Genomic DNA, 54,254 nt, shown 5'->3' with positions numbered 1-54,254 from the left:
TCGTGCTGCTGCGCGCGGACGGCGCATTGCTGCTGCGCACCCGCCCGCCCAAGGGCCTGCTCGGCGGCATGGCCGAGGTGCCGACCAGCGAGTGGCGCGCCGATTACGAGCTGGACGGGGCGTGGCAGGACGCGCCGGTGGTGACGCGCTGGGAGCAGCTTTCGCCGCCGGTGCGCCATGTCTTCACGCATTTCCCGCTGGAGCTGACGGTGTTCAAGGCGAGCGCGCCGGCCGGGACGCAGGCTCCGGCAGGCATGCGCTTCACGCCGCTGGCGGCGCTGGGCGAGGAGCCGCTGTCGGGCGTGATGGTGAAGGTGCTGGAGGCGGCGGGGCTCTACGCCAGCTCGAAGACGCGGTAGGTCATCGTCGGCAACTCAACGGCCCATTTCGCATAGCCCTTCGAGTAGATCTTGCCACGATTGGGCGGCCAGGGATCGTGGATGCGGAGTGTCGTGCCGCTGCCATCGGCCTCGCCGTTGCCGCGCATGCCGACGACGACGATCATGTGACCCGGACTGCCGCGACCGGCGGTGTATTCCCCGACATTCCAGAGCATGTCGAACATCAGCGGGCCATGCGACAGCGACTGCTTCAGCTTGTCGACTGTCCAGGATTGAGGCGCGTTGCAGCGCAGCCCATGCACCCTGCCATAGCGGGTACCGGTTACGATCGCCTGGTCGGTCTCGGATGAGTTCAACAGGCCACCATCGGAGGCGATCATGTCGGCCGGCGTGCGCGCGATAATGATCGGCACGGTCGACTTCTTCATCATCGCGGTCGACGTCGCCCAGCAGGTCGTGTTCGTCGGCTGTGCGATGAAAGGGACCCTGTGCAGAATGGGCGGGAAGGCCTCGGTCTCGAAGAGGCATGACTGGGTCGCCGGCCCGGCCTCACCGTCCTCGACGAGCCAGTTCGTCTTCTGGAAGGCCTTGACCGCCGTCTTCGTCAGCGGCCCGAAACGCCCGTCGGGCACCAGAGGCGGCTTGGGTTTCTGCCGAAGGTTGAGGGCCTCCTGCAGCCTCCTCACCTCAGGTCCCGCCGCACCGAGCTTCAGGATCGCCGCCATCGCCGCCTCCGCGCCATGTCGGCTCCGCAGAGGAGCCCATGACCTGAAGGCTAGCGTAGCTGAGCAGGGCTCTCCGTCATCCGAACGGAGGACAGCCTCACGCCGCCGCCATCTGCGCGCGGATCTCGCCGCGCAGGGTGTCGAGCAGCATCAGGGCGCCGTCGCGCTCGACATGCCAGAAGGTCCAGCCATTGCAGCTCGGCAGGCCCTGCGCCAGCGCGCCGATCTTGTGGATCGAGCCCACCGCCGGGTCGAGCAGCAGCGTGCCGTCGGCGCGGATGATCGCCTTGTGGCGGCGCTTCTCGTCGGTGACGGTCTCGCCGGCCTTGACCAGCCCGGCCTCGACGAGCGCGAGGAAGGGCACGCGCGGCTCGCTGCGCTTGGAGGGCGCGGTGGCGAAGGCCTCGGGCGGCAGCGGCGTGATCGCGGCGATGCGCTTGCGGGCGGCCTCGGCATAGGCGCTCTCGCGCTCGATGCCGATGAAGCGGCGGCCGAGCGCCTTGGCGACGGCGCCGGTGGTGCCGGTGCCGAAGAAAGGATCGAGGATCACGTCGCCCGGATTGCTGGCCGAGAGCATGACGCGGGCGAGCAGGGCCTCGGGCTTCTGCGTCGGATGGACCTTGGCGCCGCCTTCGTCCTTCAGCCGTTCCTCGCCGGTGCAGAGCGGCAGATACCAGTCCGAGCGCATCTGCAGGTCGTCATTGCCGCCCTTCAGCGCCTCGTAGTGGAAGGTGTATTTGGAGGCCTCGCCGCGCGCCGCCCAGATCAGCGTCTCATGCGCGTTGGTGAAGCGCCGCCCGCGGAAATTCGGCATCGGGTTGGCCTTGCGCCAGACGATGTCGTTCAGCACCCAGAAGCCGAGATCCTGCAGGATCGTGCCGACGCGGAAGATGTTGTGATAGCTGCCGATGACCCAAAGTGCGCCATCCGGCTTCAGCACGCGGCGGCACTCAGCCAGCCAGGCGCGGGTGAAGGCGTCGTATTCGGCGAAAGAGGAGAACTTGTCCCAGTCGTCGTCGACGGCATCGACGAGGCTGTCGTCGGGCCGGCGCAGATCGCCGCCGAGCTGGAGATTGTAGGGCGGGTCGGCGAAGACGAGATCGACGCTGGCGGGCGGCAGCGCCTCGAGGGCCGCCACGCAATCGCCGAGCAGAATCTGGTCGAGCGGCAGCTCCGTGGGCAGGCCGGCCGGCTTGAGCCGGGGTGCCTTGATGGGAGACTGCAGCGCGGGCCGCCCGGTACGCGAAACCTGAATCCGGACGGCGGCGCTGGTGGTCCCGGTACGCAAAATACCCATGACGCCCCAAGACCGTTACGCAACTTGAACAGTCGCGATATTGGCCAGTCAGGGTAAAAGCCGGGTTTAGGCTTCGAAAAAAATGCGTCTCATTCTGGGGCTGCAGTTTTTGCCCAGATGCCTGGCGGATATGGGGAATTGCTAAGGGGAGGTAAAGGCGCGGCACCATGCGGCCAGCGTGAATCCCCTGCCATCATGGTCGCCCTTGTGGCGACCGTCCACGTCTTGCAAGGCGGGTCGTAGACAAGGCCGATGTCGGTAGTCGCTGCCTAGTCAGGGGCAGGGCGTGGATGGTCGCCACAAGCCCGACCATGACGGTCGAAACCTCCGGCGACGCTCTCGTCAACGCCGCCAGACACCCTTCACCGGCGCGAAGGAGTAGCGGTGCTCGGGGCAGGGGCCGTGCGCCTGAATGGCGGCGCGGTGCCGAGGCGTGCCGTAACCGGCGTGGAGCGAGAAGCCGTAGGCCGGATAGCGCGTACAAAGCCGCGCCATCATCGCGTCGCGGGTGACCTTGGCGACGATCGAGGCGGCTGCGATCGAGGCGATCTGCGCGTCGCCGCCGATGACGGACTCAGCGGCACAAGCCAGCGTCGGCGGATCGTTGCCGTCGACGAGAACGAAGGCGGGGGGGAGCGCCAGCGCCGCCACCGCGCGCCGCATCGCCAGCAGCGTCGCCTGGCGGATGTTGATGGCGTCGATCTCGGCGGCGGTGGCGCTGGCGACGCCGATGGCGAGCGCCGATTCCGCGATCAGCGCAAACAGCTCATCGCGCCGCGCCGGGGTCAGGTTCTTCGAATCGTCGAGCCCCTCTGGCACCGTCTGCGGATCGAGAACCACCGCCGCCGCCACCACCGGCCCGGCCAGCGGCCCGCGCCCGACCTCGTCGACGCCCGCGAGCGGCCAGAGGCCCTCGGCGATGGCTTTTGTCTCGCGGTGGAAATGCGCGGTCATGGGCGGGGCTTATGCCGATTCGCGGCAAAACCAATAGCGGCGATCCCTTCTCAGCCCTCATCCTAATGAGCGGGCACAAATCCGCGTCACGAAGGATGTTCCAGCTGGTTCCGGAGCCTCCTGGAGCATCCTGCGAGACGCAGCCTGGCGGCTGCTCCTCAGGATGAGGGCTCGGGCAAGAGCCGATGTCCCCTCAGAACAGGCTCAGCTGCGCCTTCTCCTTCTCCGGCTTGACAAAGAGGTCGTTGCGCAGGCGCGTGCGGGTGCCGTTGAAGCCCAGCCGCTCAGCCGCCATCTCGAAGCGCCGGCCGATCATCCAGGCATAGGGGCCGGAGCCGACCTGGCGCTGGCCCCAGGCGGCGTCGTAGTCCTTGCCGCCGCGCGTCGAGCGGATCAGCGAGACGACATGGCGCAGCTTGTCGGGGTGATGGGTCAGGAGCCAGTCCTGCACGAGGTCCTTCACCTCCAGCGGCAGGCGCAGCAGCACATAGCCGGCCTCGCGGGCACCGGCGGCCTTCGCCGCGTCGAGGATGCGCTCGATCTCGTGCTCGTTGATCGCCGGAATGATTGGGGCCACCAGCACCGTCACCGGGATGCCCGCGTCGGACAGCGCCTTCACCGTTTCCAGCCGCTTGGCGGGCGAGGCGGCGCGCGGCTCCATGCCGCGCGCGACCTTGGGGTCCAGCGTGGTGATCGAGATCGCGACCTTGGCCAGCCCCTTCGCCGCCATCGGCGCGAGGATGTCGATGTCGCGCTGGACCAGCGCCGACTTGGTGACGATGCCGACCGGGTGGTTGAACCTCGCCAGCACCTCAAGGATCTGGCGCATGATGCGCAGCTTCTTCTCGATCGGCTGATAGGCGTCGGTGTTGGTGCCGATCGCGATGGTGCGCGGCTGGTAGGACGGGGCCGAGAGTTCCTTCTCCAGCAGCAGCGCGGCGTCGGGCTTGGCGGTCAGCCTGCTCTCGAAGTCGAGCCCCGGCGACAGGCCGAGATAGGCGTGGCTCGGCCGCGCGAAGCAGTAGACGCAGCCATGCTCGCAGCCGCGATAGGGGTTGATCGAGCGGTCGAACGAAATATCCGGGGAATCGTTCTTGGTGATGATGGTGCGCGGCTTCTCGACCGCGACCTCGGTCCTGAACGCCGGGAGCTCGCCGAGCGAGCCCCAGCCGTCATCCTCGCTGATGCGCTGCTCGGCCTCGAAGCGGCCGCCGGGATTGATCGTCGCGCCGCGTCCGCGCCGGCGCTCGGGATCGATGCGGTGGCCGGCATAGGCGAGCGGATCGACCGGCGCGACGCGCGCCGAGACCGACATCCGGCCCGCACCGGCCTGTTTCAGTGGCTGGGCGGAAATCGGCCGCGAAGAGGGCCTGCTCTGGAGCATGGCGCTGAACATCCTTCGAAAATCACCGGGAATCGGCGATTTCTGCGTCGTTTAATGTGAACATAAAGGGAACGAATTGCAAGCGACAGGATTGCGACATGCTGCGCTGCGACATAAGGAGGCGCATGCTCACCGCGGTCATACGCAGCGCTGGCTCGACCGAGGCCCTCGCGGCCACTTTTTCCGTCCTGATCCCGGCGGTGGCCGACGGATTCCTCGGCCATGCCGTCGTTCTCGATGCCGTGGGCGACGCCACGGTGGAGCGCCTCGCGGATGCGACCGGAGCGAGCTATCTGCGCGCCGGCGGGTCGGAAAGCTGGCCGGCGGGCGCGGCCCAGGCGCGGGGCGACTGGCTCCTGCTGTTGGAAGAAGGCGACCTGCCGCAGGCGCACTGGCCGCAAGCCGTGGAGCGCCATCTGCTGATGGCGCCGGACAGGCCGGCGCTGATCCCGCTCAAGGGCTTCGCCCAGTCGCTGCGCGAGCGCGCCGGCCTCTCCTTCGGACCGCACCGGTTGCGCGCCGGGCTCGTCCTGCCCAAGGGCCATGCGCTCGCCGGGCGCCTCGGCGGGGCGCCGCAGCGCCTGGCCGTCGGGCGGGAGCGGGCCGCGGGATGATGCGCGGCCGGCTTGCGCCGGCGAGCGCAGCGCCGCACAGTCGCGCATGGCCGTCAAACCCCTCGCAGACCTGATCGACGACCTGCTCGCGCCCGCGCTCGCCGCGCAGGGATTCGCCGGGCGGGCGATCGTCGCGCTCTGGCCGGAGATCGTCGGCGAGCGGCTGGCCGCCCGCACGCGCCCGCTCAAGATCGACTGGCCGCGGCGGCGCCCAGCCCCCGGCGAGATGTCCGATCCCGCGACGATGGTGGTGCGGGTCGAGAGCGCCTTCGCGCTCGAGATGCAGCAGCTCGGGCCGATCGTGATCGAGCGGGTCAACACCCATCTCGGCTGGCGGGCCGTCGGCAAGCTCGTGCTGAAGCAGGGGCCGGTGGACGCGCCGGTGGTGGCCACGACCGCGCCGGCAGCCGATCCCGCCCTCCTGGCGCGGATGGAGCGCGAGGTCGCCGGCGTCGAAAGCGAGGCGCTGCGGGCCAGCCTGGCGCGGCTCGGCGCCCATGTCGCGCAACGGGCAGCGCGACAGCGCTCCGACACAGCTTCGTGAGGGATGCGCGGCGGCGCGGTGACGATCTTGCCACAATCCTCCGCGCCTCTATAGGACCGGCAACCGGGCCTTGGCCCATGACATTCGCATTCCAGGAACCACGACGATGACGAACAGGCGACAGCTTCTGACCGCGACGGCCGGTCTCGCGGCGGCCGCGATGCTCGGCGCTCCCGCAGCGCGGGCCCAGGCCGACCTCCTGACGCCCGGCCCGCTCGGCGATGTCTGGCTCGGCTCGCCGGACGCCAAGGTCACCATCATCGAATACGCCTCGCTGACCTGCGGCCATTGCGCCACCTTCCACAAGGACACCTGGCCGGCCCTGAAGGCGAAGTACATCGACACCGGCAAGGTGCGCTTCACGCTCCGCGAATTTCCGCTGGACCCGCTGGCGACAGCCGGCTTCATGCTCGCGCGCTGCAACGGCAACGACAAATATGTCGCGATGACCGACCTGCTCTTCGCGCAGCAGAAGGTCTGGGCCTTCACCGACAAGCCGGTCGATGCGCTGTCGACCATGGTCAAGCAGGCCGGTTTCACACAGGATTCCTTCGAAGCCTGCTTGAAAAGGCAGGATATCTATGACGCCGTCACGGTCGTGAAGGATCGTGGGGCCAAGGCCGGGGTGGATTCGACGCCGACCTTCTTCATCAACGGGCAGAAGCGTTCAGGTGCGCTCTCGATCGCCGAATTCGACAAGATCCTCACCCCGCTCCTGGGGGGCTGAGGGCGGCTGGTCTCCAACCACCCGCGCGGTCATCCCGGACCAGCGGCGCAGACGCGCCGATCCGGGATCCATGCCTGAACCATTCCGGAATGGATCCAGGGTCGATCTCCGATCGCCCGGGACGACGCCGGAGGGTGACAAAAACCGGGCGCGCCGATGCAGCTGACGCGCCTCAGGCTCACCGGCTTCAAGACCTTCGTCGAGCCGACGGAGTTTCTGATCGAGCCCGGGCTGACCGGCATCGTCGGCCCCAATGGCTGCGGCAAATCCAATCTCGTCGAAGCCCTGCGCTGGGTGATGGGCGAAAGCTCGTTCAAGAACATGCGCGGCTCGGGGATGGACGACGTCATCTTCGCGGGCTCGAACGAGCGCCCCGGCCGCAACATGGCGGAGGTCGCGCTGACGCTGGACAACAGCGACCGCAAGGCTCCTTCCGCCTTCAACGAGACCGACGTTCTGGAGGTCACGCGCCGGATCGAGCGCGAGGAGGGCTCGACCTATCGCGTCAACGGCAAGGAGGTGCGCGCGCGCGACGTGCAGCTGCTCTTTGCCGATGCCGCGACGGGCGCGCGCTCGCCGGCCCTCGTCCGGCAGGGCCAGATTTCCGAAATCATCTCCGCCAAGCCGCAGTCGCGCCGGCGCATCCTGGAAGACGCCGCCGGCATCGCCGGTCTGCATGGCCGCCGCCACGAGGCCGAGCTGCGGCTGCGCGGCGCCGAAGAGAACCTGACGCGGCTGGAGGATGTGCTCGGCGAGATCGACGGGCAGATCGAGGCGTTGCAGCGGCAGGCCCGCCAGGCCTCGCGCTATCGCAGCCTCGCCGCCGATATCCGCCGGGCCGAGGCGACGCTGGCGCTGCTTGCGCATCATCTCGCGCGGGCGCAGGAGGCCGAGGCCGGCCGCGCGCTGGAGGAAGCGGTGCGCATCGTGACGGAGCGCACCGGGATTCAGGCCGAGGCGGCGCGGAAACAGGCGATCGCCGCCCATGAGCTGCCGGCCCTGCGCGAGGGCGAGGCCGCCGCGGCGGCCGGGCTGGTGCGGCTGAAGCGCGGTCTCGACGAACTGGAGGCGGAAAACCGCCGGGCCCGGCAGCGGGCGGAGGAGCTGGAGCGGCGGCTGGCGGAATTGCAGGGCGATCTCGGCCGGCAGGAGAACGTGGCGCGCGATGCCGCCGAGAGCCTCGCGCGCCTGTCGCGGGAAGACGCGGCCCTCGCCGGCGATGGCGATGGGGCAGCCCAGAGCGCGGAAGCTGCCGCGGCCGTCCTGGCGGAGGCGGAAGCCGCACTCGCCCAGGCGGAGGCCGCGCATGCGGCAGCCCAGGGCGCGCTCTCGGAGCTTTCGGCCCGGCGCGGCGCGCTGGAGCGGGCACTGCACGAGACGAAGGAGCGCGAGGCGCGCGCGGTGCAGGAGCGCGACCGGCTGCTGCGCGACCAAGCGGCGCTCGACGCCGGCAGCGCCGCCCTGCCGCTGGAGCCCTTGCAGGCTGCCGTCGCCGCCGCGGACCTTGCCCTTCGCGGGGCGGATGCTGCAGCCTCGGAAGCCCGGACGGCGCTGGCTGCGGCACGCGAGCGCGAAACCCAGTCGCGGGCGCCGCTCGCCGAGGCCGACCGCCAGGCGCAGCGGCTCGACACGGAGATCCGCACGCTGCGCAAGCTGCTGGCTCCGGCGAGCGCGGAGCGCTGGCCCGCCATCCTCGATTCGCTGACCGTGGCGAAAGGCTACGAGATCGCGCTCGGTGCTGCGCTGGGCGACGATCTCGATGCCGCGACCGATCCGGCCGCGCCGAACCACTGGCACGATACCGGCCCGGGCGAGACCGACCCGGCCCTGCCGGGCGGGGCCGAGCCGCTGGCGGCGCATGTCACCGGACCGGCGGCGCTGCGCCGGCGGCTGGCGCAGATCGGCGTCGTGGCGCGGGGTGACGGGCCGCGCCTGCGCGCCGCCTTGAAGCCGGGGCAGCGGCTGGTCTCGCGCGAGGGCGACCTCTGGCGCTGGGACGGGCTGACAGGAGCGGCCGAGGCGCCCTCCCCCGCCGCCCGCCGCCTCGCCGAGAAGAACCGCCTCGGCGATCTCGAACAGGCGGCGCAAGCCGCGCAGGAGGTTGCCGCGCGAGCCCGCCGGGCGCTGGACGAGGCCATCGGCGAGGCGCGGACCGCAGCCCAGGCCGAAGCGGCGACGCTCGAAGCCGCAAGGCTGGCGCGCCGCGCGCTCGACCAGGCGCGCGAGACGCTGGCCGCCGCCGAGCGCAAGGCCGGCGAGGTCGCGGCCCGCCGCTCGGCGCTGAGCGAGGCGATCGACCGGCTCGGCCGCGGCATCGCGGAAATGGCCGCCGAGGCGGCTCGGCAGCAGGAGGCCGTCGCCGCCCTCGCCGCGACGGCGGCGCTCGAGGCGGCCTTGCTCGAAGCCCGTGTCCTGCTGGGCGAGCGGCGGATCGCCGCCTCCGATGCGCGGGCCCGCGTCCAGACGCTGCGGCGCGAGGCGGAACTGCGTGCCCAGCGCCGTCAGGCGATCGCCGCCGACATGCAGGCCTGGCGCGAGCGCGCCGCGCGCAGCAGCCAGACGGCCGAGGAGACGCGGCGGCGCATCGAAACGGTCTCGACCGAGCGGGCGGCGCTGCTGGAGGCGCCCGACACCTTCCTCACCGAGCGGCGGCGTCTGCTGGCCGAGATCGAGAGCGCGGAGGCGCTGCGCCGGTCCGCAGCCGACGCCCTGGCGCTCGGCGAAGCGGCGCTGGCGGAGGCGGACCGGCAGGCGCGGGCGGCGCTGGAGGGACTGTCGATGGCGCGCGAGACGCGGGCGGCGGCCGAGGCGCGGCGCGAGGCGGCGCGCCAGCGCGTCGCCGATGTCGCGCGCCAGATCGAGGAGGGGCTGGAGACGAGCCTCGACCGGCTCGGCAGCCTCGCCGGGCTGAAGCCGGGCGACACGCCGCCAGAGCAAGCCGAGGTCGAACGTCGGCTCGCCGGGCTGAAAGCCGAGCGCGAGCGGCTCGGTGCCGTCAATCTGCGGGCCGAGGACGAACTGGCCGAGGTCAAGGGCAAGCGCGAGGGGCTCACCGCCGAGCGCGACGATCTCAGCGAGGCGGTGCGCCGCCTGCGCCAGGCGATCGGCGCCCTCAACCGGGAGGGGCGCGAGCGCCTGCTCGCCGCCTTCGAGATCGTGAACGGCCAGTTCCAGCGGCTGTTTTCGGTGTTGTTCGGCGGCGGCACGGCCGAGCTCAAGCTGGTCGATGCGGAGGACCCGCTCGATGCGGGGCTGGAGATCTTCGCCCGCCCGCCGGGCAAGAAGACGCAGGTCATGACCCTGCTTTCGGGCGGCGAGCAGGCGCTGACGGCGACCGCGCTGATCTTCGCGGTATTCCTGACCAACCCGTCGCCGATCTGCGTGCTCGACGAGGTCGACGCGCCGCTCGACGACGCCAATGTCGAGCGCTACTGCGACCTGCTCGACGAGATGGCGCGCGACACATCGACCCGCTTCATCCTGATCACCCACAACCCGATCACCATGGCGCGGATGGACCGGCTCTTCGGCGTCACCATGGCCGAGCGCGGCGTCAGCCAGATGGTCTCGGTCGACCTCGCGACCGCGGAACGCATCCGCGAGGCGGTCTGAGCGCTGAAAAAAGGCCACAATCGCCTTCGCAATGCGGCAAGAATGTCGGTATTCTCCGAATTTATAAGCTTTCCAATGCCTTAGCCGGCATTCGCCCGCCTTGACAGCATCCGGGGCGGGCAATAAAGGAGGCCGTGCTGACGACGGCTCGATGCGCGGGGCGCGGACAGGGATCGTGTGGCTTTTTGCAGGATCGTGGCCATTTCACGATCATGGAGGAGCTGCTGCCATGGCCGAACCCGACAAAAACGCCTCAGACTCGGAGTTGCGCGCAAGACTGGGGTCTCTGAAGGCCGCCCTCGGGCGGGCCGAAGAGGCCGAAAAGCCGGGCGCGAGCCCGGCCGGAGAGGACGGTGCCATGGCTGGCGCGATGTCCTCCGGTCTGCGCGCCGCGACGGATCTCGCAGGCGGCATCATCGCAGGCGCCCTGATCGGGATGCTGGCAGACCGGTGGCTGGGAACCTCTCCGTTCCTGCTGATCATCTTCCTGGTGATCGGAGCCATCGCGGGGCTGCGCTCCGTCTATCGGCTCGGTTCGCGTCCGACCTCCGGGTCCAAGGGCGGCGGGACGAAAGACTGACCGAGGCTGGCGGCCGGAAGGCCGCACGACAAGGGGCTGAAACGACATGGCGGCTGGCGGCGGAATCGATCCGATCCACCAATTCGAGATCAAGCCGATCATCGGCTTGCGGCCGTTCGGCCTCGACCTGTCCTTCACCAATGCCTCGCTGCTGATGGTCGCCATCGTCGCCGTGATCTCGGCGATCATGATCTATGGCTCGAGCCAGCGTTCGGTCGTCCCCGGCCGGCTGCAGTCGCTCGCCGAGATGATCTACGAATTCGTCGCCTCCACCGTCACCGGCGTGATGGGCAAGGAGGGCATGACGTTCTTCCCGCTCGTCTTCTCGCTGTTCATGTTCGTCCTCAGCGCGAACATGCTCGGCATGATCCCGGGCTCCTTCACCGTGACCAGCCACATCATCGTCACGGCCGCCTTCGCCTTCCTGGTGATCGGTACCGTGCTGGTCTACGGCATCGTCAAGCACGGCAGCCACTTCTTCGGCCTGTTCGTGCCGTCGGGCGTGCCGGGCTGGCTGCTGCCCTTCATGGTCCTGATCGAGGCCGTCTCCTTCGTCTCGCGCCCGATCTCGCTCTCGCTGCGTCTGTTCGGCAACATGCTGGCCGGCCACATCGCGCTGAAGGTCTTCGGCGGCTTCGTCGTCGCCCTGCTCGCCGCCGGCGGCGCCGCGACGATCATCGCCCCGCTGCCGCTGCTGCTGGCCGTCGCGCTGACCGCCCTCGAGTTCCTCGTCGCCTTCCTGCAGGCCTATGTCTTCGCGATCCTGACCTGCGTCTATCTCAACGACGCTCTGCACCCCGGCCACTGAGCCGGGCAGAGTTCGCGAGACCCTCCCACCCGCCATCACCTTTTCACACTGGAGAAAGACCATGGATCCCGTTGCAGCCAAGTACATCGGCGCTGGCCTCGCCTCGCTCGGCATGGGCCTCGCCGCCATCGGCGTCGGCACCATCTTCGGCAACTTCCTCTCGGGCGCGCTGCGCAACCCCTCGGCGGCCGACGGCCAGTTCCCGCGCGCCTTCATCGGCGCGGCGCTCGCCGAAGGTCTGGGCATCTTCGCCTTCGTCGTGGCGCTCGTCCTGCTCTTCGTGGTCTGACGCGCTCTTCGACCACCCGCCTTCCCGTCGCGCCCGATCGCCGCTTGGCTGGATCGGGCGCGATTTTTCGAATTCCTTCGCTGAAAGGCAGCCCATGCCGGTTCGATCTTCACGGTCCGTCAGGCAAGGTTGGGCCGGCTTCGTCGGCTCCGTGCTGACCGCCACGCTGGTGGCCGGGGCAGCCCAGGCCGCGACACCGTCCCTGAGCGGCGAGAAGGCCGCCTTCCCTCCCTTCGACGTCGCGACCTTCGCGGGTCAGCTGTTCTGGCTCGCCATCACCTTCGGCGCGCTCTACTGGCTGATGTCGACCATCGCCCTGCCCCGCGTCGGCGCGATCCTCGATGAGCGTGCGAGCACCATCGCCCGCGATCTCGACAATGCCGCCAAGATGCAGGCCAAGGCCGAGGAAACGGCCCTTGCCTATGAGGCAGCGCTGACCGAAGCGCGCAAGAACGCCCAGGGCATCGCCCAGGCCTCGCGCGATGCCGGCGCCAAGGCCTCCGAAGAGCGCCGCCATGCCGTCGAGGCCGATCTCGCGGCCAAGCTGGCCAAGGCGGAAGAGACCATCGCGGCCAGCAAGGCCTCGGCCATGAGCGCCGTGCGCGGCCTCGGCAGCGAGGTTGCCGTGGCGATCGTCACCAAGCTGACCGGCAAGGCCCCGAGCGCCACCGAGGCGTCCGAGGCGGTCGATCAGGTTCTGGCGCGCGGCTGAGGAGAAGACAGATGGATACTCTCTGGGTCGGCGTCGCCTTCGTCATCTTCATCGCCATTCTGGCCTATTTCGGCGTGCCGAAGGCGATCGTCTCGGCGCTCGATTCGCGCGGCGAGAAGGTCGCCCAGGAGCTCGCCGAGGCGCGCCGCCTGCGCGTCGAGGCCGAGAAGCTGCTGGCCGAGTACGAGGCCAAGCGCAAGGCCGCCGAGACCGAGGCCGCCAGCATCGTCGCCGCCGCCAATGACGAGGCCAAGCGTCTCGCCGCCGAAGCCGAGGCCAAGCTGAACGACTTCGTCGCCCGCCGCACCAAGTCAGCGGAGGAGAAGATCGCGCTCGCCGAGAGCCAGGCCGAGGCCGAGGTTCGCGCCGCGGCCGCCGAGGCTGCGACGAAGGCTGCCGAGCTGATCATCCGCTCTCAGGTGGGCGGCAGCACCGGCGACGCGCTCTTTGCCGCCGGGCTGGGCGAGGTCAAGGCCAAGCTGAACTGAGACCTGCCGCACCGCAAGCGACACCGACGCCGCGATCTCCCCGGATCGCGGCGTCTTCGTTTTCGGGACGGCTCAAACGGAGGAAACACCGCATGTGGCTCCTGCGCCGTTTCGCCGCCCTCCTCCTCTGCCTCGCGACACCCGCGCAGGCGCTGGAACAGATCGCTTTCGCGTCACGCGACGGAACCATGCTCTCGGGTTGGCTCGCCCGTCCCGAGGGCAGAGGCCCGTTCCCGGCCGTCGTCGTTCTGCATGGTTGCGCCGGGCTGTGGAGCGCCTCCGGCAAGCTCGCCAGCCGCGACGCCGACTGGACCGCGCGGCTCACCGCGGCGGGCTATGCCGTGCTTCTGCCCGACAGCTTCGGCGCTCGCGGCTTGACGAGCCTCTGCAATGATCGCGACCGCAACCTGACGCCGGCCGGTCGAGCCCAGGACGCGCTCGGCGCCCGTGACTGGCTGGAGCAGCAAGGCTTGGCCGCCGCGGGCCGAGTCGCTCTCATGGGCTGGTCGAACGGCGGCTCGACCGCGCTGGAGGTCGCAGGTCAGCCCGCTGCGGCAGGTCCCGGCGGCTTTCGGGCCGTCATCGCCTTTTATCCGGGCTGCCGCGTCCTGCTGAAACGCGGCTGGGTGGCGCGGGCGCCGACCACGATCCTGCACGGCCTGGCCGACGACTGGACCCCGGCTGAGCCCTGCGAGAAGCTGGCCGCCCAAGGTGGCGCGCGCTTCGTCGGTTATGCCGACGCCTATCACGACTTCGACCATCCCAGCCTGCCGCTGCGCAATCGCAAGGCGGCTTACTCGGAGCGCGCGGACGGGATGGTGACGATCGGGACGAATGCCGAGGCGCGGGCGCTGGCGATCGCCGCGACGATGGCGATCCTCAAAGGTCTGTGAACCGTTTCAGTTCGAGACCGTCAGCGTCCTGCCGGCGCCGGCCCCGACCTTGACAGGACGCGCCGGCGGCGACGCGACAGGCTTGGCCTCGCCGGCCGGCTGCACCGGCTTCGGCCTGGCTTTCCGCGCCAGGATCGTCGAGGTGACGATGCCCTGCGGCGTGTCGAGGCCGTAGATGTCCTCCCGGAACTGGACCGTGCCGTCCGCGCCCTGCCAGCCGGTGAGATAGACCCAGGCGACGGGCACCGCCTTCTTCAGCGGGATGTTCTTGCGCTCGCCCTTGGCGATCTCGGCCTCGATCGCGGCGGGCGTCCATTCCGTGCCTTCGAGCAGCCAGGCGCCAAGATCCCGCACGCCCTCGACACGGGCACAGCCCGAGGAGTTGAAGCGGACGTCGTTGCGGAAGAGCGACTTCTTCGGCGTGTCGTGGAGATAGACGGCCTCGGTGTTGGGCATGTCGATCTTCATCTGGCCGAGCGAATTGTCCGGGCCGGGATCCTGCCGCACGGTGAAATAGGGCGCGGTCAAGCTGGCCCAATTGACGGTGGCCGGGTCGATCTCGCGGGTCTCGGCGCCGAGCAGGCGCATATGCGACTTCGCCAGGAAGCCGGGGTCCTTGCGCATATGTGGGATGATGTCGGCCTTCACGATCGAGGTCGGCACCGTCCAGGTCGGGTTGAGGTTGACCGAGGTGATGTTGGCCTGGAGCACCGGCGAGGGCCGGTCCGGGCGCCCGACGATGGCGAGATGCCGGCGCTGGACGAGGCCGTTCTCGACCGCCTCGACGCTGGCGCCCGGGATGTTGACCACGACATAGCGTTCCGAAAAGGAAAAGCCGTTGCCCTTCAGCCGCTCGAGCGTGGCGGTGAGCTGGTTGAGGCGGACCTCGACCGGCGTGTTCAGCGCCTTCAGCGTGAGGCGGCCGACGGTGCCGAGATCCGACAGGCCGTGGCGGAGCTGGAAGCGCTTCACCGCGGCGACGACATTCGCGTCATAGACGTCGCCCGGCAGGGCGTCGGCCGGCAGGTCTCCGCTGAGCACGAGGCGCCGCTTCAGCACCGCGACCTCGGGCGCCTGAGCGTCCGGCTTCAGCGCCGTGATGCCGGCCGGCACCTTGGGCCAGCCGCCGCGAACGGCAATGTCCTCATGCGCGATCAGCGCCTCGAGGGTGCGATCATAGGTGTTGGGGCCGTAGCTGGGCTCGTTGGCCCGCGCCCCCAGCCCTCCCAGCAGAAGCGCCAGGGCGGCGACGGAAGCTTTGACGAAACGCACCGACATGGACGTGATCCCACACAGCGCCAGAGACGCATGACGGAATCATCCCTCGCGCATGGTCAAGGAAGGCTTAAGGCGTGCTCAGGATTTCGGTAACGGACTGTTACTGGCGGCTCGGGCCGCCAGTAACGATCGTCAACGACTACTCCGCCGCTTCCGCCAAGGGCGCCGGCGGCACCCATTTCAGGACCGGCTGGCGCGCGGCGCGGGTCTCGTCGAGGCGGCGCAGCGGGGCGTGGTGGGGAGCCGCGGTGAAGCGTTCCTTGTCGTTGCCCTTCGCCGCCATGGCGAGATCGCGCAGCGTCGCGATGAAGAGGTCGAGTGAGGCCTTGGACTCCGACTCGGTCGGCTCGATCAGCATGGCGCCGTGGACGACCAGCGGGAAATACACCGTCATCGGGTGATAGCCCTCGTCGATCATCGCCTTGGCGAAGTCGAGCGTGGTGACGCCGGTGCCCTTCAGCCATTCGTCGTCGAACAGCGCCTCGTGCATCGAGGGGTGATCGGGATAAGGCAGCGACATCAGGTCGGAGAGGCAGGCGCGGATGTAGTTCGCGTTGAGAACCGCATCCTCGGAAGCCTGCTTCATGCCATCCGCGCCATGGCTGAGCATGTAGGTGAGCGCGCGGACATACATGCCCATCTGGCCGTGGAAGGCGGTCATACGGCCGAAGGGAGCCGTGCCCTCCGGCGCGTCGGCGGTGGTCTCGATCAGGCGCGGGGTGCCGCCTTCCAGATGGATGAACGGCACCGGGGCGAAGGGCGCCAGCCGCTCCGACAGCACCACCGGCCCGGCGCCCGGCCCGCCGCCGCCATGGGGCGTCGAGAAGGTCTTGTGCAGGTTGATGTGCATGGCGTCGACGCCGAGGTCACCCGGCTTGGCCTTGCCGACGATGGCGTTGAAGTTGGCGCCGTCGCAGTAGAAATAGGCGCCGGCCTCGTGCATCGCGGCGGCGATCTCGACGATCTGCGGCTCGAAGATGCCGCAGGTGTTGGGGTTGGTCAGCATGATCGCGGCGATGTCGGGCCCGAGCAGGGCCTTGACGTCCTCGACGGCGACCGTGCCGTCCGGCCGCGCGGGAACCGAGCGCACCGAGAATCCGATCAGGGCTGCGGTCGCCGGGTTGGTGCCATGCGCCGATTCGGGGACGAGCACGACATTGCGGGTCGCGCCCTCGCCCTTGGCGGCGATGGCGGCCTTGATCGCCATCATGCCGCAGGCCTCGCCATGGGCGCCGGCCTTCGGCGACAGCGCGACCGCCGGCATGCCGGTCAGCGTCATCAGGTAGCGCGAGAGCTCGAGCATGACCTCGAGCGCGCCCGGCACGGTCGAGACGGGCTGGAGCGGGTGCACGTCGGAGAAGCCGGGCATCCGCGCCGTCTTCTCGTTGAGGCGGGCATTGTGCTTCATCGTGCAGGAGCCGAGCGGGAAAAGCCCGGTGTCGATGCCGTAGTTCTTCTGGCTCAGGCGCACATAATGGCGCATCGCCTCGGGCTCGGAGAGGCCGGGCAGCCCGATCTCGCCCTTGCGGGCATGCTGGCCCAGCCGGCTCTTGAATGGCGCGGGCGGATCGATGTCGACGCCGGTCGTCTCGGTGTGGCCGATCTCGAAGATCAGCGGCTCGATCTGCTGCAGCGCGCGGTTGCCGGTGAAGGTCGCGTGCGGCTCATGGGCGGACACGGTACCCTGGGTGGGACGTCCCTGACGGTTCAGCATGAGGTGACTCCGGACTTCAGAGATGGATCATTGATGGCGCGGAAGATCGTTTCGACGACGCCATCGAGGTTTTCGATCAATTCGTGATTCCAGAAGCGCAGGACGCGGAAGCCCTGTGCTTCGAGATAGGCCGTACGGCGCGCATCGCGCTCAACCGCAGTCGGCAGACCATGCTGGCCGCCATCGAGTTCAATCACCAGCCTCGCGCCGATATGGACGAAGTCGGCGAAATAGGGTCCCAGAGGTGCTTGGCGACGAAAATGACCGCCCGGCAACTCCATTGCATTCAGGTGCAGCCAAAGGCGCTTTTCCGCGGGCGTGGCCTCCCGGCGCAGGCGCCGCGCTTTCGACGTGCGAGGGTCCTTGCGGTTTCCGGCCATGACAGCCCCTCTCCGGTGAATCGACCCAGCCATTGACGGGCCCAACCTACCCCCTCCCCCCGCTTGCGGTGGGGAGGGCTGGGGTGGGGGGCAGTGCCGCTCGGCGAGCCGATCAAGGACCGGCCTCTGGCTTTGCGCCCCCCCATCCCTAACCCTTCCCCACCGCAAGCGGGGGGAAGGGGACAGGTCGTGCCCGGCCGCAACCGTCACGCCAGCTCCTCCGCGAGCGCCGCCACGAAGGCCGCCCGATCCTCGTTCGTGTTGATTTCGGTCGATGCGACGAGCAGCAGGTCGTCGAGCCCGGCGCCGGGCAGCAGGCGCGACACCGGCACGCCGGCGAGGATACCCTTCGCCGCCAGCGCCTCGACGATCTCCGCCGCCGGCCTCGGCAGCTTGACGGTGAATTCGTTGAAGAAGCTCTGGTTGAGCACCGAGACGCCCTTCACCCCGGCCAGCGCATCGGCCAGAGCCACGGCGTTGGCGTGGTTGACCTCGGCGAGGCGGGTGAAGCCGGCCTGTCCGAGCAGCGTCATGTGGATGGTGAAGGCCAGCACGCAGAGGCCGGAATTGGTGCAGATGTTCGAGGTCGCCTTGTCGCGACGGATATGCTGCTCGCGGGTGGAGAGCGTCAGCACGAAGCCGCGCTGGCCCGAGGCGTCGACGGTCTCGCCGCAGAGCCGGCCCGGCATCTGGCGGATGTATTTCGACTTGGCGGCGAAGAGCCCGACATAGGGACCTCCGAAGTTCAGCGCGTTGCCGATCGACTGGCCCTCGCCGACGACGATGTCGGCATCCTGTTCGCCGGGCGGCGTCACGGCGCCGAGCGCGACGACCTCGGTGAAGACCGCGATCAGCAGGGCGCCATGGGCATGGGCCTTGGCGGCGATGGGCTTCAGGTCGCGCAGATTGCCGAAGAAGTCCGGCGACTGCACCACGACGCAGGAGGTCTGGTCGTCGATCTGGGCGAGGATGTCCTCGGTGGCCGCGACGTCGGGCGCCAGGGTGACGACCTCGTCATTGGCCATCTCGGAGAGGGTCCGGACGACGTCGGCATAATGCGGGTGGAGGCCACCGGACAGCACCGCCTTGTTCCGCTTGGTGACGCGATGCGCCATCAGCACGGCTTCGCCCGTGCCGGTCGAGCCGTCATACATCGAGGCGTTGGCGACCTCCATGCCGGTCAGGGCCGATACTTGCGTCTGGAACTCGAAGAGATATTGCAGCGTGCCCTGGGCGATCTCGGGCTGGTAGGGCGTATAGCTCGTCAGGAACTCGGAGCGCTGGATCAGGTGGTCCACGGTGGCCGGGACATGGTGCTTGTAGGCGCCGGCGCCGACGAAGAAGGGCACCGAGGAGGCCGCGACGTTGCGGGCCGACATCCGCGCCAGGATGCGCTCGACCTCGAGCTCGCCCTTGGCACGCGGGAGATCGACCGGCGCCTTCAGCAGCTTGTCGGCCGGCACATCGGAGAACAGGGCATCGACGTCGGCGACGCCGATGCGGGCCAGCATGTCCTGCCGGTCGGCATCGCTCAGGGGGAGATAGCGCATGGTGGTTCCTCGAATGGCGTCATGCTCGGGCCTGACCCGAGCATCTCTTCAACCAGGGCCTTTTCGTCACGAGATTCTCGGATCTCCGCTTCGCTGCGTCCGAGAATGACGATGGTCCTCAAAGCGTCTTGAGGTAGTTCTGGTACTCGGCCTCGCTCATCAGGCCTTCCAGCTCGGCGGCGTCCTTGAGCTTGAGCTTCAGGAACCAGCCCTTCCCGGAGGGGTCCTCGTTGACGGTGCCCGGCGCGCCCTCGAGCTCGCTGTTGACGGCCACGACCTCGCCGGAGACGGGCGCATAGACCTCGGAAGCGGCCTTCACGCTCTCGACCACAGCCGCCTCGCCGCCCTTCGCGACGGTCTTGCCGATGCTCGGCAGCTCGACGAAGACGACGTCCCCGAGCTGGCCCTGGGCGAAATCGGTGATGCCGACGACGCCGGTCTCGCCCTCGATGCGGATGTATTCGTGATCCTTGGTGTAGCGGGTCTCGGCCATGTCTGGTCTCCGGAGCGAAAAGGGGTTGGAGCGGGTTCAGCGCTTGTAGCGGTTGGGAACAAAGGGCATCGCGGCCACGACGGCCGGCAGAGGCTTGCCCCGCACGATCAGGTGGAGCGGAGTGCCCGGCGCGCTGTGGGCCTTGGCGACGTAGCCCATGGCGCAGGGGGCGTTCAGCGTCGGGCCGAAGCCGCCGGAGGTGACCTTGCCGACGATCTCGCCCTCGGGGGTCGCGATCTCGGCGCCCTCGCGGGCCGGGGCGCGGCCTTCCGGCAGCAGGCCGACGCGGACGCGGCCGACCCCCTCGACGAATTCACGCTGGATGCGCGCGGCACCGGGGAAGCCGCCTTCCTCGCGACGCCGCTTCTGGATCGACCAGGTCAGTGCCGCCTCGACCGGGGAGGTCGTGGTGTCGATGTCGTGGCCATAGAGACAGAGCCCCGCCTCCAGCCGCAGCGAATCACGCGCGCCGAGGCCGATCGGCTTGACGGTCGCATCGAGCAGCAGCGTGTCCCAGATCTCCCCGATCTTCGCGGCGGCGGCCGAAATCTCGTATCCGTCCTCGCCGGTATAGCCGGAGCGGCTGACATTGGCCTTGATGCCGGCGACCTTCATGGTGCGCGAGGTCATGAAGCCCATCTCGGCGGCTTCCGGCGCGATCGCGGCCAGCGCGGCCTCGGCGCCTGGCCCCTGCAGCGCGATGAGGCCGCGATGCTCGGCGCGGATCAGCTTCACATTGGCGGGGAGACGCGCCTCGATATGGGCGTAGTCCTGCGCCTTGCAGGCGGCGTTGACGACCAGATAGAGCGCGCCGTCCTCGTCGGGATCGATCGAGCGCGTCACCATCAGATCGTCGAGGATGCCGCCCTCCTCGTTCAGGAGCTGCGAGTAGCGCTGCTTGCCCGGCGCGAGATTGACGATATCGGCGGGGATCAGCGCCTCTAGCGCGCGCGCCGCGGTCTCGTGATCGGGACCGACCAGGAAGCACTGGCCCATATGCGAGACGTCGAAGAGGCCGGCCTTTTCGCGCGTCCAGTTGTGCTCGGTCAGGATGCCTGAGGGGTACTGGACCGGCATGTCGTAGCCGGCGAAGGGCACCATGCGGGCACCGAGCGCGACATGGCGGGCATGAAGCGGGGTCTTCAGTACGACGGCCTCGGGCGAAGCCCCGGCATCGGCAACAGCGGCATCCATCGACGGCCCCTTCCAGAGTCGAGCGCAGGCCCCGGACGGATGTGTCCGGAGCGCGCCCCCTCTGTCTTGGAACCTGAGAGATTTCCCCGAGCCGGCCGCATGAGCCGGACAGGTTACACCCGTCGGTGGACGGGGTTGCCCCCGCCGCTTTCCAGAGTGCCAGTTCCCACGCGGTCCGTTTGCCTGAGCGTTTCCGGGGCGGTTGCGCCTTCGGCGCCGGAGCCGAACAAGTCCGGACCCGGTCTCTTCCGCGGGGATGTTGCGGCTGTCGGCACAGATACAAGACGGCGCGCCTTAGTCAATCGAGCGGCTGCCTTCTTAACAGGCAAGCCGCGCGACTCTTTGCAGCGGCCGGGACGCCGCGCTCGCCGATCAGCGCCGGCGCGAGCGCGCCGGGGTGGCGGAACCGCCGCCGAGGCCGACGATGATCTCGACATCGCCGCGGCCGGCCGGGACGACGATGCCGTCCTCGACATGCGAGAAGTCGGTGCCGCCCTGGCCGGAGGCGATGGTGCCGCCGACGCGGGCGGCGCGGCGGGCGATCTGCGTGGTGCCGCGGGTGACGCTCGTGGTCAGCGTCGCGCCATAGGTGCCGGGGCCGCCGGCCGGGCCGAGCAGGACCCGCCCCTCGACGCCGACCTTCAGGCGATAGCCTCCATTGCCGGTCGGCGTGCATTCGCGGGCGACGTTGAGGATCGAGATCTGGTGACGCAGGCTGCCGCTGTCCTGACCGGACTGGGCGCGCAGGGCGGCGCCGCCATCGGCGATGATCACATCCGGGCAGACCAGCTGCTCTTCGTCATCCTTCGGCAGCTGATCGGGCGGGGGCGGCGTCGTCGACTGGAACATGACGACGTTGCCGAGCGTCTGCAGCGTGCTCGGCTGGCCGGACGAGGAGCCCGAAGAACCGCAGCCGGCAAGGCCGAGGCAGAGGAACGGCAGAGCCAGCAGGCTCGGGCGGCGAAGCAGCATCTCGTTCACGGCAGGGTCTCCACGCCGGGGCCGAAGCCGTTGAGGGAGACAGGCACGCCCACCCCCTCTTCCGGCGTCTGGAATACGATGAAGGTGGCGTTCTTACCGCCCTTGAGCTGGCCGAGCAGAGTGTCATCCATGACGACCTCGGCGACGCAACCGGTGGTCAGGCAGCGCACGAAGCCGGCGCGGCCGATGTCCTTGTCATCGATCTTCAGGCCGAGGCCGGAGGGCAGCAGCACGCCGAGCGGCGCGACGACGCGCAGCAGCCGACTCTTCTGATCGGCAGTCTTCAGCACGATGACGAGGAGCGTCAGATTGGGCCGATCCTCGGCCGCCACATTCTGAACCAGCGCGCACTGCTCGGTCTTTGCGCCGGGGGGCACCTCACAGCGCATCTGCCAGTCGCCATGCGTCGACTTGACTGCGCCCTGGGCCAGAGCATTCCCGCCCGACAGCCCGGCGCCGGCGAGCGCGAGGGCCGCCGCGCAGACAGGTCCGATGATCCTACCCATCCCTGCGATTCCTCCAAGGCGGCGAGCCCGCCGCATCCGCAATCCCCGCCCGTCGAATACGAGGATTCGGGCGAAATGCCGACCCGAGCGCGATTGAGCCGCCGCTCGCGACCGGACGCCTGCGTTGGGACCATGCAGGCCCCGCCCTGTCAAGGCGGCAGCCGCCCGCCGCGCCAGGGCGCCCGCGGCGGGCTCGCGCGATTATGCCGCACGAGACGCACCGGCCCCTCGCATCGCCCCACTGGCGCAAGCGTGATCTTTGATTTATCGCAATCCCGAAGAGCAAGGCGGCCTCGCGGCCGCACTCGCCGCGCATGGCTGGGCCGTCACTACGTTTCCCTCGGGATCCGTGCCGTCGGGTGACATGCGGGGCATGATGAGGAGCGACGTCGGATCGATGCGATTTCTGAGCAGGACCCCAGCCACACTGGCCGCATCGGCCCTCGCCGTCGCCGCGGCACTGCTTCCGGAGGCCGCTCTCGCCGGCACGGGCATGCCGAGCCCCTGGCAGCTCAACCTGCAGGGCGCGGTCACCGAAGTCGCCGCCTATATCCACTGGTTCCACGACTGGCTGAACGTGATCATCTTCGCGATCACGCTCTTCGTGCTGGCCCTGCTGATCTATGTCTGCTGGCGCTTCAGCGAGAAGGCCAATCCGACCCCCTCCAAGACGACGCACAACGCGCTGCTCGAGGTGGCCTGGACGGTCATCCCCGTCCTGATCCTGGTCGTGATCGCGATCCCGTCCTTCCGCTTGCTGAAGCTGCAGCTGGAAGTGCCGCCGGCCGACATCACCGTGAAGGTGACCGGCAAGCAGTGGTACTGGTCCTATGAGTATCCGCAGGATGGCGGCGCCTTCACCTTCGATTCGCTAATGCTCGATGAGAAGCAGCGGGCCGAGGCGATCGCTGGCAACAAGATCGCCGCCGCCGAGGCGCCGCGCCTCCTGGCTGTGGACAACGAGGCGGTCGTGCCGGTCGGCAAGATCGTGCGCGTGCAGGTCACCGCCGCGGACGTGATCCACAAGTTCACCGTGCCGTCCTTCGGCGTGAAAATCGACGCGATCCCCGGCCGCCTGAACGAAACCTGGTTCAAGGCCGATCGCGAGGGCATCTATTACGGCCAGTGCTCCTTCGTCTGCGGACAGAACCACGCCTATATGCCGATCGCCTTCCGCGTCGTCAGCCAGGAGCGCTACGCCGCCTGGCTCGCCGAATCGAAGCAGAAATTCGCGAATGCCGGCGACGCCGCCGGCAAGATCGCCGCCGCCGGCGAGTGACGCATCCAGAACCCTCGCGGGCCGACAGGCCCGTGCACCACCCGATCTGACCGACTGTCGCGAAGCGATTTCGCACGAGGAGACCAAGGCGATGGCAACAGCGGCTCCGCACGCTCCCGCCCACGGACATCACGACGACGCCCATGCCCACCCGACCGGGTGGCGCCGCTGGCTCTTGTCGACCAACCACAAGGACATCGGCACGCTCTACCTGATCTTCTCGATCATGGCGGGCCTCGTCGGCGGCTTCCTCTCGATCATGATGCGCATCGAGCTGCAGCAGCCCGGCCTGCAGATCTTCGCCAACGGCCAGAGCTACAACGTTTTCGTCACCGGCCACGGCCTGATCATGATCTTCTTCATGGTCATGCCCGCGGTCATCGGCGGCTTCGGCAACTGGTTCGTGCCGCTGATGATCGGCGCGCCGGACATGGCCTTCCCGCGCATGAACAACATCTCGTTCTGGCTGACGGTCGCGGCCTTCGTGCTGCTCGTCATGTCGATGTTCATGGAGGGCGCGCCCGGCGCCCATGGCGTCGGCACGGGCTGGACGATCTACCCGCCCTTCTCCTCTTCCGGCCACCCGGGCCCGGCGGTCGATTTCGGCATCTTCTCGCTTCACCTCGCCGGCGCGGCCTCGATCCTCGGCGCGATCAACTTCATCACCACCATCCTGAACATGCGCGCGCCGGGCATGACGCTGCACAAGATGCCGCTCTTCGCCTGGGGCGTGCTGGTGACGGCGTTCCTGCTGCTGCTGGCCCTGCCGGTGCTCGCCGGCGCCATCACCATGCTGCTGACCGACCGCAATTTCGGCACGACCTTCTACGACCCGGCCGGCGGCGGCGACCCGATCCTGTACCAGCACCTGTTCTGGTTCTTCGGTCACCCCGAAGTGTACATCATGATCCTGCCGGCCTTCGGCATCATCAGCCACATCATCTCGACCTTCTCGAAGAAGCCGATCTTCGGCTATCTCGGCATGGCCTACGCCATGGTCGCGATCGGCGTCGTCGGCTTCATCGTGTGGGCGCACCACATGTACACCGCTGGCCTCTCGCTCAACACGCAGCGCTACTTCGTGTTCGCGACGATGGTCATCGCGGTGCCGACCGGCATCAAGATCTTCTCCTGGATCGCGACGATGTGGGGCGGCTCGATCCGCTTCACCGCGCCGATGATCTGGGCGATCGGCTTCATCTTCCTGTTCACCGTCGGCGGCGTGACCGGCGTGGTGCTGGCCAATGCCGGCGTCGACCGCTCGCTGCACGCGACCTACTACGTCGTGGCGCATTTCCATTACGTGCTGTCGCTGGGCGCCGTGTTCGGCATCTTCGCGGGCTTCTACTACTGGTTCCCGAAGATGAGCGGCTATGTGATCCCGGACTGGATCGGCAAGCTGCACTTCTGGGTCGCCTTCTTCGGCGCCAACCTGCTGTTCTTCCCGCAGCACTTCCTCGGCCTGGCCGGCATGCCGCGTCACTATGTGGACTATCCGGACGCCTTCGCCGGGTGGCATTTCTGGTCGTCGATCGGCTCCTACATCTTCGCCGCCGGTCTGCTGATCTTCTTCTACGGCGTGTATGTCGCCTTCTCCCGCAAGGAGCTCGCCGGCGACAATCCGTGGGGCGAAGGCGCGACGACGCTGGAGTGGACCCTGTCCTCGCCGCCGCCGTTCCACCAGTTCGAGACGCTGCCCCGCATCAGCGGCTCGGACCACTAGAGACCACAGGCGGCGGGCCCTCAGGCCCGCCGCCGCCCTTCCCCCGAGCGCCCCCTCACGGCGTTCCGGAGACGGGCGGCCCCGCCGCGAAGCTTCCCCCGGCGCTCGACAGCGTCGCCAAGGACAAAGACGACCGAACCGATGTCTGCTGCCTTCGAGACCCGTACCGACGGCGTTGCCCTGACCTCGACCGGCGAGGCGCGCGACTTCTTCGCGCTGCTGAAGCCGCGGGTGATGTCGCTCGTCGTGATCACCGCCATGGCCGGCATGGCGACGGCGCCGGGCTCGGTGCACCCCGTGATCGCGTTTGCCTCGCTGCTGGCGATCGCGGTGGGCGCCGGCGCCTCGGGCTGCCTGAATATGTGGTACGATGCCGACATCGACCAGTTGATGTCGCGCACCGCCAAGCGCCCGATCCCGTCCGGCCGCGTGCTGCCCTCGGAGGCGCTGGCCTTCGGCCTGACGCTGTCGATCGGCTCGGTGCTGGTGCTCGGCCTCGTCGCCAATTTGCTGGCGGCGGCGATGCTCGCCTTCACGATCTTCTTCTACGCCGTCGTCTATTCGATGTGGCTGAAGCGCTGGACGCCGCAGAACATCGTCATCGGTGGCGCCGCCGGCGCCTTCCCGCCGATGATCGGCGAGGCGGTCGTCACGGGCGATCTCGGCCTCCATTCGATCGTGCTGTTCGCGATCATCTTCCTGTGGACGCCGCCGCATTTCTGGGCGCTGGCCCTCGTCAAGGCGGCCGATTACGGCCGCGCCGGCATCCCGATGATGCCGAACGTCGCCGGCCCGGCCGCGACGCGCCGCCAGATCGTGCTGTACACGCTGCTCATGGCCCCCGTCGCCGTTCTGCCGGCCCTGATGGGCTTTGCGGGGCTGGCCTATCTCGTCGTTTCGGTGACGACGGGCCTGGCGATGATCGTGCTGTCGCTGCGCGTCTGGCGCCGGACCGAGGGCGAGGCCGCCACCAAGGCCTGCTGGTCGCTGTTCGGCTTCTCGATCCTCTATCTTTTCGGGCTGTTCGCCGTGCTGCTGGTCGAGAACGGCCTCGGGCTGATGTGGGCGCTGCCGAAGGTGATCGGATGAGCGCGCCGCAGAAGCAGACGCCGCCGGCCGCCTTCTCGCCGGAGGACATGGCCCGGCGCCGTCGCCGCTCGATCGCGCTCGCCCTCGTCTTGGGCGGGCTCGTGGTGTTCTTCTTCGTCGTGACGCTGGTGAAGACCGGCCCCGCCATTCTCAACAGGCCGCTGTGATGGACAAGCCCGCCTCAGCCCCGCAACGCCCCCAGAACCTCGGCCGCACCGCGCTGATCTGTACCGGCGTGGTGATGGGCATGACGGGCCTCTCCTTCGCGGCCGTGCCGCTCTACGACATGTTCTGCCGTGCGACCGGCTTCGGCGGCACGCCGAAGATCGGCACCGCCGCGGCGGGCAAGATTCTCGACCGGACGATGTCGGTGCGCTTCGACGCGAACGTCGCGCCGGGGCTGGGATGGAAGTTCGAGGCCGAGAGCTCCGAGATCAAGCTTCGGGTCGGCGAGACCAAGACGGTGTTCTACAAGATCACCAACCGGACCGACCGGCCGACAACGGGCATCGCGAGCTACAACATCGCCCCCGACAAGGGCGCGGCCTTCTTCGTCAAGATCCAGTGCTTCTGCTTCACCGAGCACACCCTGCAGCCGGGCGAAAGCCTCGAGGCGCCGGTGGTGTTCTACATCGACCCCGAGATCGCCGATAAGCGCGAACTCGACGGGCTGAAGGCGATCACCCTCTCCTACACCTATTTCGCCTCGAAATCGGGGCAGCCGCTGGCCCAGGGCGGGGGCAACCCCGTCAAGGATGACGCGGGCAAGACGAACCTGTAGAGACTTGCGCTGTAACGAGCGCTGCAAAAAGCCGGACGCGGAGACTGTAGATGGCCGGGGCCCATACCAAGAACCACGATTACCACCTCGTCGATCCGAGCCCGTGGCCTCTCGTCGGCTCGATCAGCGCGACCGTCATGGCGACGGGCGCGGTGATGTGGATGAAGGCGATGACGCTGGGCGGCATGAAGCTCGGCCCGCTCGTCTTCGGCATCGGCCTGCTCGGCGTGCTCTACACCATGCTCTCCTGGTGGATGGACGTCGTCCGCGAGGCGGAGAAGGAGGGCCACCACACCCGCGTGGTGCAGATGCACCACCGCTACGGCATGCTGATGTTCATCGCCTCCGAGGTGATGTTCTTCGTCGCCTGGTTCTGGGCCTTCTTCGACGCCAGCCTCTTTGCCGGCGAGGCGATCAACTACACCCGCAAGGAGTTCACCGGCGGCGTCTGGCCCCCGACGGGCATCCAGACCTTCGACCCCTGGCACCTGCCGCTGCTCAACACGCTGATCCTGCTGACCTCGGGCACGACCGTGACCTGGGCCCATCACGCGCTGATCCACGGCGACCGCAAGGGCCTGAAGCAGGGCCTGTGGCTGACCGTGATCCTCGGCGTGCTGTTCACGATCTGCCAGGTCTACGAGTACTCGCACGCCTCCTTCGCCTTCAGCGGCCACATCTACGGCGCCACCTTCTTCATGGCGACGGGCTTCCACGGCGCGCATGTGGTGATCGGCACGATCTTCCTCGCGGTCTGCCTGTACCGGGTCTATCTCGGCCACTTCAAGCCGCAGCAGCATCTCGGCTTCGAGTTCGCCGCCTGGTACTGGCACTTCGTCGACGTGGTCTGGCTGTTCCTCTTCGCCGCGATCTATGTCTGGGCGGCGGGCACCCCTGCAGCGCACTGAGGCAAGCCGCCATCAGAACCCTGGAAAGGCGGCCTCGGCCGCCTTTCGCTTTTCAGGAGGCCGCCATGGCCGAGGACCACGCCCATCTCCCCTCGCCCTATTCGACCGGCCTCGCCGGCCGCTGCCCGCGCTGCGGCGAGGGCAAGCTGTTCGAGGGCTTCCTGAAGCTGCGGCCGCGCTGCGTGGCCTGCGGGCTCGACTACGGCTTCGCCGATTCGGCCGACGGGCCGGCGGTGTTCATCATGCTGATCGCGGGCTTTGCCGTGCTGGGCGCGGCGCTGGCGGTCGAGATCGCCTATGAGCCGCCGATCTGGCTGCATCTGGTGATCTGGCTGCCGCTGGCGGTGATCGTCTGCCTCGCCCTGCTGCGGCCGATGAAGGGCCTCGCGGTGGCGCTGCAATATGTCCACAAGGCGCAGGAAGGCAGGCGCGAACAGTGAGCGAGACCGCCCCCTCCGCTGCCACCTCCCCGCGCCGTCCGCGCCTGCTCTGGCCGGCGCTGCTCTCGATTCTCGGCGTCGCGATCCTGTGCTCACTCGGCAGCTGGCAGATCGTGCGGATGAGCGAGAAGCGCGCCTTCATCGAGCGCCTGACCGCGCAGGCGGCCGGCGCGCCCGCCGCCATGCCGGCCAGCGCGAGCTGGGCTTCGCTCGACCCCGCCGCCCTCGACCTGACGCGGGTGAGCGCTCGGGGGACCTTCATCGACGGCTTCGCCGGGGTCCGCACCACCATCGCCGCCGGGGAGCGCGGCACGCGCCAGCTCGCCGGCTTCGGTCGCTGGATCTTCCAGGGCTTCCGGCTCGACGATGGCGGCGTCATCCTGGTCAATCGCGGCTTCGTGCCGGAGGGGCGCCTCGGCGAGATCAAGCCGGCCTCGGGACCGGCGACGGTCACCGGCTTCCTGCGCGCAGCCGAGGCCCGCGGTTCCTTCACGCCGGCCGACCTGCCGGCGCAGCGCGAATTCTACACCCGCGACCCCGCCGCCATCGCCGCCTCGCTCGGCATCGGGGCAGCCGCGCCGTTCTATCTCGAGGCCGAGCGCCAGGGCGACGGGCTGACGCCCCCGGCCGGCGTCGATGCGAAGGAGCTGATCGCGCGCATTCCCGACAACCACCTCTCCTATGCACTGACCTGGTTCGGGCTGGCGCTGACGCTGATCGGGGTGTTCGCGGCGTTCGCCTGGCAGGGGCGCAGGAAGGGCTAGGACATCGATTGAGAAGTCGCGCCCGTCACAACAGGCCGTCATCCTGGACGAGCCGCGCAGCGACGAAGTCCGGGATCCATCCTAGGGGATCGACGCTGCTCTATGATGGATCCCGGTCGACCTCCGGTCGCCCAGGATGACGTGCCAGAGCTGGCGACAGCTGAGTGCTTCGAACGGTTCGACCGCTATCGCGTTCAAGGCTTTGCCCTCGCCGGCCGGCGGGCCTATAGCTGTCTTCACGCCGACATCACGCCAGACCACCGAGACCAGACGCCGTGCTGCATGTGTCCACCCGCGGGGAGGCTCCCGCCCTCTCCTTCTCCGATGCGCTGCTGGCCGGGCTCGCCCGCGATGGCGGGCTTTATGTCCCCAAGGCCTGGCCAACGCTGACGGCTGGCGAGATCGCCGGCTTTTCCGGCCGCAGCTATGCCGACGTCGCCGAGCGGATCGTCGGGGCGCTGGCCGATGGCGATGTCGAAGGGTCGGCGCTGTCGGCGATGATCGCCGAGGCCTATGCCACCTTCCGGCACCCGGCCGTCTGCCCGCTCAACCAGATCGGCGACAATCTCTTCGTGCTGGAGCTGTTCCACGGCCCGACGCTCGCCTTCAAGGACGTGGCGATGCAGTTGCTCGGGCGGCTGATGGACCATGTGCTGAAGCTGCGCGGCGAGCGCGCCACCATCGTCGGCGCGACCTCGGGTGATACCGGCGGCGCGGCGATCGACGCCTTCAAAGGCCTCGAGCGGGTCGATGTCTTCATCCTCTATCCGCAGGGCCGCGTCTCGGACGTGCAGCGCCGGCAGATGACGACGGTCGAGGCCGACAACGTCCATGCGGTCGCGGTCGAGGGCACCTTCGACGACTGCCAGAACCTGGTGAAGGCGCTCTTCAACCACCACGCCTTCCGCGACGAGATCGGCCTGTCCGGCGTGAACTCGATCAACTGGGCCCGCATCGCGGCGCAGGTGGTCTATTACTTCACCTCCGCCGTCTCGCTCGGTGCACCCGGCCGCAAGGTCTCCTTCGCCGTACCGACCGGGAATTTCGGCGACGTGCTGGCCGGATACGTCGCCAAGCGCATGGGCCTGCCGGTCGAGCGGCTGCTGATCGGCACCAACAGCAACGACATTCTGGCGCGCACGCTCGCCACCGGCGCCTACGAGATGAAGGGCGTGCATGCCACGACCTCGCCCTCGATGGACATCCAGATCTCCTCGAATTTCGAGCGGCTGCTGTTCGAAGTCCACGGCCGGGACGGTGCGGCCGTGCGGCGGCTGATGCAGTCGCTCCAGCAATCGGGGCGCTTCGAGATCGCGGCCGAGCCGCTGTCCGCCATCCGCGCCGAGTTCGACGCCACCGGCATCGACGAGGCGGCGACCTCGGCCGAGATCGGCCGGACCTGGCGCGAGGCGGGCTATCTGCTCGATCCGCATACCGCGGTCGGCGTCGCGGCGGCGCGCGGCGGGCTCGCGCGCGATCCGGCGACGCCGATGATCGTGCTCGGCACGGCCCATCCGGCCAAGTTCCCCGCCGCGGTGAAGGCGGCGAGCGGCGTCACGCCGTCTCTGCCGGCGCATCTCGGCGATCTGGTGGAGCGCGAGGAGCGCTTCACCCTGCTGCCCAATGACCAGGGCGCGGTCGAGGCCTTCGTGCGGGCCAAGGCGCGGGCGGTGCGGAGCGCGGCGGCATGAGCGCGGAGATGAGCGCAGCCGGCCCGGCCGAGACGGCCGAGGTCGCAGCCAGCGGGGTTCGCGGCGCGCATGACCCCTCCGTCGGGCTGACGACGCTGCCGTCTGGCCTGCGGATCGTCTCGCAGCGCATGGACCATGCCGCCACCGTCTCGCTCGGCATCTGGATCGGCGCGGGCTCGCGCGACGAGCTGCCCCATGAGCACGGGCTCGCCCATCTGCTTGAGCACATGGCCTTCAAGGGCACGGCGCGGCGCAGCGCACTGCAGATCGCCGAGGAGATCGAGAGCGTCGGCGGCGATCTCAATGCCGCGACCTCGGTCGAATACACCTGCTACACCGCCCGCGTTCTCGGCTCCGACCTGCCGCTGGCGGTCGACATCCTCTCCGACATCCTCACCGCCTCCTCGCTGACCGAGGAGGAGCTGAAGCGCGAGAAGGGTGTGATTCTGCAGGAGATCGGCGCCGTGCAGGATACGCCGGACGATCTCGTCTATGACCGCTTCCTGCAGGCGGCCTTCCCGGACCAGCCGCTCGGCCGGCCGATCCTCGGCACCGCCGAGACGGTGAAGAGCTTCACCCCCGACGCGATCCGCGCCTATCTCGCGCGGCATTACCATGCCGGCAACATGGTGCTGGCGGCGTCCGGCGCGGTGGATCATGGGCAGTTGGTGGCGCTGGCGGAGCAGCATCTCGCCGCCCTCCCCGCCAGTCCCGCTACGCCGCCCGCCCGCGAGGAGGGCCATTATCGCGGCGGCGAGGCGCGCGTCGGCAGCGACGAGGAGCAGGTCCATCTCGTGCTCGGCTTCCCGGGCCAAGCCTTCAAGGACGGCGCGCATTATCCCCTGCAGATCTTCTCCTCGGTGCTCGGCGGCGGCCTCTCCTCGCGGCTGTTCCAGGAGGTGCGCGAGAAGCGCGGGCTCGCCTATGCGATCGACGCCTTCCACTGGCCCTTCTCCGATTGCGGCGTCTTCGGCATCGGTGCCGGCACGGCGCCGGAGGATGTGGGCGAGCTGATCGAGGTCGCGCTCGCCTGCCTGCGGCAGGCGGCGGAGGACACGACGGAGGCCGAGGTCGCCCGCGCGCGGGCGCAGATGAAGGTCGGGCTGCTGGCCTCGCTCGAAAGCCCCGGCGGCAAGCTCGATCAGATGGCGCGCCAGGTGCTGCTGTTCGGCCGGGCGATTCCGCGCGAGGAGCTGGCGGCGCGGCTCGATGCGGTGACGCTGGAGGATGTCCGCGCTGCGGGGCGCTCTCTGCTCGGCCACCAGCCGACGGTGGCGGCAGTCGGCCCGCTCAAGGGCCTGCCTCCGGCCAAGGCGCTCAAACATGCGGCGCGGGCGGGCGCGTGACGCCATGGCGCTGTTCCGCTTCTCGACCGAGCCGCCGACACGCCCGCTGATCCGGACCGAGAACCTGATCCTGCGGGCGCCGCAGGCCTCGGACTACGCGGCCTGGTCGCTGCTGCGCATCGAGAGCCGCGCCTTCCTGACGCCCTGGGAGCCGGTCTGGAACGAGGACGACCTGACGCGCAACTCCTTCCGCCTGCGGGTGAAGCGGGCGGCGCGGGAGATCGCTGCCGACGAGGCCTATTCGCTGTTCCTGCTCGACGCCCGCAGCGAGATGCTGCTCGGCGGACTGACGCTCGGGTTGGTGCGACGCGGCGTCGCCCAGGCCTGCACGCTCGGCTACTGGATGGGCGCGCGCCATGCCGGCAAGGGCCATATGAGCGAGGCGGTGCGCGGCGCGCTGCGCTTCGCCTTCCAGGATCTGGCGCTGCACCGCGTCGAAGCGGCCTGCCTGCCGAACAACGAGCCCTCGCGGCGCCTTCTCGAGCGCGTCGGATTCCGGCATGAGGGGCTGGCGCGCTCCTATCTGCGCATCAACGGCGCCTGGGCCGATCATCTGCTCTATGCCGCGCTCGCCAGCGACCGGCTGCCGGGCGAGGGGCGATGAGCCGCGGCAGCGAAGGCTGGGGAGGCTGGGGCGACCATGCCTTGTCCTCGCCACGAGCCGCCGATAGGACTGGCTTCCGACGCCGCATGACCGTTCCCCGATCCAGATACGAGCGCAGCTTGACCCTCACCGACCGATGCCTCCGCTTCGGCCTCGCCGTCGCCGGGCTCGCGCTCTGGTTCGTTCTCGCCGCGGCCGGCCCGGCCGCCGCGGTGGAAGCGGTCCGCGTGCCCGTCGACGCGCCGGTGCTCGACCTGACCAATGTCGTCGAGCGCAACAAGTCCGATGGCGACGTCATCCAGATCTCGACCGCGCCGGGCCCCGACGGGATCGTGCGCCGCATCGCGGTGCGGGCGCGCGAATCGGGCGCGCGGCCGGACTGGATCGTCTTCGCGCTGACCAATGATTCCGATGAGCAGATCGACCGGCTGCTGGTTGCGCCCTTCCATCGGCTGATCGGCTCGGGCGTGATCTGGCCGGATCTCGGCGACAGCCGCATCGAGGCCGTGACCGCGAGCCAGGGGCTGTCCCCGGAGCGCGAGGCCAGCCCCGATGCCGACGTCTTCCTGATCACGCTCGACCCCGGCACGACGGTGACCTTCGTCGCCGAGCTGAAATCCTCCAACCTGCCGCAGCTCTATCTCTACGAGCAGGAGGCCTATCGCCAGAAGACCAACGGGCTGACGCTCTACAAGGGCATCATCATCGGCATCGCCGGCCTGCTGGCGCTGTTCCTGACGATCATCTTCGTGGTCAAGGGCGCGGTAATCTTCCCGGCCGCCGCGGCGCTGGCCTGGGCGGTGCTGGCCTATGCCGGGCTGGATTTCGGCTTCTTCCAGCGCATCTTCCCGCTGACGCCCGCGATCGAGCGGATCTACCGCGCCGGCGCCGAGGTCGTGCTCGCGGCGACGCTGCTCGTCTTCCTCTTCGCCTATCTCAACCTGGCGCGCTGGCATGTGCGCTACAGCCACGTCACCATCGTCTGGATGCTGGGGCTGGCGGCGCTGGTCGGGCTGGCCGTCGTCGATGCGCCGATGGCGTCGGGCATCGCGCGCATCTCGATCGCAGCCGTTGCGGCGGTCGGCTTCGTGCTGATCCTGCATCTCGCCACCCATGGCTATGAGCGGGCGGTGATGCTGATCCCGACCTGGTTCCTGCTCGCGGTCTGGGTGACCGCGGCGGGCTTTACGGTGACCGGCCAGTTCCAGCGCGATCTGGTCGCGCCGGCGCTGCTCGGCGGCCTCGTTCTGATCGTGCTGCTGATCGGCTTCACCGTGATCCAGCACGCCTTTGCCGGCAGCGGGCTGTCGCAGGGGCTGGTTTCGGATACGGAGCGCCGTGCGCTGGCGCTGTCCGGCTCGGGAGACCTCGTCTTCGACTGGGACGTCAGCGCCGACAAGATTTTCGTCTCGCCGCAGATCGAGACGCTGCTCGGCCTGCCGCGCGGCGCGCTCGAAGGTTCGGCCTCGCGCTGGTTCGAGCACATGCATGTCGCCGACCGCGACCGCTATCGCGTCTCGCTCGACGCCGTGCTGGAGCAGCGCCGCGGCAAGCTCAATCTCGACCTGCGCCTGCGGGCGGCCGGCGGCAACTACCACTGGTTCAACCTCAAGGCGCGGCCGGTGATCGGCTCCGATGGCGAGGTCGTGCGCGTCATCGGCACGCTGGCCGACGTCACCGAGCAACGCACCGCGCAGGAGCGGATGCTGCACGACGCGGTGCATGACAACCTGACCGGCCTGCCCAACCGCAAGCTGTTCCAGGACCGGCTCTCGGCCGTCTTCGGCTTCTGCCGCGCCGACGAGACGATCCGGCCGACGGTGCTCGTCATTGACATCGACCGCTTCAAGCAGGTCAACGAATCGGTCGGCTTCTCGGCGGGGGATTCCATCCTGCTGACGCTGGCGCGCCGGCTCGGCCGGTTGCTGCGGGCGCAGGATACGCTGGCCCGCATCGGTGGCGACACCTTCGCGATGATCCTCGTCTCCGAGCGCGACCCGGAGCGCATCCTGGCGCTGGCGGAACTCGTGCGCCGTGCCGTCTCGACGCCGATCACCTTCGCCGAGCGCGAGATCCTGCTGACGCCCTCAGTCGGGCTCGCCTTGTTCGATCCGGCCCCGGCGGCGCGCAAGGACGACGCGCTGAAGAACGCCGAACTCGCCATGGCCCATGCCAAGCGCCAGGGCGGCAACAAGATCGAGGTCTTCGTGCCGGCGATGCGGACCGACCGCAACGACCGGCTGGCGCTGGAGAGCGATCTGCGCCGGGCGATCGAGCGCGGCGAGATCCAGGTGATGTATCAGCCGATCGTCCGGCTGGAAGACCGCACCATCGCCGGCTTCGAGGCGCTGGTGCGCTGGGACCACCCGCGCGAGGGCCGGCTGATGCCGGCTGATTTCCTCTCCATCGCCGAGGAGACCGGGCTGATCGTCGATCTCGGCGTCTATGTGATGGACCGCGCGGCCCGCGAACTCGAAGCCTGGCAGGCGGCGCTCGAGGTCGATCCTCCGATCTTCGCCAGCGTCAACGTCTCGAGCCGGCAGCTGCTGCGCCACGACCTGCTGCACGACGTGAAGACCGTGTTGGCTCGCCGGCGCATCCTGCCCGGCACGCTCAAGCTCGAGATCACCGAGAGCCTGGTGATGGAGAACCCGGAATATGCCGCGCAGATGCTCTCGCGCATCCGCGATCTCGGCGCCGGCCTCTCGCTCGACGATTTCGGCACCGGCTATTCCTCGCTGTCCTATCTGCAGCGCTTCCCCTTCGACACGATCAAGGTCGACCAGAGCTTCGTCAGGCAGATGGGCAGCGGCAAGCCACCGGTGATCCTGCGCTCGATCGTCCAGCTCGCCGCCGACCTGCGCATGGATGTGGTGGCGGAAGGGGCCGAGACCGAGTCGGATGCGATCGAGCTCTACCAGCTCGGCTGCCAATATGCGCAGGGCTACATCTTCGGCCAGCCGATGAGCGCGGCGGAAGCGCGACGGCTGATGGGCGCGGCGGCTGCGAACTCCAGCGAGGCGGCATAAGGAGCGGGCGTCATGTCCCGGTCCGAGCCCGGCAGGACTTGAAACCGGATCCCGGCTCTGCGCTGCCCTTCGCCTGAAAGCGGCGGATGGCCTCAGGCGTGCCCAGCCTCGCTCGACAAGAAGGCCGGATCGATCCCGATCTTGCCAAGCGCGCGGGCGTATTTCGTCTCGACGCCGTCGTCGAACAGCAGGGCGGGGTCGGCGGCGCAATGCAGCCAGCCATTGGCCTGGATCTCGGATTCGAGCTGGCCGGCGCCCCAGCCGGCATATCCCAGCGCCAGCACCGCGCTCTCCGGCCCGCTGCCGATAGCGATGGCGCGCAGGATGTCGAGCGTCGCAGTCAGGCAGATGCCGTCATCGATCGGCAGCGTCGCCGATTCGAGGAAGAAATCAGCCGTGTGCAGCACGAAGCCGCGCTTGGTCTCGACCGGGCCGCCGCGCAGCACCTGCAGCTTTTCGGCCTGGCTCGGCAGCCGAATCAGCTCCTCGGAGGGGATGACGTCGAGCTGGACGAGAAGATCGGGAAAACGCGTATCGGCGGCGGGCTTGTTGACGATGATGCCCATCGCCCCATCCTCGGAATGGGCGCAGACATAGACGACGCTGCGGCTGAAGCGCGTATCGGCCATGCCGGGCATGGCGATGAGGCACTGCCCGTCGAGATAGCTGCGGCCGCTGAGGCGCTGGTTCGAGCCGATCTTCATGACGCCATGCTAAATCAAATCCGGCGGCGCTGGAAACAGGCTTCGCGTTGCGGCAGCGTCTCTTTGCGACCGCTCGCGTCAGGATCACGCGATTGTTCGTGCCGGCATGGCGGATTTTGTCGCAATTCGCGGCTAGGTCTCATAAATGTCTGCTGTGCAACGTCTTCTCACCCTCCTCGCGGTGCTCGCCGCCGCGCTGGCGACGCCCGCCCTCGCTCAGGAAGCGGCGATGTCGCCCTGGTCGAAGGGTGACCACGCGTCGCTGCGTCTCATCGCCGGCGCGACCGCCGCCTCCGGCAAGCAGCGCGTCGGCGTCGAGATCCTGATGGCGCCGGGCTACAAGACCTATTGGCGCAGCCCCGGCGATTTCGGCGTGCCGCCCGTGTTCGACTGGAGCGGATCGACCAATATCGGCGGGCTCGACGTGCGCTGGCCGGCGCCCGAGCGCTTCGAGGACGGGAACGGCCATTCCCTCGGCTATGTCGGCGAGGTCGTGATCCCCGTCTCGGTGCAGCCGGCCGATCCGGCCAAGCCGGTGATGCTGGTGCTGAAGCTCGACTATGCCGTCTGCGAGAAGATCTGCATCCCCGTGAAGGGCGAGGCGCGGCTCTGGCTCGAGCCCGGCGTCACCGCGGTGACCTCGCCGCGGCTGGAGCGCTTCGAGGCACGCGTGCCGGCGCCGGTGAAGCTCGGGCCCCAGAAGACGAGGATCTCCGTCCTCGAGGCGAAGCTCGACGAGGGCGCGATCGAGCCCGGCCTGCGCCTCGTGCTGCAGGCCCCTCCCGAGGGTAAGGTCGAGGATGTCTTCATTGAGGGCGCCGGGATGTGGTCCTTCGGCAAGCCGACACTGAGCCTCCAGCCGGACGGCACGACGCTGGCGCTGCTTCGCATCGTCGACCGGCCGAAGGGCGCGGCGGGGCCGATCCCCTTTATCATCACCGTGCGCGGCAAGCCCGCCGCGATCGAGACGCGACTCGACCTCGACATCCCCGCCGCCAAGCCCTAATCGGTTGGCCGGGCGGCAGCTGCCGCAGGGCCTTCACGGAGAACAGGCGCGATGACCATCAAGGTGGGTGACAAGCTTCCGCAGGCGACGTTCCGGCTCATGGGGTCCGAGGGACCGGTGGCCAAGACCACCGACGAGCTCTTCGCCGGCAAGACCGTCGTGCTCTTCGCCGTGCCCGGCGCCTTCACGCCGACCTGCCACAAGAATCACCTGCCGGGCTTCATCGCCAAGGCGGCCGAGATCAAGGCCAAGAATGTCGACGCGATCATGGTGACCAGCACCAACGACGTCTTCGTCATGGACGCCTGGGCCAAGGCGACCGGCGGCGCCGGGCTGATCGAATTCCTCTCCGACGGCAATGCCGATTTCGCCAAGGCGATCGGCCTCTCGATGGACGGCTCGGGCTTTGGCCTGGGCACCCGCTCGCAGCGCTACTCGATGATCGTCAAGGACGGCGTCGTCGACAAGCTGAACGTCGAGGACGGACCCGGCAAGGCCGACATCTCCGGCGCCGAAGCCCTGCTCGCCCAGCTCTGAGCCGAGGCGCTTCCCTCATCGAGCCCGCGTCGTCCGCAAGGATGGCGCGGGCTTTTTGCTGGGTGGGAGGGGGGATCCGCCTGAGGCGCCGCAGCGTCTATCGGCTAACGTCGTCGCAGGAAGCTGCTGCCGTTCCGGTGGCCTGGCGGGAGTGATCGATTGTGAGAAGCGAAAAGCAGAAGATGCTGGCGGGCGAAGCCTACCGGCCCGGTGATCCGGAACTCCAGGCGGATGCCCAGCGTGCCCGCGCGTGGATGGTCCGCTACAACACCACCCTGGCGGCATCACCCGACGAGCGGCGGGTGATGCTACGCGAATTGTTTGCTCATGTCGGCGAAGGCGCCGTCGTGCGTCCGCCTTTCCATTGCGATTACGGCCAGCACATCTCTCTCGGCGATGGCGTCTTCTTGAATTTCAACTGCGTCGTCCTCGACGTCGCTCCCGTGGTGATCGGCGCCCTGACGCAGGTCGGACCCGGCGTGCAGTTCCTCACCGCCGACCATCCGCGCGATCCCGAGCTTCGGCGCGCCGGGGTCGAGAGCGGTCTCCCCATCACTATCGGGGCGAATGTCTGGATCGGTGGCGGCGCGCTGATCCTGCCGGGGGTCACGGTGGGGGATGATGCCATCATCGGAGCGGGGGCCGTCGCCACCCGCAACGTCTCCGCAGGGACGACCGTCATGGGCAATCCAGCCCGACCGCGCGGCAAGGCCTGACGGGTCATTGACCTCTCTCGTCATTCGCGGCGGGAGCGCGCGACGCATGACTGCCTCGACGAGGTCACGACTGACAAAAGGGAAGGCAAGAGGCGCTGGTCGCCACGTGGCGCCATCCCACGCCCCCGCCCTGATCGATCCGATCTCGCTTCGTCATGAGACAGCCCGGCGGGGCGGCGTTAGGCTTCGCCGAGATCGCCGGAGCCTGCCATGACCGCCCTGACCGCCCTGACCATCCGCCCCCTCGCCCGATCCGACCGCGCCGGCTGGGACCCGCTCTGGCAGGGCTATCTGACCTTCTACAAGGCGACGCTGCCGGCCGGGACCGACGACGTCACCTTCGCCCGGCTGACCGGCGGCCGCGAGCCGATGGGCGGTTTTGTGGCGGAGCGCGAGGGCACTTTGATCGGCCTCGTCCATTGGGTGATCCACCGCACCACCTGGCGCGAGGCTGATATCTGCTATCTGCAGGACCTCTTCACCGCACCCGAAGCGCGCGGAACCGGCGCGGGGCGCGCGCTGATCGAGGCTGTCCGGCAGATGGCGCAGGCCAAGGGGTGCTTTCGCGTCTACTGGCAGACGCATGAGAGCAATCTGCCGGCGCAGGCGCTCTACGACAAGATCGCCGACAAGTCCGGCTTCATCGTCTATCGCCAGCCGCTCGGCTGAAAGGTCCGGCGCGCAGGGCATGGACGCAGCGTGCGCCAGCCCCTATCCCGATTCCGGCGCCTGACGAGGCGGCTGGGATGGAGACGGCGATGCGGGCGGCGGGACTGGCATTTCGGGCGATCATCGCGCTCGCGGCGCTCGGCATGATCGGCAGCGGGCTCGTGCTGCTCGGCGAGGCCGGCACCAATCTGCTGGCGGCGGCGCGCGCCATGCTGGCGAACGACCATGCCCAGAGCACGATCTCGCTGGTGATGAAGACGATCGACGAATGCCTGTTCGCGGTCATCATCACCCTGCTCGGCGCCAAGGTGATCGCGAGCTTCGTCCTCGCGGAGCGCGTCACGGCGGGCGACGACCTGCCCTCCTGGATCCGCCCGAGCGAGATGGGGGAGCTGAAGAGCACCTTCTGCCAGGCGATCCTGGTCTATCTCATCGTCGATTTCGCCACCGACATGGCCACCGCCGACAGCAAGCTCGAACCCGGCTATCTCGTCCTGCCGGCGGCGATCCTGCTCATCGCCGGCGCACTGAAGCTGATGCCGCATGGCGGCGCGGCGAGCGGGCCGCAGAGCGAGACGCATTGAGGGCGCTAGCCCGCGGTCACCGCCCCGGCTTGAACGGCGCCATGCCGGCGCGGGCCAGTTCGTCGGCGCGCTCGTTCATCGGGTCGCCGGCATGGCCCTTGACCCATTTCCACTCGATCCTGTGCTGCTTCAGCGCCGCGTCGAGGCGCTTCCACAGCTCCTCGTTCTTGACCGGCTTGCGATCGGCGGTCTTCCAGCCGTTTTTCTTCCAGCCATGGATCCAGGCGGTGATGCCCTGGCGCAGATACTGGCTGTCGGTGTGCAGCGCGACCGTGCAGGGCCGCGTCAGCGATTCCAGCGCCGCAATCGCCCCCATCAGCTCCATACGGTTGTTGGTGGTCATCGCCTCGCCGCCGGACAGCTCCTTCTGCGTGCCCCTGTAGGAGAGGATGACACCCCAGCCGCCGGGCCCCGGATTTCCGGAACAGGCGCCGTCCGTCCAGACTTCGACGGTGTCGCTCATCGCCTCAGCCCGTAGTCGCGGGCATCGGCGACGCGCTGGTGGAAGGCGAGCTTGCGGTCGTATTCGAGCGGGTCATGCGGCTTGACCAGCGCGCCCGGCGGCACGTTGAGCCAGTCGACCAGCCGGGTCAGCAGGAAGCGCAGCGCCGAGCCGCGGCAGAGCTGCGGCAGCGCCTCGATCTCGGCTTCCGTCAGCGGGCGCACGCTCTCATAGCCGGCGAGCATGGCCTGGCCCTTGGTCAGGTTGAAGGAGGCATCGGCCTCGAAGCACCAGGAGTTCAGGCAGATCGCGAGGTCATAGGCGAAGGCATCGGTGCAGGCGAAATAGAAGTCGATCAGCCCCGAGAGCCTGTTCTTCAGGAAGAAGACGTTGTTGGGGAAGAGATCGGCGTGGATGACGCCGCGCGGCAGCCCTTCCGGCCAGCCGGCCTCGTGCACCGCGATCTCGGCCGCGACGCGTCCCGCCAGCCCCGCCGACACCGTATCGGCGGCCGCACCCGCCTGCTCCGCGAGAGGGCGCCAGCCGGGCACGGAGAGCGCATTCACCCGCTCCATGCCGAAATCGGCCCCGGCCTGGTGCAGCAGCGCCAGCCCGCGGCCGAGCTCCTGGCAATGCGTCGCGGTCGGCCGGCGCACCGACAGCCCGTCGAGGAAGGTCACGATGGCGGCCGGGCGCCCGGCGAGGCGGCCGAGCATCTCGCCGCGGCTGTCGCTGACCGGCTGCGGGCAGATCAGCCCGCGTGCCGCCAGATGCTGCATCAGCCCGAGGAAGAAGGGCAGATCATCCGGGTTCACCCGCTTCTCGTAGAGGGTGAGGATGTAGAACCCTTGCGTGGTGTGCAGCAGGTAGTTCGAGTTCTCGACGCCCTCGGCGATGCCCTTGGCGGAGAGGAGATCGCCGATGCCGTAGCGCGCGACGAATGCCGCCATCTCGTCATCGGGTACTTCGGTATAGACGGCCAAAGCTCTGCTCGCTCACTCGGCGGCTGCGGGCGCATCGCGCAATTCGCGCGGCAGCGGAAAGAAGACGTTCTCGTCGGCGGTCGAGACGGTCTCGACGCGGACCTCGTAGCGCTCGGCGAAGGCGTCGATGATCTCCTCGACCAGCACCTCGGGCGCACTGGCGCCGGCGGTGATGCCGAGCGTGCGGATCGACCCGAAGACCGACCAGTCGATCTCGTCCGTGCGCAGAACGAGCCGGGCGACCGGGCAGCCGGCGCGCTCGGCGACCTCGCGCAGGCGCTGCGAGTTCGAGGAGTTGGGCGAGCCGACGACGATCAGCGCCTCGACCTGCGGAGCGACGCGCTTCACCGCTTCTTGGCGGTTCGTCGTGGCGTAGCAGATGTCTTCCTTGTGCGGCGCGATCAGCTCCGGGAACCGCGCCTGGAGCGCCTCGACGATGCCGCGCGTGTCGTCGACCGAGAGCGTGGTCTGCGTGACATAGGCGAGCGGCTGGCCGGCCGGGGGGGTGAGCTCCGCGACGTCCTCGAGCGTCTCGATCAGGGTGATCGCGCCCGGCGGCAATTGCCCCATCGTGCCGATCACCTCCGGATGGCCGGCATGGCCGACGAGCAGGATGTGGCGCCCGCGCTTGTGATGGACCTCGGCCTCGCGATGGACCTTGGTGACGAGCGGACAGGTCGCGTCGATGGCGAAGAGATTGCGGGCATTCGCCTCCGCCGGCACGGATTTGGCGACGCCATGGGCGGAGAAGATCACGGGCCGCGTCGCATCCGGCACCTGCGACAGCTCCGCGACGAAGACGGCGCCCTTCCGCTTCAGCGATTCGACCACGTATTTGTTGTGAACGATCTCGTGGCGGACATAGACCGGCGCGCCATGCAGCGTCAGCGCCTTCTCGACCGCGTCGATCGCGCGCACGACGCCCGCGCAGAAGCCGCGCGGGGCACAGAGCAGGATATCGAGCGGCGGCTTGGTCACGCGGGGCTCCGGTTGGACAGCGGTCTTCTTTCGGCGTGGCGCGGGCGATGTCAAGAAAGGCGGCCGGCATCGGCATGCGGCGGCGATGGCCCTCGCCTGCCGACACGGGAGCGCCTAGAGAAGGCGACCGATCCCCGCAGACCGCCACCCTCGGCCGGAGCCCGTCGACGCGCCATGCCAGCCGCATGCTCTGCCGCACCGAGCGCTTCCGCCAGCAGGCTGCGCCCGTGAATCACCAAAGCCCGCCCCAGACGGCCGTCTTCGTCAGCGGCTCGCTGATGCGCCATGTCGCGGTGATGACCGGGACCGGCGCGATCGGGCTGATGGCGATCTTCGTCGTCGATCTGCTCTCGCTGCTCTACGTCTCCTGGCTCGGACGCCCCGAGGCCACCGCCGGCGTCGGCTTCGCGACGATCGTCCTCTACCTGATGATCTCGATCAATATCGGGCTGATGATCGCGGTTTCCGCCCTGACGGCCCGGGCGCTCGGCGCCGGCGAGCGCGAGGCGGCGCGGCGCATCGCCAGCTCGACGCTGGTGCTGATGGCACTCGCCGCGCTGGCCCTGACGGCGATCGCGCTGCCCGCCCTGCCCTCGCTGCTGCGCCTGCTCGGCGCCCATGACGAATCCTACCGCGTCGCGCTCTCCTTCCTGTGGATCGTACTGCCGTCCAACGTCCTGATGGCGGTCGGCATGGGACTGTCGGGCGTGCTGCGGGCCGTCGGCGATGCGCGCCGCGCCATGTTCGTGACACTGGGCGGCGGCCTCGCCACGGCCGGGCTCGACCCGCTGCTGATCTTCGGGTTCGGGCTCGGGCCGGACGGCGCGGCCTGGGCGATCGTGATCTCACGCGTCGTCATCGTCGCGACCGGGTTCCATGGGGCGGTGCGCGTGCACGACATCGTCGCTCGCCCGAACCTCGCCGGTGTGCGCCGCGATAGCGCCGCCACCATGGCCATCGCCGGCCCCGCGATCCTGACCAATCTCTCCAATCCGATCGCCAACGCCGTCTTCGCCGGCATCTTCTCCCGCTTCGGCGACGGAGCGATGGCGGCACTGGCGATCATGGACCGGCTCGTGCCCGTCGCCTTTGGCGTCCTCTTCGCGCTGACCGGGGCGGTCGGGCCGATCCTGGCGCAGAACTGGGGCGCCGGACGCTTCGACCGGATGCGCGCCGGGCTCACCGCCTCGGCGCAGTTCGCGATCGGCTGCGTCGTCGTCTCGGGGGTGGCGCTGGCCCTGCTGCGGGCGCCGATCGCGGCCGCCTTCGGCGCGACCGGGCTGACCGGCGAACTGCTGATGTTCTTCTGCCTCGTCGTCGGGCCGATGTGGATTTTCGTCGGCCTGCTCTTCGTCGCCAACGCCGCCTTCAACAATCTCGGCATGCCGCTGCTCTCGACGCTGTTCAGCTGGGGGCGGGCGACTCTGGGCACGATCCCGCTGGCCTGGGTCGGCGCGCACTATGCCGGGCCGAAGGGGGCGCTGGTCGGCTCCGCGCTCGGGGCCGTCGTCTTCGGCATCGTGGCGCTGGTCTTCGCCTATCGCGGCATCTCCCGGCTCGAGCGACGCTCCGCTGGCGGCTGACGAACACCGGGCACGGCTTGCCTCCCCCCTTTCCGCTGTTATCGTCGGCCGTTCAGGCGGCGACAGACCGCGCAGCAGCCGGAGGCACGCCATGATGACCCTGTTCGAGATGATGCAGCAGGCCCAGAACGGCCAGGCGATGCAGAACCTCGCCCGGCAATACGGGCTCAGCCAGCAGCAGACGCAAGCCGCCATCGAGGCGCTTCTCCCCGCCTTCTCGATGGGGCTGCAGCGGCAGACGCAGGATCCTTACGCCTTCGGCTCGCTGGCCCAGATGATGACCGCCTCCCCGTTCGGCCGCATCTTCGACGCCAATGGCGACGGCATTCCCGATCAGGCGCGCAGCGCGGGCACCGATGTGCTGAGCCAGATCTTCGGCTCCAAGGAGGTCAGCAACGCCGTGGCGGCGCAGGCGGCGGCGACCAGCGGCGTCGGCCAGGCGGTGCTGAAGCAGATGCTGCCGGTGATCGCCGCGATGGTGATGGGCGGGCTGACCAAATCGATGCAGAGCAGCGGCTTCGGCGGCATTCTCGGGCAGTTCGCCGAGATGATGCGCGGCCAGATGCCGGGCCTGCAACCCGCCCCGCCACCTCCGCCGCCACAGCCGGCCAACCCCATGAATCCGTTCGAAGCCATCCTCGGCAGCATGTTCGGCAACGGGCAGGTGCCCGCCGGCGGCCAGACGCAGGGGGGCGGGCCGTTCGGCGGCGGCCAAATGCCGGGGGGTCAGGCCGGCATGGACCAGATGGGCGGAATCTTTGGCCAGATTCTCACCGGCATGCTGGGCGGAGCGCAATCCCAGCCGGAGCCGGAGACCCGCACGGCGCGTCGGGCGCCTGAGCCCGAGCCGCAGGACGACGTGCCGCCGGCGGGCGCCGGGCCGGGCGCAATCGGCCTCGACGCGCTCAACCAGATGTTCGAGACCGGCCGCCAGGTGCAGGACAGCCATCAGCAGGCGATGAAGTCGATCTTCGACACGATGTTCGGCGGACCGGGCCGGCGCTGAGCCGACAAGAAAAAGGGCGGAGGCACGAAGCCTCCGCCCGCAGGAACGTGCAGCCCCAAGGGGTCAGGCGCTGCACGCAACCGTGTCGGCCACCGCCGCTCGCCGCGCGGGCGCCACCGGCTCCAACCGGGCGGGTCTGGCGGGAGCGACCCGCTCCGCCTGCTGAAGCGCGGCCTGGCGGCGCAGCGAGGCGACGCCGTGGCGGGCGCTGGAGCGCTCGGCGAGGACGAGCGAAGGGTCCGACAGCCAGGAGACCGAGAGCGCGCCGTCGAGATCCGAACGGACAAGACCGATGTCCTTGAGCCCGCGCTCGTCGAGCTCGCCCAGGCGCATCACCTCTCGGCGATGGATCAGGGCTTTGACGATGGCATTCACCGGCCGCAGCGTGAGGGTCGCGACACGCGCGGCACCGACCGAAACGGACGAGAGCGACTTCGTGGCGAAGGTCATGAGCAGCATGACGGCCTCCTGTGGACGGATGAGAGCGGGCATCGCGCTGCAGCCTGGACGCACCGTTTGGCTGAAGCGGATGATGCAAAGAGCCTAGCTTTCGACTGGTCATCAGCCAAACGAATGGTTATGATATCTCACAACACGGATATTGATGATCCATCCGCGAGGGTTTTCGATGGCCCATGTCCTCGACGCCGACCAGCTCAAGACCTTCGTCGCGATCGCCGATACCGGCTCCTTCACCCGCGCGGCAGAGATCGTGTTCAAGACCCAGTCGGCGGTGTCGATGCAGATGAAGCGGCTGGAGGAGCGCGTCGGCCGGCCTCTGTTCGGGCGTGACGGGCGCCATGCCAAGCTGACAGAGGATGGCGAGCGCCTGTTGGACTATGCCCGGCGCATCGTGCGGCTGAATCTCGAATGTGTGGCGAGCTTCGCCGATGCCGACCTCAAGGGGCGCATCCGCCTCGGTGTACCGGACGATTACGCCGACCGCTATCTGCCCGAGATCCTGGCGCGATTCGCCCGCTCGAATCCCCGCGCCGAGGTGACGGTGGTCTGCGAACCGACGCCTATGCTGGCCGAGCGGATCGCCACCGGCGACATCGATCTCGCCATCATCACCCATGTCGAGAGCCGCGGCCAGGGCGAGATCATCCGCATCGAGCCGCTTCTCTGGGTCACCTCGGCGCGGCATGGCGTGCATGAGGAGGACCCGTTGCCTCTGGCGCTGGGGCGGCCGAACTGCAACTGGCGGCAGGCGGCGGTCGACGCGCTGGAGAATAAGGGCCGGCGCTTCCGCGTGCTCTATGCGAGCTGGAACTCGACCGCGGTCGGCGCGGCGGTCGTCGCAGGGCTCGCCGTTTCCGTGTTGCCGGAGAGCGCCGTCCGGCCAGGCATGCGGATTCTCGGCCCGTCGGAGGGGTTCGCGACGCTGCCCTCCTGCAAGATCGGGCTGCTGCGCACGCGCTTCGACCCCTCGGTGCTGTCGAATGCACTGGCCGAGCACATCATCCAGAGCCTGGACAATCTGGCGAGCTTCAAGACCGCGGCGGAGTAACGCCGGTCTGCACCTTCAGCCCTTGAAGCCGGCGGCCGTCAATTCGAGCAGCGCCTTCAACCTGTCGCCCATAAGGGTTGCGCCCGCGATGATTGCCAGCGACACTAGGGTGGCGATGAGGCTGTACTCGATCGCCGTTGCACCGCGCTGGTCGCGGGCGAATCTTTTCATGAGGGCGCGGAGCGTCTGCATCGCGCCAGCATGCGAGGCAATCTCCGCAATCCGGTTAACGCCCTGCGCGACATTTGCTAGATCGCCCGCGTTTGACGGTTATAGTTTAAACTCCGTAAACAGCGGCGCGATCTCGCCGCCCCATTCTGTCTCGAACCGGGCCGCGAGATCCTGCGCCACCGTCCTGTCGGCTGCGACGAGCGCCTCGAGCGGATCGAGGAAGCCCGTCTCGTCGGCCCCTTCGCCATTGCGGCGTGCGCGACGCGCCAGCCCGGCGCGCGACTGGGCAAGCACCTCGCGGGCGATCTCGCGCAGTTGACGCCTGGCGATGGTGGCGGCGAGGCCCTCTCTCGGCACGGCGTCGCGCAAGGCCTGGCGCTCCTCTGCACTCCAGCCCTTCACGATCTCCCATGCGGCGTCGAGCGAGGCAGGGTCATAGAGCAGGCCGACCCAGAAAGCCGGCAGCGCATTGAGCATCTCCGGCGGCCCGGCATCGGCGCCTCGCATCTCGAGGAACCGCTTCAGGCGCACCTCGGGGAAGAGCGTCGAAAGATGGTTGGCCCAGTCGGAGATCGTCGCCTTCTCGCCGGGAAGCTGCGCGAGCTTTCCCGCCAGAAGGTCGCGGAAGGAGCCGCCTGCGACGTCGTGATAGGTGTCGCCGCGCTTGACGAAATACATCGGCACATCGAGCGCCCAGTCGACATAGGCCTCGTAGGACATGCCATCGTCGAAGGCGAAGGCGAGCATTCCGGAGCGGGCGGCGTCGGTGTCGCGCCAGATTTCGGAGCGCATCGACTGGAAGCCGTTGAGCCTGCCTTCCGTGAAGGGCGAGGACGCGAAGAGCGCCGTTGCAAGCGGCTGCAGGGCGAGCGAGACCCGCAGCTTGCGGACCATGTCCGCCTCGCTGGCAAAGTCGAGATTGACCTGGACCGTGCAGGTCCGGAACATCATGTCGAGGCCGCGCGAGCCGACCTTCGGCATGTAGTTGGCCATGATCTTGTAGCGCCCCTTGGGCATGACGGGCGTCTGGGCGCGCGTCCACAGCGGCGAATGGCCGAGCGAGACGAAGCCGATGCCGTGCTCCTGCGCCACGGCCTTGACGTCGCGCAGATGGCCGCCCAGTTCCGCCGCGGTCTCGTGCAGGGTTTCGACCGGTGCGCCCGAGAGTTCGAACTGCCCGCCGGGCTCCAGCGAGATTGCGCCGCCGCCGTCGACCCCGGCGAGGCCGATGATGTGGCCGGCGTCCATGATCGGCTCCCAGCCGAGCTTCGCCTGCATGCCCTCGAGCAGATGGCGGATGCCGCCGGCGGCCGGGCGACCGCCGGATGCCGCCCGGCCTTCATAAGGGACGGGTGCGAGGTCGTCGCTATAGAAGGCGAACTTCTCGTGTTCGGTGCCGAGACGGAAGGCGGAAGGTGGTTTCTCCCCCGCTGCGATCCAGGACACCAACTCGTCCTTGGAACCGATCGGGGTGGAGTCGGACACGTCGCGAGCCATGGGCGCTCCGGCAGAAGAACAGGACGGCCAGATTGCCGTCCATGTCTCGGGACATGGGGGCTCGGGCTCCGGGAGCGCCAGACATAGGCGAGCCGCGAACGCTCGACAACGACCCTCGCCGCGCGTTGGCGGATGAGTGGCGAACGCAAGGCGCAGAACGGAGCCGGCCCGGGTCGTGCCCTAGGCAGCGCCGCCCTGGCGGGCCCAGCCGGTGCGATCGAGCCGCGTTTCGGAGGCGATCCAGTCGACCACGGCTGCAAGCCCGGCATTCTGCCCGCCGGATCGGCCGCGGGCCTCCTCGAAAACCGCAAGTTGAACATCGGCACTGGTGCCGTTCGTGACGACGTCGTTGCAGAGGGAGAGCTCTGCCTCGCAGCCCAGAGCACGGGCATCGTCCGCGAGGCGGCTGACCAGATCGCCGACCAGGTCGGGGACACTGCGCATGCTGCGGCTCGGCTCGTCGATCAGCCCGCCATGGATGCCGTAGCGCTGGGCGCGCCAGAGGTTCTCGCAGGCGATGGCACGCGAGGCGGGCGTCAGATCGGCATTGAGCCCGGGATGGCGCAGGAGATGCCGGACGAGGCAGCGATAGAGCGCGACGATGGCGAGGGTATCGTCCAGCCGCGTGCAGGAATCGGCGATGCGCAGCTCCAGGGTCGGAAGCTTGTCGGAGGGTCGGATCGCCCACCAGAGATAGCTGCCATCCTTGATCGCGCCGGTCGCAACCATGGTGTCGAGATAGGCCCGGTAATCCGCCGGGTCGGCGAAGAGGTCCGGCAGGCCGGTGCGCGGCAGCTCGCCATAGGCGGCGAGCCGATAGCCCATCAGCCCGGTGCGGCGCCCCTGCCAGAAGGGCGATGAGGTCGAGAGGGCAAGGATGACCGGCAGGAAGGGCATGATCCGCGCCATCAGCCGGATTCGCTCGTCCGCATCGGCGACCTCGACATGGACATGCAGGCCGCAGAGCTGGTTGCGGCTGCCGAGCATCTGCAGATCGCGCATCAGCGTATCGTAGCGCGCGGCTTCGGTGGCGCGCTGGCGCGACCAGGCGGCGCTCGGATGGGTGCCGCAGGCGAGCAGCAGCATGTCATGCTCCAGCGCCAGCCCGGCCAGCCCGGTGCGGAGCCTTGTCAGGGACCGCCGCGCCTCGTCCATCGTCCGGCAGATCGGCGTCGCGACCTCGATCTGCGACTGCAGCATCTCGCGCTGGACCTCCTCGGGAAAGGCGCGCTGGGCCGCTTCGATGAAGGCAGCGGAGACCTTGCGTCCGATCCCCCGCGTCACCGCGTCCGCCAGAAAATACTCTTCCTCGATGCCGAAGAGGCCCTCGTTGCTCATGCGCTCATCCTCGTGGCGGACCTTGGGCCCGGTCGCCGAGCCATCGCGGCGACACCCGACCGGCGGGCGCGCCAGACTGCGCTCGATTGAGTCGAGAATGCGTCCCCCATGACCGGCCAAACGTTGCAGGGGCAGCGGCGTTCCGCGAATCAGCCGCGAGGCCAGTCGCCCAGCACGGCCTGGACGAGCGCGAGAGCGGCCACGGCGGCCGTGTCGGCGCGCAGGATGCGCGGACCGAGCGAGATCGCGAGCGTCCGGGGCCGCGCCATGATGAGGCGCCTCTCCGCTTCGTCGAAGCCACCCTCGGGGCCGATCAGCACGGCGAGCGGGCCCGGCTTCGCCTGCGCGAGAGCGGCGACAGGGCTCTCCTGCGCCAGCGCCTCGTCGCAGAAGACGAGCAGCCGGTCCGGTTCGAGCGCGGCGAGCGCCACTTCCAGCCCCTGTTCGGCGCGGATCTCGGGAAGGCTCAGGATGCCGCACTGCTCCGCCGCCTCGACGGCATTCGCGCGCATCCGGTCGAGATTCAGCCGCGAGACCTGGGTGCGGCGGGTGAGCACGGGCTGGATGACGCCGGCGCCCATCTCCACGGCCTTCTGCGCGATGTAGTCGAGCCGGGCATGTTTGAGAGGGGCGAAGAGGTACTGCAGATCGGGCGCGGCCGGCTGCGGCGTCGTCTGCCGCAGCACTGTAAGGCTCGCCTGCTTGCGCCCCTCCACCGCGATCGCGGCCAGCCATTCGCCGTCGCGGCCGTTGAAGACGAGCACGGTTTCGTCCTGCTTCATCCGCAGAACCGAGATCAGATAGTTCGCCTGCTCGCGCGCGAGCGGAAGTCGATAACCTTCGGCCAGAGCCGGCTCGACGAACAGCCGGTAGCGCGCGAAATCGGGGGTGGTCATGGCTCGAGCGCTGTCCTCTCGGCGGCGGATCGCACCCTTCGCGACCGTCGCAGGCCGGTCATCCACGCCAAAACCGCCACAATCCACCGCTAACGGCAGGTCAAGCCGGCAGCCGGCAGCTCCGGCGCGCAAAGGTTCTTGGCGCTAACACGACGTTGCTGTTAAGGAAACCGCGAGGGGCCGGAGTGCCCCCGCAGGATGTGGAGCGGAAACGAGATGCGGCGCAGTTTGGCTTCCGGAGTGATCGCGACGATGGGCCTCGCGGCGGCCGCGCTGCTCGACGCCGCCCCGGCCCGCGCCCAGGCCTCCGGCTGCGAGAAGATCCAGGCGCTGCTGCAGGAGCGGCAGTCGCTCGTCGCCTCGCTCAACGCCGCCCAGAAATCCAAGCGCAAGCTGACGCCACAGCAGGCCTGCAGCACGATGACCAAGCTGGTCAGCAACGGCGCGACCACCGTCAAGTTCGCGACCGACAACCAGGACTGGTGCCAGATTCCGCCCTCCTTCATCGAGGGCATGAAGGCCGACAACCAGAAGGCCGCCGGCATCCGCACCCAGGCCTGCAATGCGGTGAAGCAGCAGGCCGAGATGATGCGTCGCGCGCAGCAGCAGGCGCAGGGCGGCGGCAACCCGTTCGGCGGCGGCGACGCCATCACCGGCGGCGGCATGCGCATTCCCCAGGGCGCTCTCTAAGCCCGGCGCCCGGCCATGGCGGGCCCCGGACCCTCGGCCCCGGTGCCCGACGCTCCGCTTCCCGACGCGCTGCGCGGACATTGGGTCGATACCAGGGCGCCGCGCCGGCTGCGGCCCTTCCTCAAGCTCGCGCGCATCGAGCGGCCAATCGGCTGGCAGCTCCTTCTCCTGCCCTGCTGGTGGTCGGCGGGGCTGGCGGCGATCGCCTCCGGCGCGCCTTTTCCGAACCTCTGGCACTGCCTGCTCTTCCTGATCGGCGCGGTGGTGATGCGCGGCGCGGGCTGCACCTTCAACGACATCGTCGACCGCAAGCTCGACGCACAGGTGGCGCGCACGCGCGGACGGCCCCTCCCCTCGGGTCAGGTCACGGCCAGGGCCGCGGCGCTGTTCATGGTGGCGCTGTCCTTCGTCGGGCTCGCGGTTCTGCTGCAGTTCAACCGCTTCACCATCGTCGCCGGCATCGCCTCGCTCGCGATCGTCGCGATCTACCCCTTCATGAAGCGGATCACGAACATGCCGCAGTTCGTGCTGGGGCTGGCCTTCTCCTGGGGCGGGCTGCTCGGCTGGAGCGCGGTGTTCGGGCGGCTCGATGCGCCGGCCGTCCTGATCTATGCGGCAGCGGTCGCCTGGACGGTCGGCTACGACACGATCTACGCGATGCAGGATCTGGAAGACGACGTCATCGCCGGCATCAAGTCGAGCGCGCGCTATTTCGGCGATCACGGGCGCGAGGCGATCGCGCTGTGCTTCGCGATCACGGTGGTGCTGGCGGGACTCGCGGCCTGGATGGCGGGCGGCGGAGCGCTGGCTTTCGCCGGGCTTGCGGCCTTTGCGGGCCATCTCGCCTGGCAGGTTTCACGGCTCAAGGGGGCGAGCGCGAAGGTCGCGCTCTCCCTCTTCCGCTCGAACTGGCATGCCGGATTGCTGCTGGCGGCAGGCTTCGCGCTGGATGCGCTCGGCCGCTCCCTTTTCTGATCTCAGTCGGTCAGACGCTCACCGGCGACGACGACTGGGCGCTCCGCGAGCTTGCCCGTCTTGCGCCGCACCAGGAAGCGCGGACGGCGTCCGTTCAGGAAGGCATAGCGCCGCCTGACCCGGATCGGGCCGAGCGCGAGCCGGCCGATCTGCGGAAAGGGCTGCGAAATCTCGCCGTCGCTGGTCTCGAGCAGCAGCGGCATGCCGCTGGACCGACCGCAGTCGCGCCAGAGCGCCACCGCCTCGTCGCCATCGACGGTCGCGATCGTGATCGAGCGGCCGTCACCCGCCGTCAGCGCGAGCTGGAAGAGCTGATCCTCGCCTGCCGGATTGGCCAGGCGCAGCGAAACGCCACGCCAGCCGGCGGAACCCCGCAGGATCCGGACGGAGCCGATGCGCTCGATGCGCGGCGTATCCGGCTGGGCCGCAGCGGCCTCGCGGGGGGTGATCGTCGGGTCGGTCGTACCGCCGGGGCCATTCGGTGCGAAACCGAACTCCCCGGCGGCCGGCGTGACTCTGGCCATGGGTTTGACGCCTCTCTGTAATCCCTGCCGCATCGGAGCCCTCTGTGTGGTGCGGGGCTCTCGTGCTTGCCGGGAGAGATTGCGTCTCAGCTCTCTCCGAGCGCTTAAGCGGTTGGGTTAAGGGAGCGTGTCGGGGCCGTTCCAGGGCCTTCCATGGCGTGTTTCCTGCATGATGATTGACGGAATCTTTCGTCTCCGGGGCGCATTTTCGCCTTGAAGCAGGCCTTTGCCCTCCGTAGGGAACGCCCATGAGCACGCCTCCGCTACCCATCGCACCGGATCTCCTGAAGGCCGTGCGCGAAAGCTGCCTGGAAGCCGGTGCCATCGCCACCGACCTGTTCCGACCCGGAGCGAAGACGGCCGCACGGACTTGGTCCAAGAGCGGCGGCTCGCCCGTTACGGAAGCGGATATCGGGGTCGACACCTTCCTGCGCATCCGTCTCTCGGCGTTGCTGCCCGAGGCCGCCTGGCTCTCGGAGGAAACGGTGGACGATGCGCTGCGGCTGTCGCGCCGCTTCGTCTGGGTGGTCGATCCGATCGACGGCACGCGCGCCTATATGAGCGGCCTGCCGGACTGGGCGGTCTGCGTCGCGCTGCTCGACGAGGGCGAGCCGATCCTCGGTGTCGTCCATGCCCCGGCGAGCCACGCCACCTACACGACCCTGCGCGGCGGCGGTGCGCAGAAGAACGGCGGCGCCATCAGCACGACTCCCGTGTCCCGCCTCGGCGAGGCGCGCATCGCGGGCCCCAAGCCGATGCTCGACGCGCTGGCGCGGATCGAGCCCTTCGAGCCGGTCGACAAGATTCCCTCGCTGGCGCTGAGGCTGGCGCGCATCGCCGACGGCTCGATCGACGCCGGCCTGATCTCGGCGGACGCTCGCGACTGGGACCTCGCCGCCGCTGACCTGATCCTGCGCGAGTCGGGCGGGACGATGAGCGGCGGGGCCGGCGAGGCGGTGGTCTACAACCGGGCGACGCCGGTGCATGGCGTGCTCGTCGCCAGCGGCAACGGACTGTCCGCGCCGCTGCTCGCGGCGATGCAGCGGCTGCGCGAGACCCAATCGCAGCGTCTTTGACCTCGCTTCAGGCCGTCTACCGTCACGGATGCGCACTGGCGGACCATGCGGCACTCGCGCCGCGGGCCCGGATGGCTTAACAGGTGGCGCGCTGCACCTGCGGCGATTGCGGTGCACCATGCTGGAGGGATCGATGGCGGCCGAGCCGGAACAGAAACAGCTACTCCACCTCGTCTTCGGCGGGGAGCTCAGCTCCCTCGAAGGCGTGACCTTCAAGGACCTGTCGAAGCTCGACGTGGTTGGCGTCTTCCCGAACTACGCCACCGCCCACACCGCCTGGAAGGCGAAGGCGCAGGCCACGGTCGACCAGGCGCAGACGCGCTATTTCATCGTGCATCTGCACCGCCTGCTCGATCCCGACACCTGAAGGGCTCGACAGCGGCTTCATGGGCTTCTCGATTCTCAAGACGCGCGTGGCGCAGGAGGCGCTCGGCCGAATGCTGGCCGGGTATCTGCGCCTTGTGCAGCGCACCAACCGCTTCGTCGTCGAGCCGGCGGACGTCTATGAGCGTGTGCGCCCGGAGCTGCCGCTGATCATCGCGATGTGGCACGGCCAGCACATCATGATCCCGTTCTCGCGGCCGGACTGGATGCCGGCCTGCTCGCTGGTCTCGCGGCATGGCGATGGCGGCTTCAATGCCGTGGCGCTGC

At 68.9% G+C, this 54,254-nt stretch carries 58 protein-coding genes and 2 riboswitches (2 of these 60 only partly in view); of the genes, 36 read left to right on the top strand and 22 right to left on the bottom strand.

Features of this window, described 5'->3' with window-relative positions:
* A protein-coding gene (gene mutY, locus ACFPN9_RS04440) for an A/G-specific adenine glycosylase (protein ID WP_377815498.1) crosses the window boundary here: on the top strand, window positions 1-359 show its 3' portion. Its footprint begins 706 nt before the window's first position; the window shows 359 of its 1,065 coding nt (coding positions 707-1,065); its start codon lies beyond the left edge, outside the window; its stop codon occupies window positions 357-359.
* Here mutY and ACFPN9_RS04435 read toward each other — a convergent pair.
* From ACFPN9_RS04435 to ACFPN9_RS04420, 4 genes are all read right to left on the bottom strand, one after another.
* Window positions 335-1,066 carry a peptidoglycan-binding protein gene (locus tag ACFPN9_RS04435; protein WP_377815496.1) on the bottom strand — a complete coding sequence of 244 codons (732 nt, stop codon included), beginning with the start codon at window positions 1,064-1,066 and terminating at the stop codon, window positions 335-337. The two genes, mutY and ACFPN9_RS04435, sit on opposite strands and share 25 nt — an antisense overlap.
* A gap of 97 nt (window positions 1,067-1,163) precedes the next feature.
* The gene (locus ACFPN9_RS04430) at window positions 1,164-2,363 is read right to left on the bottom strand and encodes a site-specific DNA-methyltransferase (RefSeq protein WP_377815494.1); all 1,200 of its coding nucleotides are present in this window, start codon (window positions 2,361-2,363) and stop codon (window positions 1,164-1,166) included.
* A 342-nt stretch (window positions 2,364-2,705) separates the two neighbouring features.
* On the bottom strand, window positions 2,706-3,317 hold the full coding sequence (locus tag ACFPN9_RS04425; protein WP_377815492.1) for a ribonuclease HII: 612 nt from the start codon (window positions 3,315-3,317) through the stop codon (window positions 2,706-2,708).
* A gap of 193 nt (window positions 3,318-3,510) precedes the next feature.
* The gene (locus tag ACFPN9_RS04420; protein ID WP_377815788.1) at window positions 3,511-4,632 is read right to left on the bottom strand and encodes a PA0069 family radical SAM protein; all 1,122 of its coding nucleotides are present in this window, start codon (window positions 4,630-4,632) and stop codon (window positions 3,511-3,513) included.
* Window positions 4,633-4,826: 194 nt separating this feature from the next.
* Here ACFPN9_RS04420 and ACFPN9_RS04415 point away from each other — a divergent pair, with 194 nt between their 5' ends.
* The 10 genes from ACFPN9_RS04415 (at window position 4,827) to ACFPN9_RS04370 (ending at window position 13,968) form a co-directional block, all read left to right on the top strand.
* Window positions 4,827-5,315, top strand: coding sequence for a hypothetical protein (locus ACFPN9_RS04415; RefSeq protein WP_066721143.1), 489 nt, complete (start codon window positions 4,827-4,829; stop codon window positions 5,313-5,315).
* A 46-nt stretch (window positions 5,316-5,361) separates the two neighbouring features.
* Window positions 5,362-5,859: a DUF721 domain-containing protein gene (locus ACFPN9_RS04410; protein WP_066721140.1), complete on the top strand. Its 498-nt coding sequence runs from the start codon at window positions 5,362-5,364 to the stop codon at window positions 5,857-5,859.
* A 106-nt stretch (window positions 5,860-5,965) separates the two neighbouring features.
* The gene (locus ACFPN9_RS04405) at window positions 5,966-6,586 is read left to right on the top strand and encodes a DsbA family protein (RefSeq protein WP_067993986.1); all 621 of its coding nucleotides are present in this window, start codon (window positions 5,966-5,968) and stop codon (window positions 6,584-6,586) included.
* Window positions 6,587-6,742: 156 nt separating this feature from the next.
* Entirely contained in the window at window positions 6,743-10,198 is a 3,456-nt protein-coding gene (locus ACFPN9_RS04400; protein ID WP_377815489.1) for a chromosome segregation SMC family protein, read from the top strand.
* Between the two features lie 229 nt (window positions 10,199-10,427).
* On the top strand, window positions 10,428-10,778 hold the full coding sequence (locus ACFPN9_RS04395) for an AtpZ/AtpI family protein (RefSeq protein WP_066721131.1): 351 nt from the start codon (window positions 10,428-10,430) through the stop codon (window positions 10,776-10,778).
* A 46-nt stretch (window positions 10,779-10,824) separates the two neighbouring features.
* Window positions 10,825-11,586: a F0F1 ATP synthase subunit A gene (locus ACFPN9_RS04390; RefSeq protein ID WP_066721128.1), complete on the top strand. Its 762-nt coding sequence runs from the start codon at window positions 10,825-10,827 to the stop codon at window positions 11,584-11,586.
* A 61-nt stretch (window positions 11,587-11,647) separates the two neighbouring features.
* The gene (locus tag ACFPN9_RS04385; RefSeq protein ID WP_043231023.1) at window positions 11,648-11,875 is read left to right on the top strand and encodes a F0F1 ATP synthase subunit C; all 228 of its coding nucleotides are present in this window, start codon (window positions 11,648-11,650) and stop codon (window positions 11,873-11,875) included.
* 94 nt (window positions 11,876-11,969) lie between these two features.
* Complete coding sequence (locus ACFPN9_RS04380; protein ID WP_377815485.1) at window positions 11,970-12,587, top strand: F0F1 ATP synthase subunit B family protein; 618 nt, start codon at window positions 11,970-11,972, stop codon at window positions 12,585-12,587.
* 11 nt (window positions 12,588-12,598) lie between these two features.
* Window positions 12,599-13,075 (top strand): F0F1 ATP synthase subunit B family protein, encoded by a 477-nt coding sequence (locus ACFPN9_RS04375; RefSeq protein ID WP_066721125.1) that lies wholly within the window; start codon window positions 12,599-12,601, stop codon window positions 13,073-13,075.
* A 92-nt stretch (window positions 13,076-13,167) separates the two neighbouring features.
* Window positions 13,168-13,968, top strand: a complete 801-nt coding sequence (locus ACFPN9_RS04370; RefSeq protein WP_377815482.1) for a dienelactone hydrolase family protein — start codon at window positions 13,168-13,170, stop codon at window positions 13,966-13,968.
* A 6-nt stretch (window positions 13,969-13,974) separates the two neighbouring features.
* Here ACFPN9_RS04370 and ACFPN9_RS04365 read toward each other — a convergent pair whose 3' ends face one another.
* The 8 genes from ACFPN9_RS04365 to ACFPN9_RS04330 all read right to left on the bottom strand — a co-directional run bounded on the left by ACFPN9_RS04365 (window position 13,975) and on the right by ACFPN9_RS04330 (window position 22,064).
* Window positions 13,975-15,246, bottom strand: coding sequence for a L,D-transpeptidase family protein (locus ACFPN9_RS04365; RefSeq protein ID WP_377815479.1), 1,272 nt, complete (start codon window positions 15,244-15,246; stop codon window positions 13,975-13,977).
* 139 nt (window positions 15,247-15,385) lie between these two features.
* Window positions 15,386-16,960: an aminomethyl-transferring glycine dehydrogenase subunit GcvPB gene (gcvPB, locus tag ACFPN9_RS04360; protein WP_377815477.1), complete on the bottom strand. Its 1,575-nt coding sequence runs from the start codon at window positions 16,958-16,960 to the stop codon at window positions 15,386-15,388.
* On the bottom strand, window positions 16,954-17,340 hold the full coding sequence (locus tag ACFPN9_RS04355) for an endonuclease domain-containing protein (protein WP_377815475.1): 387 nt from the start codon (window positions 17,338-17,340) through the stop codon (window positions 16,954-16,956). Before ACFPN9_RS04355 ends, gcvPB begins: the two co-directional genes overlap by 7 nt.
* Before the next feature lie 206 nt (window positions 17,341-17,546).
* Window positions 17,547-18,890, bottom strand: coding sequence for an aminomethyl-transferring glycine dehydrogenase subunit GcvPA (gcvPA, locus tag ACFPN9_RS04350; RefSeq protein ID WP_377815472.1), 1,344 nt, complete (start codon window positions 18,888-18,890; stop codon window positions 17,547-17,549).
* Between the two features lie 118 nt (window positions 18,891-19,008).
* Window positions 19,009-19,383, bottom strand: coding sequence for a glycine cleavage system protein GcvH (gene gcvH / locus ACFPN9_RS04345; RefSeq protein WP_066721116.1), 375 nt, complete (start codon window positions 19,381-19,383; stop codon window positions 19,009-19,011).
* A 36-nt stretch (window positions 19,384-19,419) separates the two neighbouring features.
* Window positions 19,420-20,577, bottom strand: a complete 1,158-nt coding sequence (gcvT, locus tag ACFPN9_RS04340) for a glycine cleavage system aminomethyltransferase GcvT (RefSeq protein WP_066721113.1) — start codon at window positions 20,575-20,577, stop codon at window positions 19,420-19,422.
* 51 nt (window positions 20,578-20,628) lie between these two features.
* Window positions 20,629-20,738: riboswitch (glycine riboswitch) on the bottom strand.
* Window positions 20,739-20,838: riboswitch (glycine riboswitch) on the bottom strand.
* 111 nt (window positions 20,839-20,949) lie between these two features.
* Window positions 20,950-21,558 (bottom strand): hypothetical protein, encoded by a 609-nt coding sequence (locus tag ACFPN9_RS04335; RefSeq protein ID WP_066721109.1) that lies wholly within the window; start codon window positions 21,556-21,558, stop codon window positions 20,950-20,952.
* On the bottom strand, window positions 21,555-22,064 hold the full coding sequence (locus ACFPN9_RS04330; protein WP_066721106.1) for an invasion associated locus B family protein: 510 nt from the start codon (window positions 22,062-22,064) through the stop codon (window positions 21,555-21,557). The genes ACFPN9_RS04335 and ACFPN9_RS04330 overlap by 4 nt, the downstream gene beginning before the upstream one ends.
* 397 nt (window positions 22,065-22,461) lie before the next feature.
* Here ACFPN9_RS04330 and coxB point away from each other — a divergent pair, with 397 nt between their 5' ends.
* The 12 genes from coxB (at window position 22,462) to ACFPN9_RS04270 (ending at window position 35,718) form a co-directional block, all read left to right on the top strand.
* Entirely contained in the window at window positions 22,462-23,343 is an 882-nt protein-coding gene (gene coxB, locus ACFPN9_RS04325) for a cytochrome c oxidase subunit II (protein ID WP_066721195.1), read from the top strand.
* Between the two features lie 91 nt (window positions 23,344-23,434).
* On the top strand, window positions 23,435-25,066 hold the full coding sequence (gene ctaD, locus ACFPN9_RS04320; RefSeq protein WP_066721103.1) for a cytochrome c oxidase subunit I: 1,632 nt from the start codon (window positions 23,435-23,437) through the stop codon (window positions 25,064-25,066).
* 141 nt (window positions 25,067-25,207) lie between these two features.
* Window positions 25,208-26,155, top strand: coding sequence for a heme o synthase (locus ACFPN9_RS04315; RefSeq protein ID WP_066721100.1), 948 nt, complete (start codon window positions 25,208-25,210; stop codon window positions 26,153-26,155).
* Window positions 26,152-26,322 carry a hypothetical protein gene (locus tag ACFPN9_RS04310; protein WP_197426618.1) on the top strand — a complete coding sequence of 57 codons (171 nt, stop codon included), beginning with the start codon at window positions 26,152-26,154 and terminating at the stop codon, window positions 26,320-26,322. The genes ACFPN9_RS04315 and ACFPN9_RS04310 overlap by 4 nt, the downstream gene beginning before the upstream one ends.
* Window positions 26,322-26,936 carry a cytochrome c oxidase assembly protein gene (locus tag ACFPN9_RS04305; RefSeq protein ID WP_066721098.1) on the top strand — a complete coding sequence of 205 codons (615 nt, stop codon included), beginning with the start codon at window positions 26,322-26,324 and terminating at the stop codon, window positions 26,934-26,936. Before ACFPN9_RS04310 ends, ACFPN9_RS04305 begins: the two co-directional genes overlap by 1 nt.
* 50 nt (window positions 26,937-26,986) lie before the next feature.
* Entirely contained in the window at window positions 26,987-27,844 is an 858-nt protein-coding gene (locus ACFPN9_RS04300) for a cytochrome c oxidase subunit 3 (RefSeq protein WP_377815463.1), read from the top strand.
* Between the two features lie 65 nt (window positions 27,845-27,909).
* Window positions 27,910-28,284, top strand: coding sequence for a DUF983 domain-containing protein (locus ACFPN9_RS04295; RefSeq protein WP_377815461.1), 375 nt, complete (start codon window positions 27,910-27,912; stop codon window positions 28,282-28,284).
* The gene (locus ACFPN9_RS04290) at window positions 28,281-29,048 is read left to right on the top strand and encodes an SURF1 family protein (protein WP_377815459.1); all 768 of its coding nucleotides are present in this window, start codon (window positions 28,281-28,283) and stop codon (window positions 29,046-29,048) included. Before ACFPN9_RS04295 ends, ACFPN9_RS04290 begins: the two co-directional genes overlap by 4 nt.
* Window positions 29,049-29,323: 275 nt before the next feature.
* Window positions 29,324-30,739 carry a threonine synthase gene (gene thrC / locus ACFPN9_RS04285; RefSeq protein WP_377815457.1) on the top strand — a complete coding sequence of 472 codons (1,416 nt, stop codon included), beginning with the start codon at window positions 29,324-29,326 and terminating at the stop codon, window positions 30,737-30,739.
* On the top strand, window positions 30,736-32,085 hold the full coding sequence (locus tag ACFPN9_RS04280; RefSeq protein WP_377815455.1) for a M16 family metallopeptidase: 1,350 nt from the start codon (window positions 30,736-30,738) through the stop codon (window positions 32,083-32,085). Before thrC ends, ACFPN9_RS04280 begins: the two co-directional genes overlap by 4 nt.
* Before the next feature lie 4 nt (window positions 32,086-32,089).
* Window positions 32,090-32,689 carry a GNAT family N-acetyltransferase gene (locus ACFPN9_RS04275; protein WP_377815786.1) on the top strand — a complete coding sequence of 200 codons (600 nt, stop codon included), beginning with the start codon at window positions 32,090-32,092 and terminating at the stop codon, window positions 32,687-32,689.
* Between the two features lie 119 nt (window positions 32,690-32,808).
* The gene (locus ACFPN9_RS04270) at window positions 32,809-35,718 is read left to right on the top strand and encodes an EAL domain-containing protein (protein ID WP_377815453.1); all 2,910 of its coding nucleotides are present in this window, start codon (window positions 32,809-32,811) and stop codon (window positions 35,716-35,718) included.
* Between the two features lie 92 nt (window positions 35,719-35,810).
* Here ACFPN9_RS04270 and ACFPN9_RS04265 read toward each other — a convergent pair whose 3' ends face one another.
* A complete protein-coding gene (locus ACFPN9_RS04265; protein ID WP_066721081.1) occupies window positions 35,811-36,422 on the bottom strand; it encodes a YqgE/AlgH family protein in 612 nt (203 codons plus the stop codon).
* A gap of 145 nt (window positions 36,423-36,567) precedes the next feature.
* Between ACFPN9_RS04265 and ACFPN9_RS04260 the strand changes: the two genes are divergently transcribed.
* The 5 genes from ACFPN9_RS04260 to ACFPN9_RS04240 all read left to right on the top strand — a co-directional run bounded on the left by ACFPN9_RS04260 (window position 36,568) and on the right by ACFPN9_RS04240 (window position 39,934).
* Window positions 36,568-37,428 (top strand): protein-disulfide reductase DsbD domain-containing protein, encoded by an 861-nt coding sequence (locus ACFPN9_RS04260; RefSeq protein WP_066735426.1) that lies wholly within the window; start codon window positions 36,568-36,570, stop codon window positions 37,426-37,428.
* Window positions 37,429-37,479: 51 nt separating this feature from the next.
* Window positions 37,480-37,965 (top strand): peroxiredoxin, encoded by a 486-nt coding sequence (locus ACFPN9_RS04255; protein ID WP_066721075.1) that lies wholly within the window; start codon window positions 37,480-37,482, stop codon window positions 37,963-37,965.
* A 161-nt stretch (window positions 37,966-38,126) separates the two neighbouring features.
* Window positions 38,127-38,681: a sugar O-acetyltransferase gene (locus ACFPN9_RS04250; protein ID WP_377815449.1), complete on the top strand. Its 555-nt coding sequence runs from the start codon at window positions 38,127-38,129 to the stop codon at window positions 38,679-38,681.
* Between the two features lie 210 nt (window positions 38,682-38,891).
* Window positions 38,892-39,350 carry a GNAT family N-acetyltransferase gene (locus ACFPN9_RS04245; RefSeq protein ID WP_066721068.1) on the top strand — a complete coding sequence of 153 codons (459 nt, stop codon included), beginning with the start codon at window positions 38,892-38,894 and terminating at the stop codon, window positions 39,348-39,350.
* A 77-nt stretch (window positions 39,351-39,427) separates the two neighbouring features.
* A complete protein-coding gene (locus ACFPN9_RS04240; protein WP_066721065.1) occupies window positions 39,428-39,934 on the top strand; it encodes a YqhA family protein in 507 nt (168 codons plus the stop codon).
* A 16-nt stretch (window positions 39,935-39,950) separates the two neighbouring features.
* Here ACFPN9_RS04240 and rnhA read toward each other — a convergent pair whose 3' ends face one another.
* The 3 genes from rnhA to ispH are packed head-to-tail and all read right to left on the bottom strand — an operon-like array spanning window position 39,951 to window position 42,391.
* Window positions 39,951-40,397, bottom strand: a complete 447-nt coding sequence (gene rnhA, locus ACFPN9_RS04235; protein WP_066721062.1) for a ribonuclease HI — start codon at window positions 40,395-40,397, stop codon at window positions 39,951-39,953.
* Window positions 40,394-41,359, bottom strand: a complete 966-nt coding sequence (locus ACFPN9_RS04230; RefSeq protein WP_066721059.1) for a homoserine kinase — start codon at window positions 41,357-41,359, stop codon at window positions 40,394-40,396. Before ACFPN9_RS04230 ends, rnhA begins: the two co-directional genes overlap by 4 nt.
* A gap of 12 nt (window positions 41,360-41,371) precedes the next feature.
* Complete coding sequence (gene ispH, locus ACFPN9_RS04225; protein ID WP_066721057.1) at window positions 41,372-42,391, bottom strand: 4-hydroxy-3-methylbut-2-enyl diphosphate reductase; 1,020 nt, start codon at window positions 42,389-42,391, stop codon at window positions 41,372-41,374.
* A 131-nt stretch (window positions 42,392-42,522) separates the two neighbouring features.
* On the opposite strand from ispH, the gene ACFPN9_RS04220 reads away from it, so the two are divergent.
* Both ACFPN9_RS04220 and ACFPN9_RS04215 read left to right on the top strand, forming a co-directional pair.
* Complete coding sequence (locus tag ACFPN9_RS04220; RefSeq protein ID WP_066721054.1) at window positions 42,523-43,920, top strand: MATE family efflux transporter; 1,398 nt, start codon at window positions 42,523-42,525, stop codon at window positions 43,918-43,920.
* Window positions 43,921-44,011: 91 nt separating this feature from the next.
* On the top strand, window positions 44,012-44,926 hold the full coding sequence (locus tag ACFPN9_RS04215) for a DUF937 domain-containing protein (protein WP_066721052.1): 915 nt from the start codon (window positions 44,012-44,014) through the stop codon (window positions 44,924-44,926).
* 63 nt (window positions 44,927-44,989) lie between these two features.
* Here the strand turns inward: ACFPN9_RS04215 and ACFPN9_RS04210 are convergent, their stop codons facing one another.
* Entirely contained in the window at window positions 44,990-45,385 is a 396-nt protein-coding gene (locus ACFPN9_RS04210; protein WP_066721050.1) for a YjiS-like domain-containing protein, read from the bottom strand.
* A 169-nt stretch (window positions 45,386-45,554) separates the two neighbouring features.
* On the opposite strand from ACFPN9_RS04210, the gene ACFPN9_RS04205 reads away from it, so the two are divergent.
* Window positions 45,555-46,436, top strand: coding sequence for a LysR substrate-binding domain-containing protein (locus ACFPN9_RS04205; RefSeq protein WP_067993771.1), 882 nt, complete (start codon window positions 45,555-45,557; stop codon window positions 46,434-46,436).
* A gap of 15 nt (window positions 46,437-46,451) precedes the next feature.
* On the opposite strand, the gene ACFPN9_RS04200 is transcribed toward ACFPN9_RS04205, so the two are convergent.
* The 4 genes from ACFPN9_RS04200 to ACFPN9_RS04185 all read right to left on the bottom strand — a co-directional run bounded on the left by ACFPN9_RS04200 (window position 46,452) and on the right by ACFPN9_RS04185 (window position 50,338).
* Window positions 46,452-46,628, bottom strand: coding sequence for a Flp family type IVb pilin (locus ACFPN9_RS04200; RefSeq protein ID WP_082733108.1), 177 nt, complete (start codon window positions 46,626-46,628; stop codon window positions 46,452-46,454).
* A 78-nt stretch (window positions 46,629-46,706) separates the two neighbouring features.
* The gene (locus ACFPN9_RS04195; RefSeq protein WP_377815442.1) at window positions 46,707-48,104 is read right to left on the bottom strand and encodes a glutamate--cysteine ligase; all 1,398 of its coding nucleotides are present in this window, start codon (window positions 48,102-48,104) and stop codon (window positions 46,707-46,709) included.
* A gap of 180 nt (window positions 48,105-48,284) precedes the next feature.
* Window positions 48,285-49,442 (bottom strand): carboxylate-amine ligase, encoded by a 1,158-nt coding sequence (locus ACFPN9_RS04190; RefSeq protein WP_066721046.1) that lies wholly within the window; start codon window positions 49,440-49,442, stop codon window positions 48,285-48,287.
* Between the two features lie 149 nt (window positions 49,443-49,591).
* Window positions 49,592-50,338 carry a 16S rRNA (uracil(1498)-N(3))-methyltransferase gene (locus ACFPN9_RS04185; protein WP_066721045.1) on the bottom strand — a complete coding sequence of 249 codons (747 nt, stop codon included), beginning with the start codon at window positions 50,336-50,338 and terminating at the stop codon, window positions 49,592-49,594.
* 216 nt (window positions 50,339-50,554) lie between these two features.
* On the opposite strand from ACFPN9_RS04185, the gene ACFPN9_RS04180 reads away from it, so the two are divergent.
* On the top strand, window positions 50,555-51,028 hold the full coding sequence (locus ACFPN9_RS04180) for a hypothetical protein (RefSeq protein ID WP_082733114.1): 474 nt from the start codon (window positions 50,555-50,557) through the stop codon (window positions 51,026-51,028).
* A 15-nt stretch (window positions 51,029-51,043) separates the two neighbouring features.
* The gene (gene ubiA / locus ACFPN9_RS04175) at window positions 51,044-52,003 is read left to right on the top strand and encodes a 4-hydroxybenzoate octaprenyltransferase (RefSeq protein WP_066721041.1); all 960 of its coding nucleotides are present in this window, start codon (window positions 51,044-51,046) and stop codon (window positions 52,001-52,003) included.
* 2 nt (window positions 52,004-52,005) lie between these two features.
* Here ubiA and ACFPN9_RS04170 read toward each other — a convergent pair whose 3' ends face one another.
* Window positions 52,006-52,527: a DUF6101 family protein gene (locus ACFPN9_RS04170; protein ID WP_066721038.1), complete on the bottom strand. Its 522-nt coding sequence runs from the start codon at window positions 52,525-52,527 to the stop codon at window positions 52,006-52,008.
* A 248-nt stretch (window positions 52,528-52,775) separates the two neighbouring features.
* On the opposite strand from ACFPN9_RS04170, the gene ACFPN9_RS04165 reads away from it, so the two are divergent.
* The 3 genes from ACFPN9_RS04165 to ACFPN9_RS04155 form a co-directional block, all read left to right on the top strand.
* Window positions 52,776-53,603, top strand: a complete 828-nt coding sequence (locus ACFPN9_RS04165) for a 3'(2'),5'-bisphosphate nucleotidase CysQ (RefSeq protein WP_066721035.1) — start codon at window positions 52,776-52,778, stop codon at window positions 53,601-53,603.
* A 133-nt stretch (window positions 53,604-53,736) separates the two neighbouring features.
* Window positions 53,737-53,970: a DUF4170 domain-containing protein gene (locus tag ACFPN9_RS04160; protein ID WP_066721032.1), complete on the top strand. Its 234-nt coding sequence runs from the start codon at window positions 53,737-53,739 to the stop codon at window positions 53,968-53,970.
* A gap of 19 nt (window positions 53,971-53,989) precedes the next feature.
* Window positions 53,990-54,254 carry the beginning of a lysophospholipid acyltransferase family protein gene (locus ACFPN9_RS04155; RefSeq protein WP_066721030.1) on the top strand. The gene runs 488 nt beyond the window's last position, so 265 of the gene's 753 nt are visible here — the first part of the coding sequence; its start codon is at window positions 53,990-53,992; its stop codon lies beyond the right edge, outside the window.

Source organism: Allobosea massiliensis (genome assembly GCF_042655245.1).
In the GTDB taxonomy this organism is placed as follows: domain Bacteria; phylum Pseudomonadota; class Alphaproteobacteria; order Rhizobiales; family Beijerinckiaceae; genus Allobosea; species Allobosea massiliensis.
Note: the sequence above shows the minus strand (reverse complement) of the source record. Positions and strands in the feature narration are given on the sequence as shown.

Coding starts and splice junctions, on each gene's coding strand:
- ACFPN9_RS04435 (WP_377815496.1), bottom strand. CDS start 1,066: ATGGCGGCGATCCTGAAGCTCGGTGCGGCGGGACCTGAGGTGAGGAGG.
- ACFPN9_RS04430 (WP_377815494.1), bottom strand. CDS start 2,363: ATGGGTATTTTGCGTACCGGGACCACCAGCGCCGCCGTCCGGATTCAG.
- ACFPN9_RS04425 (WP_377815492.1), bottom strand. CDS start 3,317: ATGACCGCGCATTTCCACCGCGAGACAAAAGCCATCGCCGAGGGCCTC.
- ACFPN9_RS04420 (WP_377815788.1), bottom strand. CDS start 4,632: ATGTCGGTCTCGGCGCGCGTCGCGCCGGTCGATCCGCTCGCCTATGCC.
- ACFPN9_RS04415 (WP_066721143.1), top strand. CDS start 4,827: ATGCTCACCGCGGTCATACGCAGCGCTGGCTCGACCGAGGCCCTCGCG.
- ACFPN9_RS04410 (WP_066721140.1), top strand. CDS start 5,362: ATGGCCGTCAAACCCCTCGCAGACCTGATCGACGACCTGCTCGCGCCC.
- ACFPN9_RS04405 (WP_067993986.1), top strand. CDS start 5,966: ATGACGAACAGGCGACAGCTTCTGACCGCGACGGCCGGTCTCGCGGCG.
- ACFPN9_RS04400 (WP_377815489.1), top strand. CDS start 6,743: ATGCAGCTGACGCGCCTCAGGCTCACCGGCTTCAAGACCTTCGTCGAG.
- ACFPN9_RS04395 (WP_066721131.1), top strand. CDS start 10,428: ATGGCCGAACCCGACAAAAACGCCTCAGACTCGGAGTTGCGCGCAAGA.
- ACFPN9_RS04390 (WP_066721128.1), top strand. CDS start 10,825: ATGGCGGCTGGCGGCGGAATCGATCCGATCCACCAATTCGAGATCAAG.
- ACFPN9_RS04385 (WP_043231023.1), top strand. CDS start 11,648: ATGGATCCCGTTGCAGCCAAGTACATCGGCGCTGGCCTCGCCTCGCTC.
- ACFPN9_RS04380 (WP_377815485.1), top strand. CDS start 11,970: ATGCCGGTTCGATCTTCACGGTCCGTCAGGCAAGGTTGGGCCGGCTTC.
- ACFPN9_RS04375 (WP_066721125.1), top strand. CDS start 12,599: ATGGATACTCTCTGGGTCGGCGTCGCCTTCGTCATCTTCATCGCCATT.
- ACFPN9_RS04370 (WP_377815482.1), top strand. CDS start 13,168: ATGTGGCTCCTGCGCCGTTTCGCCGCCCTCCTCCTCTGCCTCGCGACA.
- ACFPN9_RS04365 (WP_377815479.1), bottom strand. CDS start 15,246: ATGTCGGTGCGTTTCGTCAAAGCTTCCGTCGCCGCCCTGGCGCTTCTG.
- gcvPB (WP_377815477.1), bottom strand. CDS start 16,960: ATGCTGAACCGTCAGGGACGTCCCACCCAGGGTACCGTGTCCGCCCAT.
- ACFPN9_RS04355 (WP_377815475.1), bottom strand. CDS start 17,340: ATGGCCGGAAACCGCAAGGACCCTCGCACGTCGAAAGCGCGGCGCCTG.
- gcvPA (WP_377815472.1), bottom strand. CDS start 18,890: ATGCGCTATCTCCCCCTGAGCGATGCCGACCGGCAGGACATGCTGGCC.
- gcvH (WP_066721116.1), bottom strand. CDS start 19,383: ATGGCCGAGACCCGCTACACCAAGGATCACGAATACATCCGCATCGAG.
- gcvT (WP_066721113.1), bottom strand. CDS start 20,577: ATGGATGCCGCTGTTGCCGATGCCGGGGCTTCGCCCGAGGCCGTCGTA.
- ACFPN9_RS04330 (WP_066721106.1), bottom strand. CDS start 22,064: ATGGGTAGGATCATCGGACCTGTCTGCGCGGCGGCCCTCGCGCTCGCC.
- coxB (WP_066721195.1), top strand. CDS start 22,462: ATGCGATTTCTGAGCAGGACCCCAGCCACACTGGCCGCATCGGCCCTC.
- ctaD (WP_066721103.1), top strand. CDS start 23,435: ATGGCAACAGCGGCTCCGCACGCTCCCGCCCACGGACATCACGACGAC.
- ACFPN9_RS04315 (WP_066721100.1), top strand. CDS start 25,208: ATGTCTGCTGCCTTCGAGACCCGTACCGACGGCGTTGCCCTGACCTCG.
- ACFPN9_RS04310 (WP_197426618.1), top strand. CDS start 26,152: ATGAGCGCGCCGCAGAAGCAGACGCCGCCGGCCGCCTTCTCGCCGGAG.
- ACFPN9_RS04305 (WP_066721098.1), top strand. CDS start 26,322: ATGGACAAGCCCGCCTCAGCCCCGCAACGCCCCCAGAACCTCGGCCGC.
- ACFPN9_RS04300 (WP_377815463.1), top strand. CDS start 26,987: ATGGCCGGGGCCCATACCAAGAACCACGATTACCACCTCGTCGATCCG.
- ACFPN9_RS04295 (WP_377815461.1), top strand. CDS start 27,910: ATGGCCGAGGACCACGCCCATCTCCCCTCGCCCTATTCGACCGGCCTC.
- ACFPN9_RS04280 (WP_377815455.1), top strand. CDS start 30,736: ATGAGCGCGGAGATGAGCGCAGCCGGCCCGGCCGAGACGGCCGAGGTC.
- ACFPN9_RS04275 (WP_377815786.1), top strand. CDS start 32,090: ATGGCGCTGTTCCGCTTCTCGACCGAGCCGCCGACACGCCCGCTGATC.
- ACFPN9_RS04265 (WP_066721081.1), bottom strand. CDS start 36,422: ATGAAGATCGGCTCGAACCAGCGCCTCAGCGGCCGCAGCTATCTCGAC.
- ACFPN9_RS04260 (WP_066735426.1), top strand. CDS start 36,568: ATGTCTGCTGTGCAACGTCTTCTCACCCTCCTCGCGGTGCTCGCCGCC.
- ACFPN9_RS04255 (WP_066721075.1), top strand. CDS start 37,480: ATGACCATCAAGGTGGGTGACAAGCTTCCGCAGGCGACGTTCCGGCTC.
- ACFPN9_RS04245 (WP_066721068.1), top strand. CDS start 38,892: ATGACCGCCCTGACCGCCCTGACCATCCGCCCCCTCGCCCGATCCGAC.
- ACFPN9_RS04240 (WP_066721065.1), top strand. CDS start 39,428: ATGGAGACGGCGATGCGGGCGGCGGGACTGGCATTTCGGGCGATCATC.
- rnhA (WP_066721062.1), bottom strand. CDS start 40,397: ATGAGCGACACCGTCGAAGTCTGGACGGACGGCGCCTGTTCCGGAAAT.
- ACFPN9_RS04220 (WP_066721054.1), top strand. CDS start 42,523: ATGCTCTGCCGCACCGAGCGCTTCCGCCAGCAGGCTGCGCCCGTGAAT.
- ACFPN9_RS04215 (WP_066721052.1), top strand. CDS start 44,012: ATGATGACCCTGTTCGAGATGATGCAGCAGGCCCAGAACGGCCAGGCG.
- ACFPN9_RS04210 (WP_066721050.1), bottom strand. CDS start 45,385: ATGCTGCTCATGACCTTCGCCACGAAGTCGCTCTCGTCCGTTTCGGTC.
- ACFPN9_RS04205 (WP_067993771.1), top strand. CDS start 45,555: ATGGCCCATGTCCTCGACGCCGACCAGCTCAAGACCTTCGTCGCGATC.
- ACFPN9_RS04200 (WP_082733108.1), bottom strand. CDS start 46,628: ATGCAGACGCTCCGCGCCCTCATGAAAAGATTCGCCCGCGACCAGCGC.
- ACFPN9_RS04195 (WP_377815442.1), bottom strand. CDS start 48,104: ATGGCTCGCGACGTGTCCGACTCCACCCCGATCGGTTCCAAGGACGAG.
- ACFPN9_RS04190 (WP_066721046.1), bottom strand. CDS start 49,442: ATGAGCAACGAGGGCCTCTTCGGCATCGAGGAAGAGTATTTTCTGGCG.
- ACFPN9_RS04185 (WP_066721045.1), bottom strand. CDS start 50,338: ATGACCACCCCCGATTTCGCGCGCTACCGGCTGTTCGTCGAGCCGGCT.
- ACFPN9_RS04180 (WP_082733114.1), top strand. CDS start 50,555: ATGCGGCGCAGTTTGGCTTCCGGAGTGATCGCGACGATGGGCCTCGCG.
- ubiA (WP_066721041.1), top strand. CDS start 51,044: ATGGCGGGCCCCGGACCCTCGGCCCCGGTGCCCGACGCTCCGCTTCCC.
- ACFPN9_RS04170 (WP_066721038.1), bottom strand. CDS start 52,527: ATGGCCAGAGTCACGCCGGCCGCCGGGGAGTTCGGTTTCGCACCGAAT.
- ACFPN9_RS04165 (WP_066721035.1), top strand. CDS start 52,776: ATGAGCACGCCTCCGCTACCCATCGCACCGGATCTCCTGAAGGCCGTG.
- ACFPN9_RS04160 (WP_066721032.1), top strand. CDS start 53,737: ATGGCGGCCGAGCCGGAACAGAAACAGCTACTCCACCTCGTCTTCGGC.